Origin of the sequence: Nostoc sp. UCD121 (genome assembly GCF_014222285.1) — a bacterium.
Lineage (GTDB): Bacteria > Cyanobacteriota > Cyanobacteriia > Cyanobacteriales > Nostocaceae > Nostoc.
On record NZ_JACKZS010000047.1, the window covers coordinates 1 to 40,804 of the forward strand.

Genomic DNA, 40,804 nt, shown 5'->3' on the forward strand with positions numbered 1-40,804 from the left:
GACGTGAAACGCTGTTGCGGCAACGATAGTTTAGGGGTCGCCCTACGCAAAAATAGCTCGGTGCCAGGGATATTATTCAGAAAAGCCTTCTCAACATTAATTGAGAAGGCTTTTCTTTTTTCAGGAAGTCATAGCAACTGCCAACGCAAGTAGAACGTTATGCGGAGAACATCTTCTATACATTCATTCAAATTGAATTAGTTGTTTACAAATTCGAATCTTCAACCATGAACAACATCGCTCAATTTTGTGTTTTGATCAGGTGAATAGGATAGCAAGTATTTCAAGTGACAGTCTGCCGCTTCAATTAATTCTTGAATACGTCCACCTTGATGCAATATGGCATCATCTGTAACTACTATAGTAAAAAGAAGTAAACGGAGCGAATAACTTCACATTACAACAAGCAGCAATCATATTAACTAGCCCTTATCTCCTCGCACTTTTAACGTAAGTACTCAACAGACAGTGCCTCGTAGTAGCTCCGCTTCGTCGTCAGAATTATGTAAGCCAAGTATGGGAGGTTGAGAATCAATGCCATACTCAGATTCGTTAAGCTTTATCGCCCTCTCCCTGTCCTCCTATGCCCTTCTCCCCTTGTGGTGCAGACATGATTCGCTTTTGCTGTTCTTGTAACCAGGTTTCAAAGAGTTCATTCAGTAGTCGGACTTTCATAAATTCATCTAGTTGTGCGGGGATAAATTTTTCCAGCCGCAAAATCACGAACCACTCCGCGATGCGGGTAGGGGGCAATATCTGGCCTGGTTGACTGCTAGATAGCATTTGCACCATTACCGGATGTAGTGCATTCAGTTCAATCGGACCTACTAAGCCGCCAGTTTGGGCTTCTGGGCCAAGCGAATATTCACGCGCCAAGTCAGCAAAAGAGTTTTCTTTTGCCTGAATTCGGAAGTAAAGTTCTTGGGCAATTCCCACATCCTGGGTTCGCAGTAGGGAATAAATTACTTTGTCTAGTTTTGCCTTGGACTGAAAAAAGTAGGATTCCAGTTTATTACCCCAAGTGGCCTGCTTGAATTTTTCAATTTTAAGCTTACGAGTTGTAATAATTTCTAGCTGTTCGGTAGTCAGCCCTTGATGTGCCATCCAAGCCTGGATGTCTTCTTCATTTTTGAACTGCTTTTCAACGTAAAACTGCTGTTTGGCTTGGGCTATTTCCTCAGGTGTACACTCTATTGCTATCTTCTCGGAGCGTGAATTTTGCTCTATGGCCTCATCGATGATCAATTCTCTCTGCAACTGTGGCAGCATTTGGTAATTTCCTAGCAAGGAAATCAGCTCACTCGCTGTGATTGTACGATTACCGATTTGGATCGCTTCAGTCATTAGCTTTCGGGCATCTCAATAATATCTAGTTTGTTAAAGAAGCTAAACCGTAGCCCATTCACTGGGAGCTTTTGTCTTAATTTTACCGAGTTAGGTACACTTACCTCACTTTCTCAATAATTACACACTTTAAAATATACTGATCATATATGTTTGTATAAAAATTTTACGTAAAAACGGTTATACGTGAAGACAAGATTAAAAGGGATAATCTCTCTTTCATGAAAGTGGGTTAAAACCTGATAGCAGTTCTCGACAATGGTGAGATACGTTATCTAAGCTACTAAAGCTTGGAAAAAAATATTTGGGTGTACCTCACAAAATAGGGTTATTCCTCTTTCGCTCCCAGCCAGGAGTTGGGTAAAATCTGCTAAGTGCAGGAAACCATAAATCTAGCTATTGCTAGATGCTGTAATTCTCTCAAACGCTATAATTTACATCTGTTGCACCGAGAGATTAACTTGTGGATGTCATATTAGAACGATCGCACGAATTAAAACAAGCCTTAGTTGATTTTGTCCTTGATGCTGAAGGCGAACTGGCACAAGCACTGGAAACTTATGCAGCAGAACAGTTGCGCCGTGGAAGTGGCGATAGTACACAGCAGGACTTAATCATTGATAGCTTTCTAACAGCTGGGAAAGTCGGTGATAAGTCTCCATTAGAGTTGTTTATCGAAAGCCATCCAGATTTAGAAGAGAGCGATCGCAATCTGATCAAAAGCTGGCATCATAGTTTTATTGGTTTATTTGCCATTACTAACATCCTACCTGATGGCTTTGAATTGACGAACTGGATAACAGATAAATGCTACGTCGTCAAGCCTAACAATACCCAAATATTACAGGCAATATCTCGGTTGAAAATAGGAGAAATTTTACTAACTCGCATTTCTCCTGTTACCGATAGCTATTGGATGTTATCTGGGCCCTATACAATAATGGGTAAATTAGGTAAACCCAAACTGGCTGTAGCAATTGGCAACTTCAAAGAAAACTATAAAAGTAATCTTTACAGCGATGCTCCAGACTTGCTAGAAGAAGCTTGGCAGTCAGTAGAACAATATCATCAGCAGTTTGTAGACTTTTTTGGTACTGATGAAATCACCCTATCTGGATACCATCTTAATAAGAAAATCGCAGAATTTCAAGAGATAATTACTGAAAAAACTTTCGCAGAAGCAGGAATTGATACTTCCAAATCATTGGCGGAAGTGGCAGAAGCAGCTGGCATTGGAGACGAGGAAATCAAAGCAGCAGCACAAGAGTTTGGCGCTGATTCTAATGTAGTCTCTCAGGTGTTGAACAGCAAAGGCGGTAATAGCAAAATGGTTATGCCAAAGGTTGATTTACCTGCCGAACTCAAGAAAGCAGAACAGGTAACGGCTCTTTCTCATCCCCGTTGGGGACAAATGTTTTTACCTACATATAGTAAGGTAAAAGCAATCTTATCAGCAGAAGACTGGCAAAGTGTTCAAGGGGCGGAAAAACTAGTTCGCTACTATCTTGAAGATAAAAGTATTAATGCCTTCATTTGGCATCGATTAGCGCAACAATATCCAACTCAATTAGAAAATGTGTTGCAAATAGTTCTGCAACGTCCAGAATTTCACCTTGAAAGCGACTTGGATGTGCTTTTGCAAGAATTCCACAAACCGATTGAGCCAGAGCTACCAGATATTGCCAGTGTACCCATACATTTGCATAATTTATTTCAGGAAGCTTTAGGAGAAGTTAACAAATCTAAACCAAAGAGTAAAGGGCAAGCAAAGCCAGCAAAGGGTTTTCAACGAGGTTAGTAACTCACCGTTCGCGTAATAGCATTCATGCTCGAAACCAAATAACCCTTCGACTCGGTGTTAGCACAGAATTTCTGTAGCTTCTTGTAAAATTTTTTTGATGACATTTGGGAAAGCGTGTTTCTTGACATATCCTTTATCTCATCAAATTAATTCTCTATTAGGCGAACGGTGAGTAACTACTAAAGAAAGAAGGAGCTAATTGAGAACACAAAAAACCCCGACTTGATAGCCGAGGTAGATGGGAGAAGTCTAAATGTCGATGAGATATAGCGATACCGAAATCTGTTTTTCTTAGCTAATACCAGTTAGGTAGTTAAGTTTAGTTATTGCTAAGTTATATAAACAAATTTAACAAAAATATTACAAATAGTCAACTAGGCTTGACAAAAAATTCTGATAGCTATTAAAAGAACTACTTATCAGTCAGAGTATAGGATTTTTTTAGAGATGCGGTAAACGCAATAGGCAAAATAAAACGGGTTATTGGCTAAGAAAGTGGGATGAAAATGAGAACCGATCTGCTTTAAAGTTAGAAAACTGAGGGATTAGCTGCATCAATCAAGGTAGTCGGAATTAAGCCAGAGATTTGAGAAGCTAGCTACTAGATCACCAAAGTCTTTACAATTCCTTTGTTAGCTCAAAAAGTATTTCTCGACCTATGACAAATCAAGCTCCTATCCCGGTTATTGTCAACGGTGCTGCTGGTAAAATGGGCCGTGAGGTGATTAAGGCAGTGGCACAAGCGCCTGACTTAAACCTAGTGGGTGCAATTGACCACAGTTTGGAACATCAAGATAAAGACGCTGGAGAATTAGCGGGTTTAAGCGAACCCCTGGAAGTGCCAATTACCAATCAATTGGAACCAATGTTAGGGTATGTAGCTGGCGACAGACAGTCTCCTCCAGGGGTAATTGTAGACTTTACTCATCCCGATTCAGTTTATGACAATATCCGTAGTGCGATCGCTTACGGTATTCGTCCAGTAGTTGGAACCACTGGGTTAAGTCCAGAACAAATTCAAGATTTGGCAGACTTTGCCGACAAAGCCAGCACTGGTTGTCTAATTATTCCTAATTTTTCCATTGGGATGGTACTGTTGCAACAAGCTGCGATCGCAGCCTCAAAATATTTTGACCATGTGGAAATTATCGAATTGCATCACAATCAAAAAGCTGATGCTCCCAGTGGTACTGCCATTCAAACGGCACAGTTATTAGGAGAATTGGGTAAAACTTTTAACCCTGCTCTTGTAGAAGAAACGGAGAAATTGCCAGGAGCGAGAGGTAGTATAGCAGATGAAGGGATTAGAATTCATAGCGTGCGCTTGCCAGGACTGATTGCTCATCAAGAAGTTATTTTTGGCGCAGCAGGACAGATTTATACTTTACGACATGATACAAGCGATCGCGCTTGCTATATGCCAGGAGTGCTACTAGCGATTCGCAAAGTCTTAGCGCTAAAGTCGTTAGTATATGGATTAGAAAAGATACTTTAGACTTTAAATACACTATTCAGCATTCATCACTCAGCACTCATGTTAGTACCACTGACTCGCCAGAAATTTGAACAAGTTATCCCCCTAATTGCCACTGGTTTGCAGTACAAGTACTATTGGGGGAAGTTTTCAAATTTTTTGCAACGGCTGTTAATTTCTGTAGTTGCCATAGTTGTTCTATTGCTTGTGACAGTCATTTTTAAACTTGAGTTTGCTTCAATAGTATTTGTGCTGGGGGTAGTTAGCGCTTTTTTTTGGCTGTGGTATCCAGTGTTTCAAGCAAGTATGCGGAATTTGCAATGCCGCCGTTATAAGTATGGCGGCTTTTTCCGTGGTCGAGTCCTAGATTGGTGGATCACAGACCAGTTGATGGGGAAACAAGAAACAGTCAACAGCAAAGGTGAACTGGTGATTGTGGAAAACCGAGAAAAACAAATTAACTTAGAGGTAGGTGATGAAACAGGATTTACCATTGAGTTTGTAGCGCCATTACGTCCTGCCCACAAAGTTATTACTCGCGGTCAAATTGCCGAAATGGTAGTGCTGTCAAATCGTGCAGATTTAAGCAGTATTGAACAATTCAGCGATATATACATTCCCGGTCGTGACCTGTGGATTAGTGATTATCCTTATCTGCGGCGGGATTTCTTTAACGAAGTCGGTCGTCGCTTGCGTGAAGACCAACAACAAAAACCGCGTCGTCGCCCTCGTAGAGACGAAGATTGAAAAAGAAGTCAAACAATTTTGGTTTTAGATTGACCCCATAGCGTTGATGCGAAGGCTTGAATAAATAATTTTTAAATTTATTCTCGCGTTTAAATTCGGGGGGTTTAAACCTTTTTGAATTTTAAATCTTTCAATCGAAAATTTATTGGAGGAGGTGGGATAATTTAATCAGTTTGCTAACGAGAGCATCCCACTTTGATGATTTTCCCTTTTAAACGATGGGTAACAGATCCACAAGCAAAACCTAGCAAATCAGGCTCTGCATAAGTTTGCATAGGCGGATTTTGTTTATCTAGCCGCCGTTTCCAATTGCCAGATATTTTTTCTAAAGTGGGATACTTTTTTAAAAACTGTGAGTCTGCAACAATATCGTGAGTTCCCTTAATACTTATCTTCGAACTATTAAGGTATATATTATAATCGTAAATAACGTTTTTATTTTTATTACTACTATTAACAGGTTTGCCAGGATAAGCATAAAGAATGTTCCTTAAAATCCTGACATCAGATGATACATTAGCAAATATTTGCCCATCTTTAATTTCGGGACTTTGATTATTTAAAACAGCAGTATTATTTACAATATCAACATGATCGCTTAAAAATGTATGAATACCTGAACCACCATTATTAAATGTAAGATTGTTTTTAACTAAAGTGCGTCCTTTATATGCACCCAACTTTGAGTTATTTTGATTATTTCTTGATGTATCGATAATAATGCCATTACCATCTGTAATCTTTCCGACTGCAATCCAAGGGATGAACATGCGATTGTTATAGGTCTTGTTGTTGGTTACAAACATCTTGTATCCCCGATTGTTGTCAAAATTCCAATTGCTCAACATGGAAATACCACTGCAACCATAAAGACTGTACCAAGCATTATCGAAAACCACGTTATTATCTATTGTCACGTAGTCTGATTGAATCGCTGCAATGCCTACTCCCCCACACTTATGTACCTTGTTGTTGACAATACGTATATGGTGAGTATGACCACTTTTTCGTCCATCTACGTTGATGCAGTTTCCATTGGTCAGGGGGTTTAGTTTGTTAGTTTTCTGACTCATTGCATAATCAAGGGTTACATTGTCATTGTTCCCTATGACTTCAAGCCCATTTATCTCAATATATGACGCTCCATTGTGAATCAAAATTCCATTCCATCCATTGTGCTTAATTTTCGGACGATGGCCGGGATATGCTTTAAACTTAATCCATGCGTTTGCTTTTCCAGAGCGAGTAATAGATACTACCTGCCCATTTGGGCTTGCATTCCTGTACACTCCGTTCATAATCAGTACGGTTTCCCCAGGGTTGGTCAGATTTGCTGCCTTTTGAATTGTTCTAAAGGGGGATGAATTAGAGAGTCCGCTATTTGTGTCGTTTCCAGTACCACTAACGTAGTATGTTTTTGGTGTCGTCTTCGTGCTGATTAGCTGGCGACTGGATAAGATCATTTCCTTGTTAGTAGATACTTGATGGACGTTTTCAACTAAAGATACTTTTATATTTTCTCCCTTAGCCAAAAGGCTTAATACTAAGGGAATTGCAAAGTATGCACTTAAGTTGAAACCTGTAATTACCACAAGAAAAGGCTCCTTGTTCAGGACTACTTAACAAAAATATCAGAATATTCAGTGATTTTGAATGCTCTTTTGAATAGAAAATACAATAGAGTTGACTTTCCTAGCTCCCTCGATTTCCATCTTGTCCATAAGCTTGCCAAGCCAAGTCTACCAATCCATCAACGATCGCAGCTGCTACAACTGCATTACCTTTGCGACTCTCAATTGTAATATGGGGCACTAAGGAGTCTTGTAAACGCCCTTTCGCTTCATCAACATTGACAAATCCTACTGGAGTCGCAATTATCAAAGCAGGTCTAATTTCCTCAGCCTCAATTAAATCAACTAGTGCTGTTAGTGCTGTTTGTGCTTGACCAATCACAAAAATGCCCTCTGGATAACGCTTTGCTAAGGTTTCGATTCCCCATGCTGCCCGAGTTTTTTCTTTTTGAGGGCGTGTCAGAGTTTCCATACTGCAATACACCGGATTAGCAAAGGTGTTTTGAATCTCAGATGCAATACCTACTTGTACCATCGGGACATCTACCACAATCGTGGTACGTGCGGCTAATGCTGCTGCTCCTGCTTGTAAGGCACGCTCAGAGAAACGAATCAAAGACTTATACTCAAAGTCAGCTGTAGAGTATATTACCCGCCGCACAATCTCATATTCTGCGGGTGAAAAGACATGATTTTCAATTTCATTATCAATGATTGCTAAACTTTGAGCATCAGTTACGTGCCATTCCATTTTTCTTGAGCTTCTTAAATATTAGCTTTCAGCTTATCAGCTTCAGGGATTTAGGAGTTAGGAGTTAGGAGTTAATTAAAAACTCATAACTCCTAACTCAGCACTTATAACTCATTACTAGAAGAAGGTCGGCTGAAAACAGGAGATAAGTAGGCAACCAAGACACCGATAATAAAGCCAGAGATATTGCGAACTAGAGGTAGCCAGTCGCTTGTACGTGTCACCACTGGGCCAATACCAAAGGCAATAAATAAGATCCCCCATAAAGGTGAGAAAATTAAAGCCCATTGCCAAGCAAAAACTTGTCCTTTCTCACGGGGTTGAGCTGCAAATCCACAAATTATCCCACCAATAACTGAGGTAATCAAGGTGAGAATCCATTGCTCTCGTGGTAGTCCGGGAACAACATTGCAACCACCTTTGAGCAAACAGCCTTTAACAGATTCTAAAGCTTGCAGAATGGCTTGGTCTTCGCCTTGTTCGCGCACAAAGTACAAATTACCGAAGCGAGTTTGCAGTTCTATCCAGAATGTCCTGGGTAAAAGTTCATAAACAGCATCGCCGACGCTAAAACTGAGGATGTTACCGCCACGAGAATCGGCAACTAATAAAATGCTTTTGTCATCCAAACCCCAATATTTTATAACTGCCCGACCTGGGGTGCGGTCATACTGGGTCAATACTCGCAGTTTCCAGCCCGTATCGGCTTCAAACTGTTCTAAATCTTTGACAAGCTTTTCTTCTTGCAGCACAGGCAGAGATTTAGCTAAGTCTACAACTGGGGTAAAGGTGGCAGGGAGTAACTCAGGATTGTCATAAGCCAATGCTGGGGGAGAATTCATGACCCAAATTGACCCAGCCAGAAAAAAGACTGCAATAGATAGCAGAATTCGTCGCCAAAAACAAGATTGCATGGACGTTTTTATACAAATATCAACGGTAGAGGTGAACAAGCTGTTTTAAAAGAGTACAGGAAAAATGATAGTTCTTTACACTTGTTTACTTTACTCTAATCTAAGGGATCAAAGCAAAGCGTTTTTGGGAATAGGGCATTGGGCACAAGAGGCAGGGAGTAGAGGGGAAAGAGATAATTTTTATTCTCCCCATTGTCCCTTGCCCTCTGCTTTGCGGCTTCTTTCCTTAGCCCTAGTTCCTAGTTCCCATAATCTATCCCCAATTCAATCTTCGTCATCAAAATTGGTTTCCCAGTTAGCAGCGTCGTCATAACCTTCGTTAGCGCGGTATACTTCTGTTTTTATCCGGCGATTTTCTTGCCTTAGCACTTCTCGTTCTCGCAACGTTAGTGGTGGTTGTTCATTACTTGGCAAGCGATCGCTATTTCGCCTCGTCGGTTTTGGGCGTGTGAAGTTTCTCCAAGCAGCTTTCGCACCAACTAAGATGCTGCGTGTACCTACTTGCAGATTTTGAGCCTGAATTCTTGCACTATCGAGGGTTAGATCGACTTGTTTGGCTACTTGACTGGCACTTTTGACACCTTCACTCACATCATCAGTTAAGTCAGTTATTTCCAAACCAGTCACGCGAATAGCTTCTAGAGTGGGCGGTAACTCTCGTGAGAGTGTATCAAATAGCTTTTCTGCACTGCGAGCAGCGCGTGCTAACTCTTGCAAAGCGGGTATTGCCGCCACTAAAACCGCAGTCAAGCTTGTGGCGACTAGAAGTAAGGAGAGTCCCAACCAAAACAGGGGATCAATCACGGTAATGTCATTTATGAGCGTTCTAATGGCTGGGGAAGATAATCTGAGTCTTCAGGTGATGTTTGCCGCTTTAAGATTTGGCTTTCCTTTTGAGTGGCATCTACACCTGCTGCGATCGCTTCCCGTAATCGATCTAAAGTCTCATCCCAGTTTCGTAGTGCGCTGGCAGAGAGACGATCTGCTTGGATTTGCACACTCGTTGATAAATCTTCTGCCAATTCTGGGATAGCATTGGCAGATTTCTTCAAGATTTTACGCGTTTCGCGCCCTGTACGTGGAGCCACGAGCAAACCGGTTAAAGCACCGATGGTAGCTCCCAGCATCAAACCGCCAATAAATACTCCAGAACGGTTATTAGACATATTGTTGTTTCTCTCCTTACACCTATTTTAGGTGCGTTTTCTCTCCCTGTAAGGCTCACCGATTTTATTCAGTTAATCTATCCTGACAAAATATCAGCCAAAAATGTTGCTTTTATTCATTAAACATTAAAACCATTAATTACTTATGATTCAAAACTCCCTGGTTCTCTATTCCCTCTGGATCTTTGCGCCCTTGTGTCAGCCCTAATTATAAATGTTCATGTGAACTTGACATAACTCATTTGGCAACAGTTCTTTTCCCCGATATTAACTCTAGCCTGCGAAAATAACGCTGCCAAATTTGCTGTCCTTGCAAAAGTAGACTGATAATTTGTCGCACTTGTTGGATTTGCATTTTTAGTGCTTGATTTTTCTGCCGTAAGTTATAAATATTCTCTTGGCTGAGATAAATATTTTCGGGTGCTTTATTTAATACTGTATGAGTACAACTTTCATAAACAGTTAACGTATCTGCTATATATGCTAGCTGCTGCTTGAGTTGCCACACTCGCCAAGCCACATAGAGTAGTATCAACGAAATGAGGGTATTAACGAGGATAACTAAAATTACCATTGTTTATCTTCACCAATATCAGCTTTGCGGAATTGTTCTATATACTTGACTACGAATTTTAGATTTTAGATTTTTTGGGATAAACCAAAAAATCGCCAATTCACCAATTTTGTAACAACTATATGCCCACACCTCGCAAAACCACAGCTACAATTGCCTTAGATTCATGACTCGGTTTGCGAAATCAACCCGTATGCTTAAAAAGCCCCAGTTTTACTACGTTTCACTCCTTAACCTGATAATCTTAGTCAATTTGCGACCTTTGCGGCATCTAAGCACAATGGCATAGCCCCTTCAATATCCTGTGAGAGAACTACACTCCTTATTGGAGGCTCCTCAGCATCGCTTTTATTATTGTGCTATTACCTCTACCAGTTTTCCAGTCTGTTGCGTGAAGTTCACTAACATTTTGCTTGCAAAACCTCGCTAGTGCTTCAAATTACTGGATGTGCGGTGGGGATAAAAGGAAAGTGGGAAAGGAAAGAGTCTATTAATTCCTCTTCCCTTATACAATTTTCCTAGCCGATGGCTTGCCCCTCCTCCCTTAACCTTCTTGTTGAAGGCTTCTCCCTGGTATTTCACTAATTCGTTACTAATAATGATTACTTTTTCTCTATATCCAGCAGAAGGTAAGGATGTCAAAAAAAATACCATCAACTAATTACTTCCGAGCCATTTTAGTTGCTTTGACAATTGGATTTGTTGGGTGTGGAAATCAAGCTGCAAGAACTGCATTCACTCAAACTACCAGCCCGGTAAATGAGAACCTTCCTCAAGTTGTAGCAACAACAAGTGTACTATGTGATTTAACCAAGCAAGTTGCCGGGAATACAGTGAACCTCACCTGCTTAATTGACCCTAGTGCCGATCCTCATACTTATAAACCAAAGCCGGAAGATCGTAGAGCCATTGAGCAAGCTAATCTTATTCTCTATAGTGGCTATAATTTAGAACCAAATCTGATCAAATTAATTAAAGCCACTAAAAGCACTGTACCGAGAATAGCCGTTGGGCAACTTGCGGTATCTAAGCCACAAAAATTTCAGAAAGACGGCAAGAATTTAATTAATCCTCATCTGTGGCACAATACCAAGAATGCTATCAGAATGGTGGAGGTAATTAATAGTAATCTGAGAAAATTAGAATCTAGTGATGCAGAAACTTATAACAGCAATACCAAAAAAATTACAAATGAACTCACTCAGCTAGATAGTTGGATTAAGTCAAGAATTACGAGTATTCCTGCCAAAAAACGTAAGTTAGTTACAACATCTAATGCACTGAGTTATTACGCTAAAGCATACGGTATTCCATTAGCAGGAGGATTACAAAGTATTAGTACTGACGAAAAGTTAACAGCAACACGAATGAAAACTTTGGTTGCAAATATTAAACGAACTCAAGTCTCAACAATTTTCTCTGACGCGGCAACTAACGAGAATTCACTTCAATCTGTAGCGAAAGCTGCTGAAGTTAAAATTTCTGATAGAAAGTTATATGTTGAGGGGCTTGGTGAACCAGATACCGAGGCAGATACTTATCAGAAAATGATGATCGCCAATACACGCACAATTGTAGAAGAATTAGGAGGAACATATTTGATGTTTCAAGCGAGAGCTGCTAATTAGTTACAATTTACATTAATGAATCAGATAAACCGAAGTTTTTTAGATTACAGTAAATTCGGTTTATCAGCCTCTTTTTTGAAGATGAGCAGATGAATGTTATTTGTCTTTTAATCTGATATCAATAACAGTTGCATTGAAGTTGTAATTAAAGCCTTCCAACTCAAATGGCATTCCAATTTTAACTTTACTGTTACCTAGAACGGGGCCATTGTCAGTAACCTGGGCTTTACCATCTAGAGTCAAAAGCAAATCTGTACTAAAATTGTTGGTTTTTGGATCTGGTAATTCTTTAACAGTGCCATCAGGTTGGAAAACATTGACTGTTCTAGGTAGCTGTTGAATGGATTTAATTTCAATCTGCCCATAAGGTTGATTCCGGATAATCACATTAGTCTTTCCACCTTTTTTTAAACCTTGATTAAATAATTGTTCAGGGTCACGGACATTCAAACCACGAACGACTAAATCTACTTCTATAGGTATTGTTTTCGCACCAACTTGGGCAACAGAACCAGAAGTGCCAGGAAAGATAAAGATGCCAAATATAACTAGCAGAATTACTAAGGCAGCACCTAAATCTAGAAGATTGATTTTGCCGAACAAGCGACCTTTTGAATCTAAAATAGCCATAAAAAATTTTCCGAGGTAATAGCGAAGTAATTGATTGTAGCAAGAAGGTTTTTGATGGAAACGGCAATTTTCCCTATTTGGTAATAACTCAAAGTGGCTGGGCGTTGTGGTTATGCGACAGTTTATCACGAGTTCGTGCGATCGCTAACCCTCAAGCTTTTGTCCATTAAGACTGATGCACCCAGAAAGTAATATCTCGTGTTTAAGCCTATCTCTAGAGAGAATCTTTAGACCCCCACAATTCCGTAGATTTGCTTAAATATTACCTGTATCACAACTCATTTATTCTTGAGTTAAGAATGCAACTTAGAATACTTTAAATCCGTCTCATAATTTATCCCATCACTTTATGTTCTCCCGAAATAATCTTTAAAGCGTATTATGTTGAATTGGAAAGGTTTTGTTGCAAGTTACCGTGTGTGGCGGCGTAGCTGGTTTTATCCCCTAATTTCAGTGGTAGTCGCCCTGAGTTTGTGTCTGAGTACACCCTTGCCTGGAAGAACTTTAGACTTCTTGCCTCTTATATTGCAGGGAGTCCAGGTACTTCAGCTTTCTAATATATCCGATCGCCAAGAAACTGATATTGGCAAGCAGATTAATCAGCAAATACTAGGGGGTCAAGTCAAACTTTACCGGAATGCTGAAGTTAATCGCTATGTAGAACAAATTGGTCGGCGTTTAGCAGCTAATAGCGATCGCCCCAACCTTCCCTTTACCTTCCAAGTCGTTGAAGATGATGCGATTAATGCCTTTGCAACTTTAGGAGGCTATGTATATGTCCACACAGGTTTGCTGAAAACCGCAGACAATGAAGCGGAACTTGCAAGTGTCATCGCCCATGAAATTGGTCATATTGGCGGGAAGCATTTGGTTAAACAGATGCGGCAAAAGGCAGTCGCTAGTGGTTTAGCAACAGCAACTGGTTTAGATCGCAATACAGCAGTGAATATTGGTGTAGAACTTGCCTTGAATCGTCCTCGTAGTCGTCAAGATGAATTTGATGCCGATCAAAGAGGGCTACGAACCTTGACACGCGCTGGGTATGCCCAGTCTGGGATGGTTTCTTTTATGCAAAAGCTACTGAAAAAGGGTGGTTCTACTCCGACATTTTTGAGTACACACCCCGGAACTAGCGATCGCATTGAGGGTCTCAGACGTGCAATTAACTCCCAACCTAGTAATGCAAATTATGGGCTGGATAATGCTAGTTATAAAGCTAATATTCGACCTTTAGTAAGGTCTTGAGGGAATGGAGAATGGGGAATTGGGCATTGCTTATTCCCCTTATCTCCCTCATCTTCCACATCTTTCCCTCCGCCTCATCTCAAATATTGTTTAATTTTTATTGCGGCGATCAACTTTGATTTTGGCTGGATTAACGGTAATTACAGCCTCTTCTAAAGGCAGGGCACGGATATAATTTTTAAAAATGTTAACTTGATAAACTAGGTTATTCGTGACATCTAGTGCGGTCAACCAGCCACTCCGGGGATGATAAGCGCCAGTATCTATATCTAGCCATCCCTGTCCTTGTGCCAGTTTCCCAGGAGAAACACCAGGCAGAGTAAAAGTAATTGTGTGACCAATGATAATAAGCTTATCTGGAAAGTAAGGTTTTTCGATGCTGTGAAATTCCTCTCGTATCCAGCACAGTTGATCGGCAGTTTGTTCTGTCACCGACTTAGAAGGGTCAACCCCAGCATGAGTTAACCAAATATCCCCCAAGTCGAGATATGTAGGCAAACTCTTGAACCAATCCAGATGATCATCGGGGATTGAAGCCTCGTGGTAACTGGCTACGGTAGCTTGCCCTCCACTGTACAACCATGCTTGCATCGTCGGGGAGGAAGTTCTTTCATTAGTCAGAATGTTTAATAACATCTGCTCATGATTTCCCAGCAAACATGGGTAGTTATGTCGTTTCACAAAATTAACTACTTGTGAGCTATGAGGCCCGCGATCAATTAAGTCTCCCAAAAAATAGATTTGATCGTCTGACGTGGGGGCGATCGCCTCCAACAAAGTCATCAAACCTTCATAGTGCCCATGTACATCCCCAATTACTATTCGTCTGGGGCTAGTTTCGCTCATTGTCTCTTAGCTTCAATAGTTTTGCTAATACTTCTGCTACAGTTTAAGCTGTCTGGTTTCCGTAATGAAAGGTAAAAATACTGAACTAAGTTTTATTTTAATTTAATTATTATTCCAGAAATAAATATTATTAATGATGAAAATAGAGTATTATTGACAGTCTTTACTGCTAGGAAAGAAAATTAGCAAATTCCACTCGCGTTAGCTTAAAATCTAAGCTGTTGCTGTATTTCTAACTTTTTACCCCAACAATGTCTAAAGATTTTTCTGCTGAGATTAGTTCGCGCATCTGCCAGCACATGAATGACGATCATGCTGATGCCATAGTTCTTTACGCTAAAACTTTTGGTGGTGTAACAGATGCGAGCGCAGCAAAAATGTTGTCAATTGATGCACAAGGTATGGATGTGACAGCACAAGTCAATGGTGAAGCTGTACCAGTTCGCATTCAGTTTGATCATGTTTTAGTGGATGCAGAAGATGCTCATCAAACTCTCATTGCAATGGTGAAGCAGGCGCGGGTGAAGGCAAAGTAGAAATTGGTAATTGTTATGACTGATGGTAAGGCGTAGAAGCGTAACGGAAAGCTGGATACGTTTCCTTTGCTCCGGCCTTGTCGTCAAACATCGTCTAAGTCCTCATTAATGAAATAATCAAACGTCCTAACCCTCCCAAACCCAAGCCGAAAACTGCGGTTCCCACCAAAATTAGCACAGTGTGAAACTGGTTGAAAGACAAGAGTAATTGATTTTTTGCTCCAACTAAACTCCAAGCGCCAGACCAAGCTATACCCACGACTATTGCCCAAATTAGAGTCAAGGTTATTCCGCCACCCATAACCAAACCTAAAACTAAACCTACACCCCAAGTTAAGATCCAAGCCCAACCAAAACCTTCAGCCCAACTCATAACATCAACCCGATTCCAAGCCAAACTCCAAGTTAAAGTTAGAGCCAAAACTATCGAACTAACTCTCGATAAAGCTAAAGCTTTGCCATTAGCTAGAGCCGCATTCATCCCAAAAGCGTCAGCCCAAAGTGGAGTTAAGGCAAATAAGAAGCCAACTAGTACATAGCAAAATAAACTAAACATCAATCTCGCCCAAAGATGAGCGTTACTGTTCATAAGTAAAATATAGCGATCGTTTCCATTTGTTAAGGTTGTGATAGGTTCTCACAATCTTAATTTTCTAAAGCAATCTTACTTATCAGAGCAACAACCAAATGTTAAAGATTGGATGCCTTAAATCAATCGTGGGTATAAGCTCCGACTACATTCGTCTCCCTTACCTCTTACTTGACCACTGCGGCATGAGGCTGGGTTTGAATAATTTCAAACTTCCAATCTGAAGAATAATCAGGTAAATCATAGCCAACACTCTTAACATGAGCCAGCATCAACTCATCGCGTTGATGCCAAACAGCAAATATGCTTTCCCTGCCATCATCAAGCGTTTCTAGGTCGATTTTATAAACATCATTGACCCGCTTTAGTTTCAAGCCCAACAAATTTAAGAGGCGGCTGAGTATTTTTATTGCCGAAACCTGCTCTTTTTCTCCGACTAAGTTAATACCAAGCGCCCTTTTAATATGCTTACTATGCTGAAAAACAATATTTTTAAGCATTATTAAATCTGGATTACTCTCGGTAAACTCTCGTTCGGCTTCGAGAAACTGAAGCATTCCCAACGCTCTCATTGCTTCAACTTTGAGCGTGTAAGTTTTTAAATCTGGCAGAAAAACTTTTCCTTCACCCCAAGACAATTGCTGATGCCATTCTTGTTGATCTCTAATGTGAAAATACTCGCTTTCGTGAGTTAGATAATAATGAATTAACAATTGACGATAATATCCTTGATTATCTTGCAATTTCAGCCAAGGAGTAACTTCTACACCATACCTTTGTCTGAGAACATATTTATTAATTTGGTTACGTTCTCCATCAGTTAGAGAATGCTTTACTAATAGTTGCTCATATTCTACATAATCGATATCATTAGCATTAGCTACAGCAGTTGCTACTGATAGTTGATTTTGCTGCTTAATCTCTTTAATTTTGCGTTTAATATCTTTAGCTTTTTGACGGCTTTGCGCCCAATCTTTTTGAACTTTGACAATTTCTAAAACTAATCTTCTGCGGGTAGCTAAATCATCGGCATCAGTTGCCAAAAATGCCAGCCGTAAATCTCGAATAATATTATTATGAACAGCATTACTCCGCATCTGAATTTGATGCCCATCAGCAATCAAACCATCTTGCATTGATTGACGATAGAGGCGGATGGAAGCATTTACCCGTGCAGATAACTTGGCCCAAGTTCGCAAATGAATCGGGTCATGAACTAAAGGTAAATCGACATCTATTTTGTGTAGTGGACTAAGCAACGCTAAGTTTTCTTTTTGATTTTCTTGATACCAATCAGATAGCAAGCGATAATTTGTACTACCACTACCAATTAAGCCAATACCTCGTTTCGCACACCAAACAACACGCGGCACATCATCTCGCACTCTCGCTAATGCTTGTCTTGCTTCCGAGTCAGGAATTACCCCTTGAAAAATGCCATAAACTCGGTCGAAATGTTGGACATCAATACTAATTCCTGTACCCAGGCTAGGGGTAACAAAAACGCCGTCATATTCAGAGATTTTTTGATTGATTGCTGCGATAAAATCAACCGCTTCATGACCAGGTGTGTTTGTAGTGTGGCTACTAACTACTAAAGTCTTAGGAAATTGCCGTCGTAATTTTTGTAACCGTTCTTTGAGATAACGTTCGATTGTTTCACAACTGTAACGCCCAGCGCGACTATCGGTAGTAACATAACATTTACGTCCAGCAAGTAAATCTAATTCTAGTTGGTGAATCAGCGGTGTTGGGTTCGGCGAATCGTAAAAAGTTACATCCCAACCTTGTTGAGGCTTCCATTGGTTGAGAACTACCCAAGGTGTTAATTTAATTCCTGCTAATCCCTGTAGATATTCAAGTGATACATCTGATAAATCAGCATCTTGGGCAATTACTAAACCCCCAGTTGTTAAAACTGTGGAAATTAGCTGCTGGAATAATCTTAATATTTTTACACGTTTGTGTTTACAAGTATTACTGTTTAGTAGATGCCACAAAGATTGCTCTACTTCATCTAAAATTATTATTGCCCCATGCCAATTTTCAGGATTAAGCTTCCAAATAGAATCAACGCACAGTCCAAGGGATTGCTGTGGAGAGAGTGAACGGAGGATGGGAGGAGCGGGGGTAAGTGTTTTATGAATCTTTTTATCCCTATCTTCTTTATGCGTTCCCCATTGAATACCAATTTTTTCGCACAAAAATCGTCCTAGTAAAATTCTGTGAGTAATTAATAAAACGGGTTGATTTATAAGTTTTGCTTGCTGAACAACGGCTTGCAGCGCTGTAGTTTTACCTGTTCCTTTTGCAGACTTGACTCCTACTATTCCAGAAGTTGGGAAAGGGATTTCACCTATATAAGGGCGATTTAAGGTGAGTGCAGCAGGAATAGTTAACTCAGTGTGGGGTTTGGTTTGAGCAAGATAAATTTCTAAGTCAACGCTTTGCCTATAAATTTTCTCGAAACTAGTTGCACCTTTGGCAACGATAAACTCATCAACCCCTTTTTCTATTCCTGGAAGTTCGATAACTTTAACAGGGCAATTTTTTTGCTGGAATAAACAACCCAGTTGAGAAATAGCATTATTTACAGCAGCAATTGTTTTAGGCTGAGTTTCAAAATCAAAACAAATATAAAAGCTACGCTTTGTAATTGCAAACGCTGCTAAATCAGGAATTAGCTGACGACGGGTAACTTTGCCAAATTCATCTTTAACAACCCGATAACCACTGGTAATTCCGGGAATAGCAATAGCTGCATATCCTTGTGTCAACAGCGTTGCTGCTTTTTTCACACCCTCGCAGAGAATCAGGGGAATGTTATGTTGCATCACCCATTGCCAAAAGCCTCTAGCTTCACCATCAGCAGTAATGGTGATATTTTCAGGCATGACCAGATTGTTACGTCCAGCAACTTGCTGCCACACTTGCAGCGTTACCCGCAAACAAAATACCCGCGTTGGTGTGCTAGGCGGATGCTCGTATTTGATGGACTTAGCATTGTGATTCTGTCGGGGTTGATTTGGCTTAAAGCATCCCCATTCCATCATCTGCCAATTATTTAGAGGGTCTAGCCCGGAACACCACCAACCCCCTTCAGTAATATGAGCATAACGCTGCAACCAGCCAGCTTTCACCATTCCGGTATTGGTGCGGGGAAGTAGCTCAGAAATCAACAGGTACTCATAAGCAGTTACACCTTGGAGCGACCTAAAATTGAGTTGCACTAAGTGTAAGTCTATACCACTACTCTTGACTAATTCCTCAAGGTGTTGGGGGTGTAAATAGTGCAGATGCATAGGGAAAGACCCGAAGAGAAGACGATGAGATTAAAACATTAGCACGCATCTGTTTTTTTTCTATAAGCGAGATTGCTAGGCTTTTATGATGCTTTTTTTACTTCGTCACGGGAGACACATCGGTTAAGCCTCTAGTAGGTTATTCTGCCTATTAGATCCCCAAAGTAATAATTTTGTATTGTGATATTTGTTCTATTTTAATTTTTATTTATCAGTAAATCTCTGCGTTAAGGAATGCGATCGCTAGAGGGGTTGCTACAGGTATCGTCATAGGGTAACTTCATCTATTTCGATAAAAGACTTTACACGGAGCATCCACCTGCGATCGCGCCTCATGTTTAGGATGTGACATATCTCAATGAATCAAATCAGGTAGGGGCAATTAATGAATTACCCCTACCGCTTTTACTTTTGCATAAGTTCTAACTTTTACTCAAGTAGCACGGTAACTTCAAAAGCTGATTGGAGGTAAAATAGACAACAACTTTTAAGAAAAGTTTAATCTACTTTATAAACCCTTTGCTTTTAGTTACCAATGTAGGAAATATGGCTTTGTATTTTTCAATTTTACCGTGTGCTTGTTTCATTGCTGGCTATTTTTTATTAAAAAAAAGTAATAATGAAATCTCGCATTTAGTAGCTGTATTTGCAGCTATTAGCCTAATTTTGGGTTTAATATTAGCTCCCTGGCAGATTTTACTTCTACTATTAACTCTTATTCTTATCAGTACAAGCTCCGAATACTATACAAGCAAGGTAGTCAGCAGCGAAATTCAATATCCACAAGAGCCAGTTACCAAGTCTGAACCAGATTATAACTTAATCTACCGTGGGGCTTCCTATCGTCCTGACCTTGATGCCAAATCAAATGCAGAAACGATACCATTAGTAACCCCTAAATTGATCTTTCGGGGATGTACTTATTTTGTTTGCGCTAATCCTAATACCCAATCGGCTGGAATAATTACACCACCAGTAACCTATAAATTGAGCTTTAGGGGAAGCAGCTATTCTATAAACAGAAATGCACACAGAGAAATTAAATAGCGAGCAATATAACAAAAGTAGCTCAAATTATGTGTAAAGCCATACCTAGTTCAAATCTGGCAAAAAACTATTTTGAAAGAGACTAGCTATGAGTTACACTGTTCAGTAAAATCTGGATTTAAATATTTTCTTACTTCTGACTTAATTATTCCAATTTTAGAATCTTTTTCATCTTTTCTATAGTGGTAAGTTGGATGTTTGATATAAATTACTGGCTTACCATGTAAATTATTATGACTTTGAAGAAAATTTTAAACTTCTCTTCCAAAAGCAATAATTACCTTTGGATTAAAAACGACAGCTTCCTTCGCGGCGTACAACACCTCAGTGTTGATTTCTTTGAAACCGCGATCGCAATTAAATTTGTTAGTGCTGCACTTGATTTATATTCTGTTAACTGAAATTATTACTGAATAGCACGTACAAACTTATAATTCACATTTGACAAATATAGGATGAGTTAAAACTTTGCCTAATAGCTCACTGAAATAAACAACTTGATAATGAGGTACAAGTTCTCTTTACAGTTGCTTCCACAGACTAATTCCTTCTTCTTCAAAAGCCGCTTCAGCCTCTGTACTCAACTCTGGTGAGTTAGTAGGATCTTGCCAATTTAATGTTGCATTGTAAATTTCTTCCCATTTGTCCAAGCGTTTAATAGTTTCTTGAATTAATGGCAATGTTTCTGGGTTAATGTTGCCAATCTCAGGACTTACCCACCATAGTGGATAGCATCCATAGTCAGCCATGAGTTTGATTTTTGCTGTATTAAACTGTCTGTCTTGTATCATGTTCAATACTTCCCCAGGTTTCAGGTAGAGGGTTAACCCAGGAAATAGGCACAGTAACTACATTTAGAGTTTCACCGTCTTTAAATATTTCTAAAATATATCCTGGCTCTTGTTGAGTTTTAGTAGGATGCAGATGATCCAACACAACCCCTCTATCACCAGCTTTTACAGGGCTGTTAGGAACATCCTGCTTCAGTTCTACCCACTGAAATAAACTAGCTGTTATCATCGTTTAATTCTCCCGTGATTTATCAGGATATAGTGTTATAAATCTAACAAATTCTGTTTCTTCATCTTGTTGCCAGATAGTAATTACCTTAATTAATCGACCACTAGGCCCAGACCACTCGCTTTTAACCTCAAACTGAGTCCCCCAATCACTAGGGGTGGCTTTTGCAATTTCAGAACCTTCTACAGCATTTATTATATCGTTCTTAAGAAGTTGCCAGTTATCAAGATTATATCCTGCTAAAGCTAGATATCTTGATTTATCACTTTGAGGTTGATAAGCAAGTAGGTATTTAGTTATTTTTTCATCTTGAATTATTAAACCTGATGGCATTTTCATTAGCTTTATTTATAAGCAATTTATTATTTTTAATTTAGCAGCCAACAATACTAAATTGCTCTAAAGCTACGAAATTATGACGGATTGGCATATTACATCCATGATGAGAAAATCAGAGATATATAAGTAAAAAGGGCATCCAAATAGGACACCCTTTAATTTAATTAATTGCTAATTCCAAAACTACGCTCCGACAGCTTCCTTCGCGGCATATAATACCTCAGCATTGATTTCTTTGAAACCGCGATCGCGGGCAAATTTCTCAGTATTACGCTTCACTTTACCGCGAACAAATCCCGGAATCTTATTCAATTCTGCTTGACCATCTTTTGTCCAATTCAAATCAGAATCAGCAGAAATTCCTCTAGTAATTACTTCTTTGGTATCGTGACCACCGAAGATTTCTAATAGGTGATCTTCCATTCCTAAAGTGAAGGAATTGTAGATCAAATCTGTAATTTGATTCGTGCCTTCGTAACCCATAAATGGTTTGTAACCAATGGGGAAGTTTTGGACGTGGATTGGTGCAGCAATTACGCCGCAGGGAATATCCAAACGCTTACCAACGTGGCGTTCCATTTGGGTGCCGAAAATGGCAGAGGGTTCGACACGAGCGATCGCATCCCCAATTTCACCATGATCTTCAGAAATTAGCACTTCATCGCAATACTCGCTCACCTGTTCGCGGAACCAGTCTGCATCATATTTGCAGTAGGTTCCAGCCCAAACAACATGAATCCCCATTTCTCGCGCCAGAATTTTGGTAATGGCGGCGGCGTGGGTATTGTCGCCAAAAACTACAGCTTTTTTGCCAGTCAAGTTTTGACAGTCAATGGAACGGGAAAACCAAGCAGCCTGAGATACATGCAAGGTTTGCTCATTGATGAAGTTTTCGTAGTCAACTTCTGCACCTTGAGCGTTAATTACCTGCTGAATCTTGCGAATACAACGGGCAGTTTCCACTACGCCCATTGGAGTAATGTCTATATAAGGTGTGCCAAATTGTTCTTCCAGGTAACGAGCGGTGGTTAAACCGAGTTCACGGTAAGGTACTAGGTTAAACCAGGCTTGGGACATCTTCTTCAAATCATTCACCGAAGCGCCTTCAGGAATCAAGGTATTTACCTCAATTTCCAAGTCAGCCATCAACCGTTTCAGTTCGGTGCAGTCGTGATTATTGTGGAAACCGAGGGTAGTAGTACCGATAATATTAACCGAGGGTTTTGCTGTTTTGCCCTCAGCCAACTCGCCCCGCTTCCGGGCTTTTTCAATGTAGTATTGGACGATTTGATCCAGAGTGCGATCGGCGGCTTGGAGTTCGTTGTAGCGGTAGTGGTTCACATCCGCCAGCATTACGTCTCCTTTCGCTTCCAACTGCGCCCGTTCCACAAAGTTGTGCAGGTCTTCTTGCAAAATGCTAGAGGTGCAAGTGGGAGTTAACACAATCAGATCGGGGTGTTCCTCCGCATCTTTGCGGACGATGTTATCTACCACTTTCTCTTGGGAACCACGCGCCAAAACGTTGCGGTCAACAACACTGGTTGTCACTGGAGTGAAATCCCTCTCCCGCGATAGCATTGAGCGCATGACGTTAAAGTAGTCATCGCCAATGGGGGCGTGCATGATCGCATGGACATTTTTAAAAGAGCTAGCGATTCGCAGAGTGCCAATGTGGGCTGGGCCTGCATACATCCAGTAAGCCAATTTCATGTTTGTGTTCTCCCTTTTCAACAGAAATAACACGGAGTCCGATAAGAGTGGACTATAAGTGCTTGATTATTATTAAATCGTTTCTGATTGTCTCAAAAGTTGTATCCCTGATGAAGTGAAGACTTGTAAGGATTTTAGCTGCGCTGTGTAGGTTTAGGCATCGCTCAAACCTTGTTCCTCATTGGAATCTAGCTTCTGAATTTAACAATATTACTGTTGCTTTTTTAAAATAAATCTTAATTTTTCGGCAAATTTGTTTTCAATGTGGGGCGGTATATTATACCAATTCTGTATGAAGATGCGCTATATCAGATTTAAGTACAAGAAAGAAGAACGAACCGCAAAGGACGCAAAGGGCACAAAGAAAGAAAGAAAGAAAGAAAGAAAGAAAGAAAGAAAGAAAGAAGGAAAGAAGTTAAAAGGGTATTACGCAGCGTGACAAAGAGATAGTATTAACTATCACCAATAAATTTATAAAATTTATGTACAACTTCTCAAAAAATACAAATATCCTCTGAGAGGATGTTTGTAAAGAATCAGGTTGTAGTATCAATATCCCCCCTAACCTTCCTTAAACAAGGAAAAAAGAGGGGAATAACACTAGTACAACATGGCGGAAATAAACATACCATTTCAAATGGCGTAAAAGCTTGGAATACAATTCTTTTGACTTTTGACTTCCGCCTTGCGGTACTAGAGAGGTGTTAATTACTGCCGAAAAATTTCTACTTTTTGTAACACCACTTCTTGATTCGGACGATCTCTAGTCGTGGGCACATTAGCGATCTTGTTGACTATATCTAGACCTTGGACAACTTCACCAAAAACACTGTGTTTGTTGTCAAGATGAGGCGTTGGTGCTTCTGTAATGAACCATTGCGAACCATTTGTACCGCGTCCGGCATTAGCCATCGACAGGATACCTGCACCAGTGTGTCTCAATTCAGGATGAAACTCATCCTCAAATTGATATCCTGGGCCACCAGTACCCCATCGGTTAGCCATATCCTGATAACGACTCAGGGGATCGCCACACTGAATCATAAAATCAGGGATGACCCGGTGAAAGCGAACCCCATCGTAAGCTGGAGTTCCCTTACCAGATTCACCAGTTTTAGGGTCTTTCCAGTCGATTGTTCCGGTTGCTAAACCGACAAAATTTTTGACGGTGTTGGGGGTTCGCTCTTCTTCCAAACGAACTACAATTTCACCCAAGGAAGTAATTAAACGAGCGTGCAGCTTGCCATTACCGGGAATATTAATTTCTGGAAAGTTCATTAGATATCCTATTTAACAAGTGCCAGTATTTGACCTATATAAGTTTATCAGCATTCAAGTTACCGCCTTTAGACATGACAAAAAACCTGAAGGAAGGAAACTTGAGCCAACAAATATTTTACTCAGGTAAATTTATCGCTGGATTCCGGCTAAAGAATCCTCTAGGGACTAGCTTAAAGCCAACTTGGTGAACAGGCATCACAGGCCAATCTTCCGATCGCGGAATATGAGTTACGCCCATTGTGTACCACAGCACGATATCTTCACCCATCAAGGGTTCATCATCTGCAATATATTTTGGTAAACCTTGTCCTGGTTGAGTCTGGTTGGGATAATCGCCCCCAGCATAGAGTTCAGCAGGTTTATATTTTGTTACCCAGACGTGATGAGTCGCAAATTCTGCCCGTTGACGGATTTTTGAGCCTTCCACTGGGAAAAACATGGAGTTTCCACCAGGCATCAGCATATATCCAGGTGCAGCCCCTAGCGAATTTTTCTTATCGGCACTAACAATCATCCATTCCCGACTGCTTTTCAGATCCAAATCGCGCACAGCAGCCGTTTCTTTTGTGAGTGGGGTTTCTGTAATTGCGATCGCATTTCCTAATGGATTTTTCTCATCCATTGGCAAAGCTTTCACGTTCATTTCCATCACAGAATTAGCCTGACCATCTACATCGAAATCCAGGCGGTAATTGAAAAAATGTTGGTGATTTACTCCAAAGATATTCTTAGCGATTAGCCGACCATAGGAATCATCCTCAGATTGCTTTTGAGCAGCCGTTCCCTGCGCCAGTACGATACCTGTTAACTCATTTTGGACTTCCAAAGTCCCATCCTGGTGAAAGATCCAATTAATGCTGTAATCATAGTTGTCAATGGCCGCAGTCATCGTCATGACTAATTCTCGACTACGACGAACATCATTACGCTGAGTGCCATACTCATAATGCTTCCACAGCATACCGTTATTTCGCTCGTATATGCCGATAACTCCTGGCATGACATAAGGTTCTCCATCGCCATTAGCAAACACAGCATCGACTAAAAGACCGTTTTCAGGAATTTCCTTACCTAATTCCATCGTGGTTGCTAGGGAACCAAAATTGTATTCCCCAACATCAAAGGCATTTCTGAATGACCAAGTGGGATTTGGATCGCCGTAAGGCACTACCGTCTCTGATAAGCTAGCGCGGTATAAAACTGGTCGGATATTTTTGCCGTCGTTGTGTGTCACTTGGTACAGCACCAATCCGCTACGGGGATGCATTACATAGCGGAACTTCCAACCTTGCCAGCTAATTTCATTGCCATTGAGCCGGAAACTTGCACCATTTGGTTGCAGAATCTTTAATGCTTTAAGTGGTGAAAGTAATTTACCCAAGGACTTGACATCGTAGTTCCAGTTTTCCTTAGAAAAAGGAACTATCCCCCTATCCACTAAACTAGAAATTTTACCTGTGTTCAAATTGACGGTTCCCAATATTCCTTCAATTGGACTACCGTAATAATTCCAGCGTTCGCTTTCGCCCTTGTAGTAGAATAAACCCCGACAAAGACGGTTTCCTGCTGCTTCTTCCTGTTTACTCAGGATTCCTGGAGACCAACAACTGATTTTGACTTGGTTGAAGTCTGTAATTCCCCGCTTTCGCATCGCTGCTTGCCATCGAGGATCTGATTTAAAAGCTTGAGTTGCCAGTTCATATTCTGAAGCGACGATCGCAGGCTGAACAGAGGGGATTTCTTTCCAGGAACTTAAGCTTTTGCTTGTTAAATCAACAATTCCCTCATAAGTTTTGTTTTGCGATCGCTCATAAATTACTAAAAAAGCTTTTCTTGCGAAAGCTTTACCAGGTATAAATTTTAGAACTTCTTCTTTATCTGGTTCTTGTAAAGCAATCAGTGGAAAAGCTGCCATTTCGCTCAAAGTTTTTTCTCTTTGAATGACCGAAACAGCTGTATTAATTTCTGCCTCTGTTAGCGAAGCGAGAGGATGAGAAATCGCAGGCTGTTGAGCCGTCAATATTCCCATTAATCCAAATGAGAGAGAAATAAAAACAATTATGGCAATAGCTAGCCACAAAAAATGCCTTAGCCGCTTAATCATCTTTCACATTCTTACAAAAGACGTATAGTTATCTATTTCTAAGCCGAAGCTTGAAACCCGATAAATTAAGAAGCTAAAGCCAAATTAATTTGTTAGCGGTTAGGGTAATTGGAGACTAATAAACTTTTTCCATGCCTCATACCCCATTTTCTTAAAATACAGTTCGGATAAGGTTTTTTGATGACACGCCCTAGATCACAAAGACGCGATAAATCGCCGTCTTTACAATAATCAGTCCTTTGTAGAAACGGCGATTTATCGCGTCTTGCCTTAATCGAACCGTATTGCATTCTCTCATTTACGCAGAAACCAAACGGCGTAAAGATTCAGCACGGCGTTTAGCAATAGGGTTATTTGGATCGAGCTTTAGTGCTTCTTCGTAGCTTTGTAACGCCTGAGTAGTTAACTTTTTCTTCTCATAAGCGTGAGCAAGATTATTAAACCCTGTTACGTAGTCTGGTTTAGATTTAAGGGCTTCTTTATACTGACGAATTGCGAGGTCATATTGCTCTTGGGTAAAATAAATATAACCCAGCCCGTTGTAAATGGGAGCGATATCTTCTTCTCCCTCTTCTTCGGCAGCTTTCAAAGCTTTTTGAAACAGCACGATCGCTTGGGAAAACAGTTTTTTGTCTGAATAAATACTGGCTAACTCATAATATTCTTGAGTTGTGCCCTTTTCTTTCTCTAACTTCTTTCGCAATTTTGCAAAGGAGCCTTCAATCTTGCGAGTTTTGAAAATCTGGCGAAAAACACTCACGGCTGCAATTGTGAGTATAACCACCAAAATTGAGAGATAAACAACGGCTAGACTGTTATCCATTGCTGTAAATACAAATATTATAAAGTTTGTTATTTGTGATTTGTCATTTGTGATTTGTCCTTTGTCATTTGTTATTCACTAATGACCAGTGACTAATGACTAATGACCAATTTACGGTAAACCCCAATATTGAGAGCGTTGCTGGAGCCAACCTTGTTCTAAGTAACGAGCGATCGCTTGATTCACATTTCGTCTTAATTTATCGTACTGCAAGCCCTTGGGCATAACTACAGACAAGGGTTCAGTTGATAACTTAGTTGGCAGTAGCCGATATTGAGGATATTGTTGCACCCAACCGCTCAGAACGGTAGCATCTGCGGCAAAGGCTACGGCGGTATGACTTTCTATTTTCTCTCGGGCTTCGTGATATGAATTTACTCCTACCAACTCAGCGTTTGGCAGATAGAACCGTACTTGAGCAATAGTGCTGGAGTTGTTAAGTACGGCAATTTTTTGTTTTGCCAAATCACTCAACTTATTCACAGAGGGATCTTTTGTAACTAATACAGTGCCATCCAAATAGTAGGGAACACTGAAACTAACTATACGGCTGCGTGACTCGGTTGCTGTCACCCTAGCGATCGCAAAATCAACTTTCTTGTCCAGGACAACAGACAGGCGATCGCGATTCGCTACAGGTTGCAATTTGACAGCATCTGCTTTCCCAACCAAGTCAAGTGCTAATCGCTGTGCCAAGTCAATTTCTAAACCTTGCAAATTACCATTGGCATCTCTAAATCCCAAGGGACGCAAGTTGTCTTTAACAGCAACAGTTAGATAGCCGCGCTGCTGAATTTCTGGCATTTCGGCGGCAGATGCAGTGAATCCTGTCCCCACTATGGAAAAGCAAGATATCCAAAAGATCGTGGCGGATAATACCAGATGTAACCGAGTAATTACTTGCCATCTGTTACATCTGTTATACATCCTTTGCCACCTTTATCCTTTAGCTTGACTTGCTAGTTCCGCAACTTTGCCAAAGCTAGCTGGATCGAGAACTGCTAATTGTGCCAACATCTTGCGATTTAGTTGGATATCAGCTTTTTTCAAGTTACCGATCAACTGGCTATAGCTCAAGCCGTGTTGTCTTGAAGCAGCGTTGATGCGGGTAATCCAGAGGCGGCGAAAATCGCGCTTTTTCTTTTTGCGATCGCGGTAGGCACTACGTAGTGCCTTCATTACTTGTTGGTTGGCAGTTCTAAACAGAGTTGAGTGAGAACCGCGAAAACCTTTAGCTAGTTTGAGAATTTTATTGCGGCGCTTCCGAGCTACATTACCGCGTTTTACCCGTGTCATAACTTATTTCCTGAAGGACTTACAAATATGGGAGCATTAAGCGCACGTTGAGTTCATCACGTTCATGTACAAGTGTGGTCTTGGACATGCTACGTTTTTTGTCGGAAGATTTGTGTTCTAAAAGGTGGCTTTTGCCAGCTTTCCGACGGACGATTTTACCGGTGCCGGTGGCACGGAATCGCTTCGCTGCGGCTTTACGAGTCTTGAGTTTAGGCATGGTATAGCTTTAATTCGACACGATCCATTATTATACTAATAAAATTGTCGTAATGGAAATTAAGTTGAATAGTCCGTTATAAACCACGTCAACACAATCAAAACCCACGATGGCGGGTTTAAAACTTTGAATTTTCCCTTAGTCGTTGGAGACGGACTTTGCCTGTTTAGCCCCATTCAAGCAGTGTGCTATCGGCAATTCCATACGCCTTGGCTTTTCCGAGCTTTTCGCAGCGATCGCAAACGTCATCCCCAACTAATTCAAGATCAGCAAGAAAGACAATTACGCGCGAGTGTTTCACCAAATAATTACGAATTACGAATTACTTAATTCGCTGCTGTTTGGGCTTCTTGATAAATTATTTCTTGAAATTGAATCATATCTTTTTGCGGATCGGCATGGCTAACTTTCACCACTATCTGTTCGCCTAAGTTAACAGAACGTTTGAAAACCATTGGTAACTGCAAACCCAAATCTTCGATCAAAATTAGGGCCAAGTTGCTGTCTTCTCGCAGCCACATCAATACAGTTACATCCCAAGTTTCCTCTGGATGACGGCGTAAATACTCTAGAGCATAATATCTATTCGTTTGCCGTTCTACCATCGTCACCTCTTGGGTGATACTGGTGACATTCATCATCACTTCTTTAAGTTGATCTGCGGAAAATGGCAGAACTTCACCGCGCAAATGGGCTTTCAGCTGGAAGTGGGTAAGCAAATCACTGTAGCGGCGGATGGGAGAGGTTGCTTGCGTGTAGGTATCCAAACCTAAACCAGCATGGCGCAGAGGCGTAATGCTCATTTCACTCTTGGGCATACAACGACGCATGGCGCAAGCGCGAACGAATCCGGCTGGAAGTAGCAGTAATTCTTCTTCTGGGGGTAATTCCGGTTGGGGCTGACCGCGAAAGGGTAAAGGTATGTTATGAGCTTTACCATAACGAGCCGCAACTTCACCGGCAACAATCATCATTTCTGCGACTACTTGCCGCGATGGGGAATCGTCCAAAATATCAATATTTATCTCGTCACCTTTGACTTTGATCATCGCTTCGGGCATTGTGATGCTAATTGCCCCTTGAGCGTAACGCCAAGTTTTGCGCTTCTGTGCCCAACTTGCGATCGCAGCAATTTCTGGTTCTGCCTGTACCCGTAATTGCAACATTTCATCTACATCTTCGTAGGTAAGGCGATAAGTCGGCTTAATGGAACTGGTATGAATGCTGTAATCTTCTACTCCCCCAGTTGTACCTAAAATAATTCCGAAGCTGAGGGCGCAACAAACCCGTCCCTGGATCAGACTCATTGGCCCAGTTGCCAATACCTCTGGGAACATAGGAATCATCCCCGTAGGTAAGTAGACTGTGCTGCCCCGCTTTCTGGCTTCCAAATCTAATTCATCTTCCGGCACTAACCATCTAGTGGGATCGGCGATATGCACCCACAGGCGCTCCCGTCCATCGGGCAGAATTTCCCAACTTAGACCATCGTCGATCTCTGTGGTAGTTTCATCATCAATGGTGTAAACCTTCAGGTGAGTCAGATCAAGGCGGTTTGTATCTGAGTCAATCGGCGGGAAATCCAAACGCTGTTGCGCCACTTCTAACACCTTATTAGGAAATTGAATCGGAATTGAAGAACGACGCAGGAACAAGTTTTCATAAGGACTCCAGCAACCCAAATCTACTAATAGTTGAAAAGCCCCTTGGGGCGTTGTGGGTCGTCCCAGCATAGTCATCGTTTCTAATACTGGAGCGCTTGGCGGGTAAGCGCGAGCTAATGAATCATAATTAACTCCCGTCCGCACTGTGTCAGCAAGTAAGGCTGCGTATTTTTCTAGTCCTTCTAGACGCTGGCGATCGTGGCGCTGCCATTCTACTGCTTCGCCTTTGAGCGCCTGCTCAACACGAGTTAAAAATTCCTGCTGTCCTTTAGCTTTTAATGCCTCTACTTCCATCTGGTGCTTACGTTCTGCCACCTGAGCAGCAGTTCGCGGCTCGTAAGCGTCTCCTTTTTGCTTGAAATAAAGTTTGTCGTCTGATAACAAGCAATAGGCGGCGTAACAATGAGGTGCGGCTGATTCCGAAAATAAAAGATTCGCCATCAGCTCTGGGGTGATTGTTTCCCCATCTTCAACCAGTATTTCCCAAGCTACCTCTAAGCTAGATGGGTCTAAATAAGGGTTGACTTGCTCTAAAAAGCTCGCGATCTCAGAGGGCTTGTAAGTTTGTCCGGTAATTGTATAAGTTATTTGTCTAGGCGCGAGACTGTGGGATTGACCACGTTCGTCTACCACAAACCAGCGGGTTTTACCGTCTGGACGTTCTACGATCCCCAGACGGCGATCGCCTTGAACCCTAAATTCAACTAGCGTGCCCTTCTCCACAACTCTCGCGCTCTAATAATTTTAGATTTTAGATTTTAGATTTTGGATTTTATAACTGGTGTTAAATCCTAGATCCACCGTTTTTCATGCAGCAATCTATTTTACACTCTCTGATTCAGATTTCAGATTTTGGACATTCTCTTTAATAATCCAAAATCTAAAATTCCAAATCCAAAATTGTTTTAGCCTTCCGCATTGATAAATGGCAACAAGGCCACAATCCGCGAACGTTTAATTGCTAATGTCAACTCTCGCTGTTGCTGAGACGTAAGCCCAGTAATCCGCCGTGGCAGTATTTTACCCCGCTCGGTGACAAACTTACGCAATAAATCAACATCTTTATAATCGATTGGTTCTCCTGGCTTGATCGGAGAAAGACGACGACGGAAATAACTCATCTCTACTTAATTTCCTTGTGAACGGTATGTTTGTTGCAGTGGGTGCAGAACTTTTTCAGTTCTAGCCTGTTAGTGGTGTTGCGGCGATTCTTGGTACTGGTATAACGTGAAACACCAGCAGAACGCTTATCTGAATTTGTCCGACACTCAGTACACTCTAGTGTCACAATAATGCGGGCACCTTTACTCTTAGCCATAATCTTACAAACAGTGAAGCCTGAAGAGAATTAACACAAATGACTATCTTCTCACATTCCGCCGCATATTTTCAACTAATCTTTTAACTTTTATATCAAGTGAGTAGCCACGACGCGACGAAACAATGAAAGTTCCACAATAGCGATCGTGTAAAGCCTGCCGCATCTGGGTATCAGAGAAGGCAGTCGCACAATCAATTGCTAGGGGAAGTACTAGCAGTATAGCAGTGGGATTGGCTCTAATATTGCTTAGGGCAATTGACACCAAAAGCGCACCCAAGCCGATGATCGATTCTCGCTTCACCAGCGAGAGCAAATCTGGAATTCTGCCCACAACTTCCCCATCTTCGACTTCCAACACCTTTAAATCGAACGCCCAACGCCCTAAACTTTGCCCTTGATTGTTGTATACCACTAGCACCCGCAAAATCAGCCAAAATATGACAAAAACTAGGATTTGCACAAATTGAATCCCAATATCGCCACCTCCAAGTAGGGAACTGACTAACCAGACACCAAGGAAATCAAGCCCTAATGCCATACCTCGCCGCCCAATTTCAGCCTTGGGATAGTGTTTTTGGGGAAGTCGTTCGATAGTCATACAAAATAAGTATTTTTATTTAGGGGTTGGAGAATAATGATTGCTGCTGCTTTTTATATTAAGGTGATGACTTGGGTTTGGCCTTTAAACCCTTACACAGAAAATTTCGATAATTAGGGCATTCATGTTGCCCATTCCACAAGAGTCTGTTTTTGGAAAATATTGTATTGTTTTGTTGTAAAACCTATTTGGAAGTTGTATCTATGACAAATCTGTTCGCTAAAAAAGCTATTGGGATGGTGGCGACTACTGCTTTAGTATTAGCGATCGCTATAACCACTCACGATCTAGCTGATGCTGCTGAGTTTAATTTTAACTGGAAGGGAGACACTGGTTATTCAGCTAAAGGTTCATTTAACTACGACACAACAACTGCTTCCAGCATCATTTCGGAAACAGGTTTGGGAGCTACGAAGAACTTGCAGTCTCTCTCAATTTCCTTCTTTGATCCATTTAGTACTCTCATAAATAGTTTCACACCAGTGCTTAATGGTGTGTCTAACTACAGCTTTTTGAGATTTAACTTTGATAACACCAAAGAGCAAATCTTTGGCCCCTTTGATGTTGGTAAGGATGATGAACTTCCTGGCGACACATGGCTGAATAATAATCTCGCACTTATAAACCAAGGTTTTAGCGATGAGGTTCTAGCTAAAGAATTTGGTTTTAACAATAGAGATGCAGCAGGGACAAAGCAAATATTAGATTTGAGTAACAATTCCGTTCAGGTATCCAAAGTCCCCGAAGGAAGCATAATTATAGGTTTACTAGTAGTGTGGAGTTTAGGATTTACCCTCAAAGAGAAATTCAATCCAAAATCCAAAACTTGTACTGAGCGAAGTCGAAGTATCTAAAATCTAAAATTGGTCAGAGAGATAAAGAAAACAGTCGGAGGCGATCGCTATGGTATCAGTCAGCGATGCACAAGCAATTATTTTAAATTTAGTACAACCGTTGGATTGTCAACGGGATACAGAAGTTGTAGATTTATTGACAGCCGATAGCCGGATTTTGGCAATGCCTGTCACCAGTCCACTAGATTTTCCCCATTGGGATAATTCGGCAATGGATGGTTACGCAGTTCGGTACGAAGATGTGCAGCACTCTAGCGCGGAACAACCAGCCGTTTTAGAGATTGTTGAAGATATTCCGGCTGGGTATCAACCCAAGTCTAGGATTCAATCAGGGGAAGCCGCGCGGATTTTCACAGGTGCGGTGATTCCAGCAGGTGCGGATACTGTAGTCATACAAGAGAGGACACGCCGCGAGGAAAACCGCGTATTTATCCTGGCTGCACCAAAACCGCAAGAATTTGTCAGACACAAAGCATCTTTTTACCAAGCTGGAACACAACTGTTACCAGCCGGAATTAAGTTAAATGCCTCAGAAATAGCTGTATTGGCGGCAGCACAATGTCCGCAATTAAATGTTTACCGCCGTCCACGTGTGGCAATTTTTTCCACTGGTGATGAGTTGGTGAATGTTGAACAACCGTTACAACCAGGGCAAATTGTGGATTCTAATCAGTATGCGATCGCAGCTTTGGTAAAGGATAGTGGCGCAGAACCAATACTGTTAGGCATTGTCAAAGATGATCCAGTTGTTCTGGAGAGAGTTATTGCCCATGCCGTGGCGATCGCTGATATAGTTCTCTCTTCTGGTGGTGTCTCAGTGGGAGATTATGACTATGTTGACAAAATTATAGAGTCTCTAAAAGCAGAAATCCACATTCGATCTGTGGAAATGAGACCAGGGAAACCCCTTACTGTCGCCACTTTCCCTAGTAGAGACGCGATTAATCGCGTCTCTCCTCACTCAGCCCTATACTTTGGTTTACCAGGAAACCCTGCGGCTGTACTGGTGACATTTTGGCGGTTTGTGCTACCAGCAATCAAGAAACTTTCGGGAATTACTGAAGATTGGGAACCAGGGTTTTTGAAAGTGCGATCGCATGATGAGTTGCGATCTGATGGCAAGCGGGAAACTTACCTTTGGGGTAAATTGCATTTAATTAATGGTTTTTATGAATTTCACAAAGCTGGTGGTAGTCACAGTTCTGGAAATTTAATTAATTTGGCTCAAACTAATGCTTTAGCTGTTCTCCCAGTGGGTAAAACATTAATTTCTCCACAAGAACAAGTGCAAGTTTTGCAGCTTAGTAATGGGTAATAGGGAATGGGGAAGAAGCAAGGGAGCAGGGGAGGCAGGGGAAGAAGAATTATTGATTAATCACCAATGACCAATGCCCAATTCCCATTCTTAAAATAACTGCTCAAAAGCTTCAATCAAGCTGTTAACTTCCTCAAGGGTGTTGTAATGTACCATACTCACCCGGACTATTCCACCTTGTGAGGCTAACCCCAAGTATTCAATAAGCCGTTTAGCGTAAAAGTCTCCGTAGCGAATCCCAATATGATGTTGGTCAATTTTTGCCGGAATGGTTGAGCTATTCATTCCATCTACTACAAAAGATATAGTCGGTACACGGAATTCTCGGTCAGCCTTTGATTGGCCAATTACTCGGACATTAGGCTTGCTGTTGAGGTAGCTTAAGAGGCGATCGCTAATTTCTTCTTCATGTATGCTAATTAAATCAAATGCTTGCACCATCTGACTTCTCAAATCAGGTGCAGTTTTATCGCCGTAGTGCAGTTGTGCTAATTCACTTAAATAATCGCATAAGCCTAACATTCCATAACTTAATTCAAAATTGACATTCCCTAACTGAAATTTATAAGGTATATCTGTCTGTTGAATAAAATAATGATTAAGTCCGGGCAATCTTAATAAATGTTCTTCTTTGCCATAAAGTAAGGCATGGTGTGGCCCGTAGACTTTATAACAACTCAAAGCATAGAAATCAACATCCAAATCTTGTACATCAACCAATCTATGGGGTGCATAAGCTACACCATCTACACAAATCATTGCGTTGCGATCGTGTACAAATGTAGCAATTTCTTTAATCGGGTTAATAGTTCCCAGAACATTAGAAGCATGAGTCAATGTTACTAATTTGGTGCGCTGACTGATCAATTTTTCTAAATCTGCTAAATGAAATTCTAAGGTATCTGGGCGAATTTGCCACACTTTGACCTTAATTCCTTGTTTTTCCAAAGCCACCCAAGCACCAATATTGGCTTCATGGTCACAATTAGTAACAATAATCTCATCGCCAGATGTAAAGGTTTGACCCAGACAAATTGAGAGAACTTTCAACATCATTGTCGTAGATGGGCCCATCACTACTTCTTTAGAAGAATTGGCATTAATTAAAGTAGCCATTCCCCTAGTCGCTAAAGCTAACCTTTCTCCCGCAAGTTGGGAAACCGCATAAGAAGCTCCCAACTGGACATCAGAACTTAGGAGAAATTCGCTAATTCTATCTACTACTTTTTTTAGAGTTTGTGAACCGCCAGCATTATCAAAAAAAGTCCATTCACCAGCTAGTGCAGGAAAATATTGACGAACTTTATCAAGATTCAAAAGCATAGTATAAGTTTTGTAGAGAATGCTATTTACCCTAACCTACCTTTTGGCAAGTCGCCCAGAGAGTATCTATATTTGATATTTACAGCTTCTTCTGTCAGCGTTTCTACTCTGCAAACATCTCTCTTGAGAGGGTATACTGGGAAACTCAAAGAGTATCTTACTGAGATATCTAACTTCCAGCAAGAGTTAATGTCTTGATTCTTCACAATTTTCGCCAATTTATTTGATAAGTTTAAGGTAGAGTCAAAGAAATTATTGTTTTGATTCTGAATTCCTTGATTGAAAATAAAGGAACAACCTATGAACACTACGGTTAAATACGACATCGAAGTTATCAAGGAAGAAGCACTTCAACTTGTTAAAAAGAGACTTGTTAACCGTCAGCAGCCGATTTATACACTATGTAAATATATTCCTCATCGTGACTGGGTTAATTTTGAACTTGAGTTAGAAAAAAACGAATTTCTACTCAGAGATAGAATTATCGACCTACTCAATCATGAATCTTGGGAAGATGATACAGGCTGTATCTAGAAGCAGTAACCCATTAGCAGTATCCCGATAAAATCAAAATTAAAAATTCATTTTTCAGCATTTAAAACCCTCGAATTCAGTCGGGGGTTTTAAACAAGATATAGGACTAGTATTTGATTTTTGAAATGCACGTAGTGGACGCTCTACGCAAAATAGTGTATTAGAGGTAGACGTAGGTTGGGTGGAGCGGAGCGCAACGCAGTGGCTCCCTAACCTACAATTTTTTTGCAACTTAAAAGCAGGGGTTTGAAATAAAGTTCTTTATCCTTTCCTTTCTTTCCTCCTTACCCTTTCCTCTTTTCCCCTTTTTGGTAAGGCATCTATTAGCCATTCCTATGTAGAGGCGATAAATGAGATAACAATCGAAAACCAAGCTTTTTTAGACTTGATATTTCTAGCCGTGTCAGTTAATACCTCATGCTTGAACTACAGCCTTACATTTTATGACAATTACTTGTCGAAATTATCTAGAGTCAAATTATACCAAACCAATCTCAATAAGCTGAGATTAGGCAGATAAATCTTGTAGCCCTATCCATTCTTTGATAGGTTGCCATTGGCCTGCGTAAACAGTATTATTTCTACATTTTTCTTTTTGAGACTTCCTAGGTATTTTCCCTATGACAGCTTCGGTGAATAAACTAGATTCGTTCAGTTTATAAACTGGCATTTCTTGCCAGCAGTGGCGACAAAACCAGTAACTATCTGCACCGCGTATATGTTCTAAAAGTAAGCTTGAACAGCAAGGGCAGTAATTCATATTGTTCTCAAACCTGTTAATAAAAGTGTTATTGCAAATCAGAGTATGTCAGTTGACAAGCACGTAGATATTTAAAACAACTTGTTTATATTTTGACTATAGTTTAAAAAAATGAGGAACTTGTGAAGAAATTTAAGATACTTAATATTTTTGCAATATTTATACATACTTTTTAAGTAATAACTTTAGGCTATTGAGAAATTATCTAATTATCTATAAACATGGGACTTAAGAGCAGCCTGACTGGTGGCCTGCAACTCGCTATGATTGAATAAAAATGTCAAACTCTTTTCCTTCAGGGCTTCTGTCTCTTGAAAGTGTGGCTGGAGCCTTATCAATAAAAGCCAAAAGTACAAATGTTCGGGAGCAAGGTTTTAATCTTTACACTCTTCAATGAATTTCAAAGATTTCATACTCATAAGACTACCAAGACCATCAATTAGGGTAATCTCTTGAGATAGCAGATCATCTATCTCTAATTTGACAATAGAATAAGTTTAGCAATTTTAAAATTCTATCTACTTCCTGGTTTAGTTACTAACTTGTGTATCGTGTCGCTTGTGTTAGGTCTTGTAAGGTTTACAGGGCAAATAATTGATTGATTAGCAATTGCAGCAGAATAATTCTTGATTTTCAACAATTTGCTTACTATAGCTTCTATGATTTCGTACTGATATCAAAAAGATTATTAGAATTGACGAATTAACTATGCGATTCAACGATCGTCTGATTAACATACCTAGCTTAACTAATGTTATTAATCGTTCTCCCTTAACGATTAACATTGATAGTTTTGTAGTCGAAGCTATTGCCTTAATGAGTCAAGAAATAGCTAGCAATTATGCACCTATTGGTTTAAATTCATTAGATTTAGGCTTTAGAACTCAACCACTAACTAGTTGCATCTTCGTTTTGGAGGCAAGAAGATTATTAGGTATTTTTACAGAAAAAGATGTAATCAGACTTATAGCTTCTGGAGTAGACTTATCCACGCTGACAATGGCTGAAGTGATGACGCAGCCAGTAGTTACCCTTAGACAATCAGATTCTAATGATATTTTTATTGCCTTATCATTATTGCGTCAGCATCAGACTGACTATTTGCCCGTTTTGGACGATCGCGGACAGTTACTAGGAATCATTACCCAGACTAGCCTGCTACAAGCATTTGACTTGGTAAAAATGGTTGGGGTCGTTGAAGGCTTGCAAGAATATTTACAAAAACCCACAGATGAATTCAGGCGGGTTAATCAGCCAATTGAGATAGAGCAAGTCCGCAGCCAAACTCAAAATCACTTAAAAGTATGGGTTGAGGCACAATCGGCTGAAATCATGCAAGTTAATCAGGAACTTCAGCTAGCTCTCGAAGAACTCCAAGTAGTGGAAGAAGAACTACGCGAACAAAACGAAGAGTTGTCTGTTGCCCGTGAGCTAGTAGAATTGGAGCGCCAACGTTACCAGGATTTGTTTGAATTTGCTCCAGATGGTTATTTGGTAACTGATACAGCAGGGATTATCCAAGAGGCTAATCGAGCGGCAGCAACCATGCTGGCTGTCCGGCAAAAATATTTGCGAAACAAACCATTAATTTTATTTATTGCTCATCAAGACCGTCAGGCTTTTAGCGCCCGACTAAATAATTCGCAGCAGTTACACGAGTGGGAAATTTCCCTAAAACCACGCAAAGGTAAAGCTTTTCCGGCTAGAATTAGAGTTGCTGCCATGTACGATTCAGAAGGGAATCTTGTTGGCTGGCGCTGGCTACTCTGCGATATTAGCGAACGTCAACAGACAAAGGAAGCACTGCGCCAAGCTTACGATGAATTAGAACAACGAGTAGCGGAACGGACAGCAGAACTTGCCATGTCCAACGTTTTGTTGCAACAAGAAATCACCGTTCGCCAACGCGCAGAATTTGCATTACGGCAAAGCGAAAACCTCTATCGCCAACTAGTAGAAAGTCAAATTGACATAGTTATCAGCATTGATTTACAGGGGCAGATTACCTTCGCTAACATGGCTGCCTGTAAAACCTTTGGCTGGAAACAAGATGAGTATCATGGTCAGTCATTTTGGCAATTTTTTCACCCAGATGACTTACCTCAAGTGATGGATAATATCACAGCTTTAGGATCTTCATCCCAACCCTTGACTAATTCTGAGCGACTGATCTTTACAGTTAAAGGTATTCGTTGGTTTCAATGGAATGCGATCGCAATTCATAATGACAAAGGAGAAGTTGTTGAAATCCAAGGGGTAGGCAGAGATATTACTGAACAGCAAGCCGTGTTACACCAACGCCAACTTGCCGAAGCCGCACTACAGCAAAGCGAGGAGAAATTTCGCACTTTTGCCGAAAATACCCACGCAGTTATCTGGATTGCCAGCCCAGGTTCATTCCGAACCTTGTACGTTAGTCCTGCCTATGAAAAAATTTGGGGTCGCTCTTGCGAAAGTTTATTAGAGCAACCTGAGTCCTGGATAGACAACGTTCATCCAGACGATCGCCAGCTAACCACCAAAGCAGCAAAGCAACAACTTAGTGGTGAGCCAGCTTCAGCAGAATACCGAATTTTGCGACCTGATGGATCGGTGCGCTGGATTTGGGATCGGAGCTTTACTGTTTATGATGACCAAAGAGAAGTTCAGTTTTATGGTGGCATCGCCGAAGATATCACCGAGCGTAAATTGGCCGAAGAGTCATTGCGAGAAAGTGAAGCGCGATTGAGTTTAGCTACCGAAGCAGCCCAAATGGGTATCTGGGATCGGAGCCTGATCGCTAATACTACTATTTGGTCTGCCAATATGGGGCTACTTTATGGTCTGCCGATCAACACCTTGTGTCCAAGCGTTGAAGACTATCTCAATTTAATCCATCCAGAAGACCAGAAAGCTGTAGCTGCGAATATGGCTCAGATAATTGAGGAAGGACAGGGATCTATAGAGTATCGGATTATCTGGCCCGACGGCAGCCTACACTGGTTAAACTGCAAAGGTCAGGCTTACTATAATGAAATCGGTCAACCGATTCGGATAATCGGCACAACTAGGGATGTCACTGAGCGCAAGCTGGCCGAACAAAAAATTTCCGAACAAGCCGCTCTCCTTGATATCACCACCGATGCCATCTTAGTTAAAGATTTACAATCTCAAATATTAGTTTGGAATAAAGGTGCAGAGCGGATGTTCGGTTGGCTCTCTACAGAGGTTATAGGAAAAGACCTCCGGGAAATTTTGTACCCACCAAGAACCCAGCACCAACTGGAAGCACCGCTAAAAAGTGTAATTGAGAGTGGCTCGTGGCAAGGTGAGTTATCTAAAGTGACAAAATCCGGTAAAGAAATTGTTGTAGAAAGCCGATGGACATTAATGCGCGATCCTGAAGGAAAACCTAAATCTATCCCAATACTGCTCGGTTAAGGAGAAATAGAGGGTAAAACAAAGAAAATAGTGTTCGCGGATGATTGACGCGAATAAAAT

The 40,804-nt window shown here is 40.8% G+C and carries 39 protein-coding genes; 12 read left to right on the forward strand and 27 right to left on the reverse strand.

The features are described 5' to 3' along the window. Positions 1–552: 552 nt before the first annotated feature. A complete protein-coding gene (locus GNF10_RS12505) occupies positions 553–1,344 on the reverse strand; it encodes a peptidylprolyl isomerase (protein WP_185581006.1) in 792 nt (263 codons plus the stop codon). Between the two features lie 463 nt (positions 1,345–1,807). Here GNF10_RS12505 and GNF10_RS12510 point away from each other — a divergent pair, with 463 nt between their 5' ends. From GNF10_RS12510 to GNF10_RS12520, 3 genes are all read left to right on the forward strand, one after another. After that, positions 1,808–3,142 carry a hypothetical protein gene (locus GNF10_RS12510; protein ID WP_185581007.1) on the forward strand — a complete coding sequence of 445 codons (1,335 nt, stop codon included), beginning with the start codon at positions 1,808–1,810 and terminating at the stop codon, positions 3,140–3,142. A 661-nt stretch (positions 3,143–3,803) separates the two neighbouring features. Continuing rightward, entirely contained in the window at positions 3,804–4,640 is an 837-nt protein-coding gene (gene dapB / locus GNF10_RS12515) for a 4-hydroxy-tetrahydrodipicolinate reductase (protein WP_012411217.1), read from the forward strand. A 39-nt stretch (positions 4,641–4,679) separates the two neighbouring features. Beyond that, on the forward strand, positions 4,680–5,366 hold the full coding sequence (locus GNF10_RS12520) for a phosphate ABC transporter permease (RefSeq protein WP_185581506.1): 687 nt from the start codon (positions 4,680–4,682) through the stop codon (positions 5,364–5,366). Between the two features lie 176 nt (positions 5,367–5,542). Here GNF10_RS12520 and GNF10_RS12525 read toward each other — a convergent pair whose 3' ends face one another. The 6 genes from GNF10_RS12525 to GNF10_RS12550 all read right to left on the reverse strand — a co-directional run bounded on the left by GNF10_RS12525 (position 5,543) and on the right by GNF10_RS12550 (position 10,342). Then, positions 5,543–6,958 (reverse strand): right-handed parallel beta-helix repeat-containing protein, encoded by a 1,416-nt coding sequence (locus tag GNF10_RS12525; protein ID WP_185591954.1) that lies wholly within the window; start codon positions 6,956–6,958, stop codon positions 5,543–5,545. A gap of 100 nt (positions 6,959–7,058) precedes the next feature. Further along, the gene (locus GNF10_RS12530; RefSeq protein WP_185587447.1) at positions 7,059–7,688 is read right to left on the reverse strand and encodes a precorrin-8X methylmutase; all 630 of its coding nucleotides are present in this window, start codon (positions 7,686–7,688) and stop codon (positions 7,059–7,061) included. Positions 7,689–7,792: 104 nt separating this feature from the next. Then, positions 7,793–8,602: a TPM domain-containing protein gene (locus GNF10_RS12535; protein WP_185587445.1), complete on the reverse strand. Its 810-nt coding sequence runs from the start codon at positions 8,600–8,602 to the stop codon at positions 7,793–7,795. A gap of 264 nt (positions 8,603–8,866) precedes the next feature. Further along, complete coding sequence (locus tag GNF10_RS12540) at positions 8,867–9,406, reverse strand: DUF948 domain-containing protein (RefSeq protein WP_185587443.1); 540 nt, start codon at positions 9,404–9,406, stop codon at positions 8,867–8,869. Between the two features lie 11 nt (positions 9,407–9,417). Next, a complete protein-coding gene (locus GNF10_RS12545) occupies positions 9,418–9,768 on the reverse strand; it encodes a YtxH domain-containing protein (RefSeq protein WP_012411223.1) in 351 nt (116 codons plus the stop codon). A gap of 238 nt (positions 9,769–10,006) precedes the next feature. Beyond that, on the reverse strand, positions 10,007–10,342 hold the full coding sequence (locus GNF10_RS12550; RefSeq protein ID WP_012411224.1) for a hypothetical protein: 336 nt from the start codon (positions 10,340–10,342) through the stop codon (positions 10,007–10,009). 635 nt (positions 10,343–10,977) lie between these two features. On the opposite strand from GNF10_RS12550, the gene GNF10_RS12555 reads away from it, so the two are divergent. Then, on the forward strand, positions 10,978–11,970 hold the full coding sequence (locus tag GNF10_RS12555; protein ID WP_185587441.1) for a metal ABC transporter solute-binding protein, Zn/Mn family: 993 nt from the start codon (positions 10,978–10,980) through the stop codon (positions 11,968–11,970). Positions 11,971–12,066: 96 nt separating this feature from the next. On the opposite strand, the gene GNF10_RS12560 is transcribed toward GNF10_RS12555, so the two are convergent. Beyond that, a complete protein-coding gene (locus GNF10_RS12560; RefSeq protein ID WP_185587439.1) occupies positions 12,067–12,600 on the reverse strand; it encodes a DUF4330 domain-containing protein in 534 nt (177 codons plus the stop codon). Positions 12,601–12,981: 381 nt separating this feature from the next. Between GNF10_RS12560 and GNF10_RS12565 the strand changes: the two genes are divergently transcribed. Beyond that, the gene (locus GNF10_RS12565) at positions 12,982–13,845 is read left to right on the forward strand and encodes a M48 family metallopeptidase (protein ID WP_114084634.1); all 864 of its coding nucleotides are present in this window, start codon (positions 12,982–12,984) and stop codon (positions 13,843–13,845) included. 90 nt (positions 13,846–13,935) lie between these two features. On the opposite strand, the gene GNF10_RS12570 is transcribed toward GNF10_RS12565, so the two are convergent. Further along, complete coding sequence (locus tag GNF10_RS12570) at positions 13,936–14,691, reverse strand: metallophosphoesterase family protein (protein WP_185587437.1); 756 nt, start codon at positions 14,689–14,691, stop codon at positions 13,936–13,938. Between the two features lie 251 nt (positions 14,692–14,942). Here GNF10_RS12570 and GNF10_RS12575 point away from each other — a divergent pair, with 251 nt between their 5' ends. After that, positions 14,943–15,227: a DUF2470 domain-containing protein gene (locus GNF10_RS12575; RefSeq protein ID WP_185587435.1), complete on the forward strand. Its 285-nt coding sequence runs from the start codon at positions 14,943–14,945 to the stop codon at positions 15,225–15,227. Between the two features lie 94 nt (positions 15,228–15,321). On the opposite strand, the gene GNF10_RS12580 is transcribed toward GNF10_RS12575, so the two are convergent. Beyond that, positions 15,322–15,816: a hypothetical protein gene (locus GNF10_RS12580; protein WP_185591955.1), complete on the reverse strand. Its 495-nt coding sequence runs from the start codon at positions 15,814–15,816 to the stop codon at positions 15,322–15,324. 167 nt (positions 15,817–15,983) lie between these two features. Next, positions 15,984–19,118, reverse strand: a complete 3,135-nt coding sequence (locus tag GNF10_RS12585; protein ID WP_185587431.1) for a plasmid replication protein, CyRepA1 family — start codon at positions 19,116–19,118, stop codon at positions 15,984–15,986. 546 nt (positions 19,119–19,664) lie between these two features. Here GNF10_RS12585 and GNF10_RS12590 point away from each other — a divergent pair. After that, positions 19,665–20,165: a hypothetical protein gene (locus tag GNF10_RS12590; protein WP_185585523.1), complete on the forward strand. Its 501-nt coding sequence runs from the start codon at positions 19,665–19,667 to the stop codon at positions 20,163–20,165. A gap of 521 nt (positions 20,166–20,686) precedes the next feature. Here the strand turns inward: GNF10_RS12590 and GNF10_RS12595 are convergent. From GNF10_RS12595 to rpmI, 10 genes are all read right to left on the reverse strand, one after another. Further along, complete coding sequence (locus GNF10_RS12595) at positions 20,687–20,956, reverse strand: hypothetical protein (RefSeq protein WP_260445835.1); 270 nt, start codon at positions 20,954–20,956, stop codon at positions 20,687–20,689. Continuing rightward, positions 20,934–21,185 (reverse strand): DUF4926 domain-containing protein, encoded by a 252-nt coding sequence (locus GNF10_RS12600; protein WP_185585522.1) that lies wholly within the window; start codon positions 21,183–21,185, stop codon positions 20,934–20,936. The genes GNF10_RS12595 and GNF10_RS12600 overlap by 23 nt, the downstream gene beginning before the upstream one ends. A 3-nt stretch (positions 21,186–21,188) precedes the next feature. After that, positions 21,189–21,524: a DUF6883 domain-containing protein gene (locus tag GNF10_RS12605; protein WP_185585521.1), complete on the reverse strand. Its 336-nt coding sequence runs from the start codon at positions 21,522–21,524 to the stop codon at positions 21,189–21,191. A 183-nt stretch (positions 21,525–21,707) separates the two neighbouring features. Then, on the reverse strand, positions 21,708–23,234 hold the full coding sequence (gene bchB / locus GNF10_RS12610) for a ferredoxin:protochlorophyllide reductase (ATP-dependent) subunit B (RefSeq protein ID WP_185585520.1): 1,527 nt from the start codon (positions 23,232–23,234) through the stop codon (positions 21,708–21,710). A gap of 708 nt (positions 23,235–23,942) precedes the next feature. Then, the gene (locus GNF10_RS12615) at positions 23,943–24,512 is read right to left on the reverse strand and encodes a peptidylprolyl isomerase (RefSeq protein WP_185585519.1); all 570 of its coding nucleotides are present in this window, start codon (positions 24,510–24,512) and stop codon (positions 23,943–23,945) included. A gap of 118 nt (positions 24,513–24,630) precedes the next feature. Then, entirely contained in the window at positions 24,631–26,619 is a 1,989-nt protein-coding gene (locus GNF10_RS12620; RefSeq protein ID WP_185585518.1) for a primary-amine oxidase, read from the reverse strand. A 298-nt stretch (positions 26,620–26,917) separates the two neighbouring features. Then, positions 26,918–27,442 (reverse strand): tetratricopeptide repeat protein, encoded by a 525-nt coding sequence (locus GNF10_RS12625; protein WP_185585517.1) that lies wholly within the window; start codon positions 27,440–27,442, stop codon positions 26,918–26,920. A gap of 111 nt (positions 27,443–27,553) precedes the next feature. Next, entirely contained in the window at positions 27,554–28,369 is an 816-nt protein-coding gene (locus GNF10_RS12630) for a transporter substrate-binding domain-containing protein (protein WP_185585516.1), read from the reverse strand. A gap of 12 nt (positions 28,370–28,381) precedes the next feature. Further along, on the reverse strand, positions 28,382–28,738 hold the full coding sequence (gene rplT / locus GNF10_RS12635) for a 50S ribosomal protein L20 (protein WP_010997578.1): 357 nt from the start codon (positions 28,736–28,738) through the stop codon (positions 28,382–28,384). A 19-nt stretch (positions 28,739–28,757) separates the two neighbouring features. Then, positions 28,758–28,955, reverse strand: a complete 198-nt coding sequence (gene rpmI / locus GNF10_RS12640) for a 50S ribosomal protein L35 (RefSeq protein ID WP_012411238.1) — start codon at positions 28,953–28,955, stop codon at positions 28,758–28,760. A 126-nt stretch (positions 28,956–29,081) separates the two neighbouring features. Here rpmI and GNF10_RS12645 point away from each other — a divergent pair, with 126 nt between their 5' ends. Then, positions 29,082–29,285: a hypothetical protein gene (locus GNF10_RS12645; RefSeq protein ID WP_185585515.1), complete on the forward strand. Its 204-nt coding sequence runs from the start codon at positions 29,082–29,084 to the stop codon at positions 29,283–29,285. Here the strand turns inward: GNF10_RS12645 and GNF10_RS12650 are convergent. The 4 genes from GNF10_RS12650 to GNF10_RS12665 form a co-directional block, all read right to left on the reverse strand. Beyond that, positions 29,282–31,342 (reverse strand): ribonuclease catalytic domain-containing protein, encoded by a 2,061-nt coding sequence (locus GNF10_RS12650; RefSeq protein WP_185585514.1) that lies wholly within the window; start codon positions 31,340–31,342, stop codon positions 29,282–29,284. The two genes, GNF10_RS12645 and GNF10_RS12650, sit on opposite strands and share 4 nt — an antisense overlap. Positions 31,343–31,524: 182 nt before the next feature. Beyond that, positions 31,525–31,740 carry a 30S ribosomal protein S18 gene (gene rpsR, locus GNF10_RS12655; RefSeq protein ID WP_012411240.1) on the reverse strand — a complete coding sequence of 72 codons (216 nt, stop codon included), beginning with the start codon at positions 31,738–31,740 and terminating at the stop codon, positions 31,525–31,527. 2 nt (positions 31,741–31,742) lie between these two features. Next, positions 31,743–31,937, reverse strand: coding sequence for a 50S ribosomal protein L33 (gene rpmG / locus GNF10_RS12660; protein WP_094333178.1), 195 nt, complete (start codon positions 31,935–31,937; stop codon positions 31,743–31,745). Between the two features lie 43 nt (positions 31,938–31,980). After that, on the reverse strand, positions 31,981–32,538 hold the full coding sequence (locus GNF10_RS12665) for an RDD family protein (protein WP_185585513.1): 558 nt from the start codon (positions 32,536–32,538) through the stop codon (positions 31,981–31,983). A 203-nt stretch (positions 32,539–32,741) separates the two neighbouring features. On the opposite strand from GNF10_RS12665, the gene GNF10_RS12670 reads away from it, so the two are divergent. Beyond that, the gene (locus GNF10_RS12670) at positions 32,742–33,392 is read left to right on the forward strand and encodes a PEP-CTERM sorting domain-containing protein (protein ID WP_185585512.1); all 651 of its coding nucleotides are present in this window, start codon (positions 32,742–32,744) and stop codon (positions 33,390–33,392) included. A 49-nt stretch (positions 33,393–33,441) separates the two neighbouring features. Beyond that, on the forward strand, positions 33,442–34,707 hold the full coding sequence (gene glp / locus GNF10_RS12675; protein ID WP_185585511.1) for a gephyrin-like molybdotransferase Glp: 1,266 nt from the start codon (positions 33,442–33,444) through the stop codon (positions 34,705–34,707). A gap of 90 nt (positions 34,708–34,797) precedes the next feature. Here glp and GNF10_RS12680 read toward each other — a convergent pair whose 3' ends face one another. Then, positions 34,798–36,030, reverse strand: coding sequence for a cysteine desulfurase-like protein (locus GNF10_RS12680; RefSeq protein ID WP_185585510.1), 1,233 nt, complete (start codon positions 36,028–36,030; stop codon positions 34,798–34,800). A gap of 300 nt (positions 36,031–36,330) precedes the next feature. On the opposite strand from GNF10_RS12680, the gene GNF10_RS12685 reads away from it, so the two are divergent. Then, the gene (locus GNF10_RS12685) at positions 36,331–36,564 is read left to right on the forward strand and encodes a DUF4327 family protein (protein WP_185585509.1); all 234 of its coding nucleotides are present in this window, start codon (positions 36,331–36,333) and stop codon (positions 36,562–36,564) included. A 508-nt stretch (positions 36,565–37,072) separates the two neighbouring features. Here GNF10_RS12685 and GNF10_RS12690 read toward each other — a convergent pair. Further along, entirely contained in the window at positions 37,073–37,324 is a 252-nt protein-coding gene (locus GNF10_RS12690) for a hypothetical protein (protein ID WP_185591960.1), read from the reverse strand. Between the two features lie 708 nt (positions 37,325–38,032). Between GNF10_RS12690 and GNF10_RS12695 the strand changes: the two genes are divergently transcribed. Beyond that, positions 38,033–40,744 (forward strand): PAS domain S-box protein, encoded by a 2,712-nt coding sequence (locus tag GNF10_RS12695; RefSeq protein ID WP_260446299.1) that lies wholly within the window; start codon positions 38,033–38,035, stop codon positions 40,742–40,744. Positions 40,745–40,804 lie beyond the last annotated feature (60 nt).

Excerpts from the sequence above, each read along its gene's own strand:
- GNF10_RS12505 (WP_185581006.1), bottom strand. The coding sequence starts at position 1,344 with ATGACTGAAGCGATCCAAATCGGTAATCGTACAATCACAGCGAGTGAG.
- dapB (WP_012411217.1), top strand. The coding sequence starts at position 3,804 with ATGACAAATCAAGCTCCTATCCCGGTTATTGTCAACGGTGCTGCTGGT.
- GNF10_RS12520 (WP_185581506.1), top strand. The coding sequence starts at position 4,680 with ATGTTAGTACCACTGACTCGCCAGAAATTTGAACAAGTTATCCCCCTA.
- GNF10_RS12530 (WP_185587447.1), bottom strand. The coding sequence starts at position 7,688 with ATGGAATGGCACGTAACTGATGCTCAAAGTTTAGCAATCATTGATAAT.
- GNF10_RS12535 (WP_185587445.1), bottom strand. The coding sequence starts at position 8,602 with ATGCAATCTTGTTTTTGGCGACGAATTCTGCTATCTATTGCAGTCTTT.
- GNF10_RS12545 (WP_012411223.1), bottom strand. The coding sequence starts at position 9,768 with ATGTCTAATAACCGTTCTGGAGTATTTATTGGCGGTTTGATGCTGGGA.
- GNF10_RS12550 (WP_012411224.1), bottom strand. The coding sequence starts at position 10,342 with ATGGTAATTTTAGTTATCCTCGTTAATACCCTCATTTCGTTGATACTA.
- GNF10_RS12555 (WP_185587441.1), top strand. The coding sequence starts at position 10,978 with ATGTCAAAAAAAATACCATCAACTAATTACTTCCGAGCCATTTTAGTT.
- GNF10_RS12560 (WP_185587439.1), bottom strand. The coding sequence starts at position 12,600 with ATGGCTATTTTAGATTCAAAAGGTCGCTTGTTCGGCAAAATCAATCTT.
- GNF10_RS12565 (WP_114084634.1), top strand. The coding sequence starts at position 12,982 with ATGTTGAATTGGAAAGGTTTTGTTGCAAGTTACCGTGTGTGGCGGCGT.
- GNF10_RS12570 (WP_185587437.1), bottom strand. The coding sequence starts at position 14,691 with ATGAGCGAAACTAGCCCCAGACGAATAGTAATTGGGGATGTACATGGG.
- GNF10_RS12575 (WP_185587435.1), top strand. The coding sequence starts at position 14,943 with ATGTCTAAAGATTTTTCTGCTGAGATTAGTTCGCGCATCTGCCAGCAC.
- GNF10_RS12580 (WP_185591955.1), bottom strand. The coding sequence starts at position 15,816 with ATGAACAGTAACGCTCATCTTTGGGCGAGATTGATGTTTAGTTTATTT.
- GNF10_RS12585 (WP_185587431.1), bottom strand. The coding sequence starts at position 19,118 with ATGCATCTGCACTATTTACACCCCCAACACCTTGAGGAATTAGTCAAG.
- GNF10_RS12590 (WP_185585523.1), top strand. The coding sequence starts at position 19,665 with ATGGCTTTGTATTTTTCAATTTTACCGTGTGCTTGTTTCATTGCTGGC.
- GNF10_RS12595 (WP_260445835.1), bottom strand. The coding sequence starts at position 20,956 with ATGATACAAGACAGACAGTTTAATACAGCAAAAATCAAACTCATGGCT.
- GNF10_RS12600 (WP_185585522.1), bottom strand. The coding sequence starts at position 21,185 with ATGATAACAGCTAGTTTATTTCAGTGGGTAGAACTGAAGCAGGATGTT.
- GNF10_RS12605 (WP_185585521.1), bottom strand. The coding sequence starts at position 21,524 with ATGAAAATGCCATCAGGTTTAATAATTCAAGATGAAAAAATAACTAAA.
- bchB (WP_185585520.1), bottom strand. The coding sequence starts at position 23,234 with ATGAAATTGGCTTACTGGATGTATGCAGGCCCAGCCCACATTGGCACT.
- GNF10_RS12615 (WP_185585519.1), bottom strand. The coding sequence starts at position 24,512 with ATGAACTTTCCAGAAATTAATATTCCCGGTAATGGCAAGCTGCACGCT.
- GNF10_RS12620 (WP_185585518.1), bottom strand. The coding sequence starts at position 26,619 with ATGATTAAGCGGCTAAGGCATTTTTTGTGGCTAGCTATTGCCATAATT.
- GNF10_RS12625 (WP_185585517.1), bottom strand. The coding sequence starts at position 27,442 with ATGGATAACAGTCTAGCCGTTGTTTATCTCTCAATTTTGGTGGTTATA.
- GNF10_RS12630 (WP_185585516.1), bottom strand. The coding sequence starts at position 28,369 with ATGTATAACAGATGTAACAGATGGCAAGTAATTACTCGGTTACATCTG.
- rplT (WP_010997578.1), bottom strand. The coding sequence starts at position 28,738 with ATGACACGGGTAAAACGCGGTAATGTAGCTCGGAAGCGCCGCAATAAA.
- rpmI (WP_012411238.1), bottom strand. The coding sequence starts at position 28,955 with ATGCCTAAACTCAAGACTCGTAAAGCCGCAGCGAAGCGATTCCGTGCC.
- rpsR (WP_012411240.1), bottom strand. The coding sequence starts at position 31,740 with ATGAGTTATTTCCGTCGTCGTCTTTCTCCGATCAAGCCAGGAGAACCA.
- rpmG (WP_094333178.1), bottom strand. The coding sequence starts at position 31,937 with ATGGCTAAGAGTAAAGGTGCCCGCATTATTGTGACACTAGAGTGTACT.
- GNF10_RS12665 (WP_185585513.1), bottom strand. The coding sequence starts at position 32,538 with ATGACTATCGAACGACTTCCCCAAAAACACTATCCCAAGGCTGAAATT.
- GNF10_RS12670 (WP_185585512.1), top strand. The coding sequence starts at position 32,742 with ATGACAAATCTGTTCGCTAAAAAAGCTATTGGGATGGTGGCGACTACT.
- glp (WP_185585511.1), top strand. The coding sequence starts at position 33,442 with ATGGTATCAGTCAGCGATGCACAAGCAATTATTTTAAATTTAGTACAA.
- GNF10_RS12680 (WP_185585510.1), bottom strand. The coding sequence starts at position 36,030 with ATGCTTTTGAATCTTGATAAAGTTCGTCAATATTTTCCTGCACTAGCT.
- GNF10_RS12685 (WP_185585509.1), top strand. The coding sequence starts at position 36,331 with ATGAACACTACGGTTAAATACGACATCGAAGTTATCAAGGAAGAAGCA.
- GNF10_RS12690 (WP_185591960.1), bottom strand. The coding sequence starts at position 37,324 with ATGAATTACTGCCCTTGCTGTTCAAGCTTACTTTTAGAACATATACGC.
- GNF10_RS12695 (WP_260446299.1), top strand. The coding sequence starts at position 38,033 with ATGCGATTCAACGATCGTCTGATTAACATACCTAGCTTAACTAATGTT.